Annotated in this window: 54 protein-coding genes (2 of these 54 only partly in view); 45 read left to right on the top strand and 9 right to left on the bottom strand. The window is 40.3% G+C overall.

Annotated elements, in window-relative coordinates; genetic code table 11:
- The 10 genes from DIZ80_04485 to recO all read left to right on the top strand — a co-directional run.
- On the top strand, nucleotides 1–889 hold the 3' portion of the coding sequence (locus DIZ80_04485) for a hypothetical protein (GenBank protein RDH84730.1). Its footprint begins 56 nt before the window's first position; 889 of the gene's 945 nt are visible here — the last part of the coding sequence; its start codon lies off the left edge, out of view; the stop codon is at nucleotides 887–889.
- Between the two features lie 14 nt (nucleotides 890–903).
- On the top strand, nucleotides 904–1,332 hold the full coding sequence (locus tag DIZ80_04480) for a polyurethanase (protein ID RDH84729.1): 429 nt from the start codon (nucleotides 904–906) through the stop codon (nucleotides 1,330–1,332).
- 103 nt (nucleotides 1,333–1,435) lie between these two features.
- Nucleotides 1,436–2,851, top strand: a complete 1,416-nt coding sequence (locus DIZ80_04475) for a serine peptidase (protein RDH84728.1) — start codon at nucleotides 1,436–1,438, stop codon at nucleotides 2,849–2,851.
- A gap of 53 nt (nucleotides 2,852–2,904) precedes the next feature.
- Nucleotides 2,905–3,090 (top strand): thioredoxin family protein, encoded by a 186-nt coding sequence (locus DIZ80_04470; GenBank protein RDH84727.1) that lies wholly within the window; start codon nucleotides 2,905–2,907, stop codon nucleotides 3,088–3,090.
- A 55-nt stretch (nucleotides 3,091–3,145) separates the two neighbouring features.
- On the top strand, nucleotides 3,146–4,936 hold the full coding sequence (locus DIZ80_04465; protein ID RDH84726.1) for an elongation factor 4: 1,791 nt from the start codon (nucleotides 3,146–3,148) through the stop codon (nucleotides 4,934–4,936).
- A gap of 131 nt (nucleotides 4,937–5,067) precedes the next feature.
- Complete coding sequence (lepB, locus tag DIZ80_04460) at nucleotides 5,068–5,871, top strand: signal peptidase I (GenBank protein RDH85034.1); 804 nt, start codon at nucleotides 5,068–5,070, stop codon at nucleotides 5,869–5,871.
- The gene (locus DIZ80_04455) at nucleotides 5,868–6,260 is read left to right on the top strand and encodes a hypothetical protein (protein RDH84725.1); all 393 of its coding nucleotides are present in this window, start codon (nucleotides 5,868–5,870) and stop codon (nucleotides 6,258–6,260) included. The genes lepB and DIZ80_04455 overlap by 4 nt, the downstream gene beginning before the upstream one ends.
- A gap of 5 nt (nucleotides 6,261–6,265) precedes the next feature.
- The gene (locus DIZ80_04450; GenBank protein RDH84724.1) at nucleotides 6,266–6,976 is read left to right on the top strand and encodes a ribonuclease III; all 711 of its coding nucleotides are present in this window, start codon (nucleotides 6,266–6,268) and stop codon (nucleotides 6,974–6,976) included.
- Nucleotides 6,977–7,013: 37 nt separating this feature from the next.
- Nucleotides 7,014–7,913 carry a GTPase Era gene (locus tag DIZ80_04445; GenBank protein ID RDH84723.1) on the top strand — a complete coding sequence of 300 codons (900 nt, stop codon included), beginning with the start codon at nucleotides 7,014–7,016 and terminating at the stop codon, nucleotides 7,911–7,913.
- A gap of 60 nt (nucleotides 7,914–7,973) precedes the next feature.
- Nucleotides 7,974–8,678 (top strand): DNA repair protein RecO, encoded by a 705-nt coding sequence (recO, locus tag DIZ80_04440; protein ID RDH84722.1) that lies wholly within the window; start codon nucleotides 7,974–7,976, stop codon nucleotides 8,676–8,678.
- A 220-nt stretch (nucleotides 8,679–8,898) separates the two neighbouring features.
- Here the strand turns inward: recO and DIZ80_04435 are convergent, their stop codons facing one another.
- The 4 genes from DIZ80_04435 to DIZ80_04420 form a co-directional block, all read right to left on the bottom strand.
- Nucleotides 8,899–9,342 (bottom strand): hypothetical protein, encoded by a 444-nt coding sequence (locus DIZ80_04435; protein RDH84721.1) that lies wholly within the window; start codon nucleotides 9,340–9,342, stop codon nucleotides 8,899–8,901.
- Nucleotides 9,343–9,366: 24 nt separating this feature from the next.
- The gene (gene flgM / locus DIZ80_04430) at nucleotides 9,367–9,675 is read right to left on the bottom strand and encodes a flagellar biosynthesis anti-sigma factor FlgM (GenBank protein ID RDH84720.1); all 309 of its coding nucleotides are present in this window, start codon (nucleotides 9,673–9,675) and stop codon (nucleotides 9,367–9,369) included.
- 87 nt (nucleotides 9,676–9,762) lie between these two features.
- Entirely contained in the window at nucleotides 9,763–10,503 is a 741-nt protein-coding gene (locus tag DIZ80_04425) for a flagella basal body P-ring formation protein FlgA (GenBank protein RDH84719.1), read from the bottom strand.
- The gene (locus tag DIZ80_04420) at nucleotides 10,500–11,849 is read right to left on the bottom strand and encodes a hypothetical protein (protein RDH84718.1); all 1,350 of its coding nucleotides are present in this window, start codon (nucleotides 11,847–11,849) and stop codon (nucleotides 10,500–10,502) included. Before DIZ80_04420 ends, DIZ80_04425 begins: the two co-directional genes overlap by 4 nt.
- A gap of 242 nt (nucleotides 11,850–12,091) precedes the next feature.
- Here DIZ80_04420 and DIZ80_04415 point away from each other — a divergent pair, with 242 nt between their 5' ends.
- The 9 genes from DIZ80_04415 (at nucleotide 12,092) to DIZ80_04375 (ending at nucleotide 19,488) form a co-directional block, all read left to right on the top strand.
- Nucleotides 12,092–13,054: a chemotaxis protein CheW gene (locus DIZ80_04415; GenBank protein RDH84717.1), complete on the top strand. Its 963-nt coding sequence runs from the start codon at nucleotides 12,092–12,094 to the stop codon at nucleotides 13,052–13,054.
- A gap of 76 nt (nucleotides 13,055–13,130) precedes the next feature.
- Complete coding sequence (locus tag DIZ80_04410; protein RDH84716.1) at nucleotides 13,131–13,955, top strand: chemotaxis protein; 825 nt, start codon at nucleotides 13,131–13,133, stop codon at nucleotides 13,953–13,955.
- 242 nt (nucleotides 13,956–14,197) lie between these two features.
- A complete protein-coding gene (gene flgB, locus DIZ80_04405) occupies nucleotides 14,198–14,593 on the top strand; it encodes a flagellar basal body rod protein FlgB (GenBank protein RDH84715.1) in 396 nt (131 codons plus the stop codon).
- A gap of 51 nt (nucleotides 14,594–14,644) precedes the next feature.
- A complete protein-coding gene (gene flgC, locus DIZ80_04400) occupies nucleotides 14,645–15,070 on the top strand; it encodes a flagellar basal body rod protein FlgC (protein RDH84714.1) in 426 nt (141 codons plus the stop codon).
- Nucleotides 15,071–15,082: 12 nt separating this feature from the next.
- Nucleotides 15,083–15,754: a hypothetical protein gene (locus DIZ80_04395; GenBank protein ID RDH84713.1), complete on the top strand. Its 672-nt coding sequence runs from the start codon at nucleotides 15,083–15,085 to the stop codon at nucleotides 15,752–15,754.
- Nucleotides 15,755–15,779: 25 nt separating this feature from the next.
- A complete protein-coding gene (locus tag DIZ80_04390) occupies nucleotides 15,780–17,111 on the top strand; it encodes a flagellar hook protein FlgE (GenBank protein RDH84712.1) in 1,332 nt (443 codons plus the stop codon).
- A 105-nt stretch (nucleotides 17,112–17,216) separates the two neighbouring features.
- Nucleotides 17,217–17,957, top strand: a complete 741-nt coding sequence (gene flgF / locus DIZ80_04385; GenBank protein ID RDH84711.1) for a flagellar basal-body rod protein FlgF — start codon at nucleotides 17,217–17,219, stop codon at nucleotides 17,955–17,957.
- 41 nt (nucleotides 17,958–17,998) lie between these two features.
- Nucleotides 17,999–18,784 (top strand): flagellar basal-body rod protein FlgG, encoded by a 786-nt coding sequence (gene flgG, locus DIZ80_04380; GenBank protein ID RDH84710.1) that lies wholly within the window; start codon nucleotides 17,999–18,001, stop codon nucleotides 18,782–18,784.
- A gap of 20 nt (nucleotides 18,785–18,804) precedes the next feature.
- Nucleotides 18,805–19,488 carry a flagellar basal body L-ring protein FlgH gene (locus tag DIZ80_04375; protein RDH84709.1) on the top strand — a complete coding sequence of 228 codons (684 nt, stop codon included), beginning with the start codon at nucleotides 18,805–18,807 and terminating at the stop codon, nucleotides 19,486–19,488.
- A gap of 53 nt (nucleotides 19,489–19,541) precedes the next feature.
- Here DIZ80_04375 and DIZ80_04370 read toward each other — a convergent pair whose 3' ends face one another.
- The gene (locus DIZ80_04370) at nucleotides 19,542–19,964 is read right to left on the bottom strand and encodes a hypothetical protein (protein ID RDH84708.1); all 423 of its coding nucleotides are present in this window, start codon (nucleotides 19,962–19,964) and stop codon (nucleotides 19,542–19,544) included.
- Nucleotides 19,965–20,122: 158 nt separating this feature from the next.
- Here DIZ80_04370 and DIZ80_04365 point away from each other — a divergent pair, with 158 nt between their 5' ends.
- The 4 genes from DIZ80_04365 (at nucleotide 20,123) to flgL (ending at nucleotide 26,318) form a co-directional block, all read left to right on the top strand.
- Entirely contained in the window at nucleotides 20,123–21,232 is a 1,110-nt protein-coding gene (locus tag DIZ80_04365) for a flagellar biosynthesis protein FlgI (protein ID RDH84707.1), read from the top strand.
- Between the two features lie 13 nt (nucleotides 21,233–21,245).
- Nucleotides 21,246–22,211 (top strand): flagellar assembly peptidoglycan hydrolase FlgJ, encoded by a 966-nt coding sequence (locus DIZ80_04360; protein RDH84706.1) that lies wholly within the window; start codon nucleotides 21,246–21,248, stop codon nucleotides 22,209–22,211.
- Between the two features lie 100 nt (nucleotides 22,212–22,311).
- Nucleotides 22,312–24,666: a flagellar hook-associated protein FlgK gene (flgK, locus tag DIZ80_04355; GenBank protein RDH84705.1), complete on the top strand. Its 2,355-nt coding sequence runs from the start codon at nucleotides 22,312–22,314 to the stop codon at nucleotides 24,664–24,666.
- A gap of 2 nt (nucleotides 24,667–24,668) precedes the next feature.
- Nucleotides 24,669–26,318, top strand: a complete 1,650-nt coding sequence (gene flgL, locus DIZ80_04350) for a flagellar hook-associated protein 3 (GenBank protein RDH84704.1) — start codon at nucleotides 24,669–24,671, stop codon at nucleotides 26,316–26,318.
- A 13-nt stretch (nucleotides 26,319–26,331) separates the two neighbouring features.
- On the opposite strand, the gene DIZ80_04345 is transcribed toward flgL, so the two are convergent.
- The gene (locus DIZ80_04345) at nucleotides 26,332–26,529 is read right to left on the bottom strand and encodes a hypothetical protein (GenBank protein ID RDH84703.1); all 198 of its coding nucleotides are present in this window, start codon (nucleotides 26,527–26,529) and stop codon (nucleotides 26,332–26,334) included.
- A gap of 293 nt (nucleotides 26,530–26,822) precedes the next feature.
- Here DIZ80_04345 and DIZ80_04340 point away from each other — a divergent pair, with 293 nt between their 5' ends.
- The 15 genes from DIZ80_04340 (at nucleotide 26,823) to DIZ80_04270 (ending at nucleotide 44,686) form a co-directional block, all read left to right on the top strand.
- Nucleotides 26,823–29,480 (top strand): hypothetical protein, encoded by a 2,658-nt coding sequence (locus DIZ80_04340; GenBank protein ID RDH84702.1) that lies wholly within the window; start codon nucleotides 26,823–26,825, stop codon nucleotides 29,478–29,480.
- 116 nt (nucleotides 29,481–29,596) lie between these two features.
- Complete coding sequence (locus DIZ80_04335) at nucleotides 29,597–30,007, top strand: flagellar biosynthesis protein FlaG (GenBank protein RDH84701.1); 411 nt, start codon at nucleotides 29,597–29,599, stop codon at nucleotides 30,005–30,007.
- Nucleotides 30,008–30,111: 104 nt separating this feature from the next.
- Nucleotides 30,112–32,148, top strand: a complete 2,037-nt coding sequence (locus tag DIZ80_04330; protein ID RDH84700.1) for a flagellar hook protein — start codon at nucleotides 30,112–30,114, stop codon at nucleotides 32,146–32,148.
- A gap of 97 nt (nucleotides 32,149–32,245) precedes the next feature.
- Entirely contained in the window at nucleotides 32,246–32,656 is a 411-nt protein-coding gene (locus tag DIZ80_04325; protein ID RDH84699.1) for a flagellar protein FliS, read from the top strand.
- 5 nt (nucleotides 32,657–32,661) lie between these two features.
- Nucleotides 32,662–32,979 carry a hypothetical protein gene (locus tag DIZ80_04320; protein ID RDH84698.1) on the top strand — a complete coding sequence of 106 codons (318 nt, stop codon included), beginning with the start codon at nucleotides 32,662–32,664 and terminating at the stop codon, nucleotides 32,977–32,979.
- A gap of 289 nt (nucleotides 32,980–33,268) precedes the next feature.
- Nucleotides 33,269–34,792: a sigma-54-dependent Fis family transcriptional regulator gene (locus DIZ80_04315; protein RDH84697.1), complete on the top strand. Its 1,524-nt coding sequence runs from the start codon at nucleotides 33,269–33,271 to the stop codon at nucleotides 34,790–34,792.
- 266 nt (nucleotides 34,793–35,058) lie between these two features.
- Nucleotides 35,059–36,378, top strand: coding sequence for a hypothetical protein (locus DIZ80_04310; GenBank protein ID RDH84696.1), 1,320 nt, complete (start codon nucleotides 35,059–35,061; stop codon nucleotides 36,376–36,378).
- The gene (locus DIZ80_04305; protein ID RDH84695.1) at nucleotides 36,375–37,730 is read left to right on the top strand and encodes a sigma-54-dependent Fis family transcriptional regulator; all 1,356 of its coding nucleotides are present in this window, start codon (nucleotides 36,375–36,377) and stop codon (nucleotides 37,728–37,730) included. The genes DIZ80_04310 and DIZ80_04305 overlap by 4 nt, the downstream gene beginning before the upstream one ends.
- Nucleotides 37,731–37,750: 20 nt before the next feature.
- Nucleotides 37,751–38,089 (top strand): flagellar hook-basal body complex protein FliE, encoded by a 339-nt coding sequence (locus DIZ80_04300; protein ID RDH84694.1) that lies wholly within the window; start codon nucleotides 37,751–37,753, stop codon nucleotides 38,087–38,089.
- A gap of 70 nt (nucleotides 38,090–38,159) precedes the next feature.
- A complete protein-coding gene (fliF, locus tag DIZ80_04295; protein ID RDH84693.1) occupies nucleotides 38,160–39,782 on the top strand; it encodes a flagellar M-ring protein FliF in 1,623 nt (540 codons plus the stop codon).
- A gap of 14 nt (nucleotides 39,783–39,796) precedes the next feature.
- Nucleotides 39,797–40,810, top strand: coding sequence for a flagellar motor switch protein FliG (locus tag DIZ80_04290; protein RDH85033.1), 1,014 nt, complete (start codon nucleotides 39,797–39,799; stop codon nucleotides 40,808–40,810).
- Nucleotides 40,811–40,839: 29 nt separating this feature from the next.
- Entirely contained in the window at nucleotides 40,840–41,454 is a 615-nt protein-coding gene (locus DIZ80_04285; GenBank protein RDH84692.1) for a hypothetical protein, read from the top strand.
- Nucleotides 41,447–42,838: a flagellar protein export ATPase FliI gene (gene fliI / locus DIZ80_04280; GenBank protein RDH84691.1), complete on the top strand. Its 1,392-nt coding sequence runs from the start codon at nucleotides 41,447–41,449 to the stop codon at nucleotides 42,836–42,838. Before DIZ80_04285 ends, fliI begins: the two co-directional genes overlap by 8 nt.
- Nucleotides 42,839–42,902: 64 nt before the next feature.
- The gene (gene fliJ / locus DIZ80_04275) at nucleotides 42,903–43,322 is read left to right on the top strand and encodes a flagellar export protein FliJ (protein RDH84690.1); all 420 of its coding nucleotides are present in this window, start codon (nucleotides 42,903–42,905) and stop codon (nucleotides 43,320–43,322) included.
- Between the two features lie 86 nt (nucleotides 43,323–43,408).
- Complete coding sequence (locus tag DIZ80_04270; protein ID RDH84689.1) at nucleotides 43,409–44,686, top strand: hypothetical protein; 1,278 nt, start codon at nucleotides 43,409–43,411, stop codon at nucleotides 44,684–44,686.
- Nucleotides 44,687–44,767: 81 nt separating this feature from the next.
- Here the strand turns inward: DIZ80_04270 and DIZ80_04265 are convergent, their stop codons facing one another.
- From DIZ80_04265 to DIZ80_04255, 3 genes are all read right to left on the bottom strand, one after another.
- Entirely contained in the window at nucleotides 44,768–47,227 is a 2,460-nt protein-coding gene (locus DIZ80_04265) for a hypothetical protein (protein ID RDH84688.1), read from the bottom strand.
- A 9-nt stretch (nucleotides 47,228–47,236) separates the two neighbouring features.
- Nucleotides 47,237–47,611, bottom strand: coding sequence for a response regulator (locus DIZ80_04260; GenBank protein RDH84687.1), 375 nt, complete (start codon nucleotides 47,609–47,611; stop codon nucleotides 47,237–47,239).
- A gap of 66 nt (nucleotides 47,612–47,677) precedes the next feature.
- Nucleotides 47,678–48,868, bottom strand: a complete 1,191-nt coding sequence (locus DIZ80_04255) for a hypothetical protein (protein ID RDH84686.1) — start codon at nucleotides 48,866–48,868, stop codon at nucleotides 47,678–47,680.
- Between the two features lie 556 nt (nucleotides 48,869–49,424).
- Between DIZ80_04255 and DIZ80_04250 the strand changes: the two genes are divergently transcribed.
- From DIZ80_04250 to DIZ80_04220, 7 genes are all read left to right on the top strand, one after another.
- Nucleotides 49,425–49,787, top strand: a complete 363-nt coding sequence (locus DIZ80_04250) for a response regulator (GenBank protein ID RDH84685.1) — start codon at nucleotides 49,425–49,427, stop codon at nucleotides 49,785–49,787.
- 21 nt (nucleotides 49,788–49,808) lie between these two features.
- The gene (locus DIZ80_04245; GenBank protein RDH84684.1) at nucleotides 49,809–51,845 is read left to right on the top strand and encodes a chemotaxis protein CheA; all 2,037 of its coding nucleotides are present in this window, start codon (nucleotides 49,809–49,811) and stop codon (nucleotides 51,843–51,845) included.
- Nucleotides 51,846–51,863: 18 nt separating this feature from the next.
- The gene (locus DIZ80_04240; GenBank protein RDH84683.1) at nucleotides 51,864–52,376 is read left to right on the top strand and encodes a chemotaxis protein CheW; all 513 of its coding nucleotides are present in this window, start codon (nucleotides 51,864–51,866) and stop codon (nucleotides 52,374–52,376) included.
- 39 nt (nucleotides 52,377–52,415) lie between these two features.
- A complete protein-coding gene (locus DIZ80_04235; GenBank protein ID RDH84682.1) occupies nucleotides 52,416–53,171 on the top strand; it encodes a chromosome partitioning protein in 756 nt (251 codons plus the stop codon).
- Nucleotides 53,171–54,091 (top strand): hypothetical protein, encoded by a 921-nt coding sequence (locus DIZ80_04230; GenBank protein ID RDH84681.1) that lies wholly within the window; start codon nucleotides 53,171–53,173, stop codon nucleotides 54,089–54,091. The genes DIZ80_04235 and DIZ80_04230 overlap by 1 nt, the downstream gene beginning before the upstream one ends.
- A gap of 92 nt (nucleotides 54,092–54,183) precedes the next feature.
- Nucleotides 54,184–57,030 carry a methyl-accepting chemotaxis protein gene (locus DIZ80_04225; GenBank protein RDH84680.1) on the top strand — a complete coding sequence of 949 codons (2,847 nt, stop codon included), beginning with the start codon at nucleotides 54,184–54,186 and terminating at the stop codon, nucleotides 57,028–57,030.
- A 168-nt stretch (nucleotides 57,031–57,198) separates the two neighbouring features.
- Nucleotides 57,199–57,671, top strand: partial view of a chemotaxis protein CheR gene (locus DIZ80_04220; GenBank protein RDH85032.1) — the 5' portion only. It continues 379 nt past the right edge of the window; 473 of the gene's 852 nt are visible here — the first part of the coding sequence; it begins with the start codon at nucleotides 57,199–57,201; the stop codon falls past the right edge of the window.

Here is a 57,671-nt window from a genome sequence, read left to right as displayed (position 1 = left end):
TAGCCCGGTTGATCACTGGCTTGATAAAATGGATCAGGCCACAAAATCACAGAATTATCAGGGCACACTGGTTATTCGCCAGGATGACAAACTACAGGCTATAAAAGTTAAACAGGGTGTGACAGCGGGTGAAAACTGGCAGACGCTGGAATCTCAGACCGGTGAAGATCAGATTATTTTTCGTAAAAACGGTTCTGTTACCACTATATTTCCGGGTAAAAAATTAATTACTGTTTCATCGGCTAAAACAGGTGCTGAAGATAAAGGGCCACTGCATCCCGCATTACCTGAAAACAGGGATAAACTGAAACAACTTTATCTTCTTGAGTTGGGTAACGAAGAGCGGGTTGCAAATAAAATCACTCAAATCATGCATATGATTCCCCGTGACAAGCACCGTTATGGTTATACCTTCTGGTTAGATAAACAAAGTGGTTTGTTATTAAAATGTGATTTACTGAATAACAAAGGTCGTGTGCTAGAGCAACTGATGTACAGCGATATTGAATTATTAACATCAGCACCGGCAAACAGGCTTGATGACTCTAAACTGGCCGAGTTTAAAAAAGTGATGCTATCGAAAAGCACGGATGTAAAATCAAAAAGCTGGTATGCAGAAAAAATGCCCGCGGGTTTTGTTTTAACCCGTTCGATAAAAACAAATCAACAGCAGCCAGCGTATCATATGGTGTTTAGTGATGGCATGGCGTCGGTTTCTGTCTTTATTGAGACAGCTAAAGAAAAACAGAAAACACTGGTCGGTCAGTCCAGGATGGGCCCGGTAAATGCGTATAGCTCATTTGTTAATGATACTTTTGTGACTGCGATTGGTGAGGTGCCGGCTTCAACTGTTCGCATGATCGCTACTTCTATGCAGCCTGTTCAGTAAAAGAGCGTCTTTAAATGATTGAAGAAAATGCCGTTGTTATTGACGTGAATGAACAGCAGGTGTTGTTAGAGACGCAGCGAAAGTCAGCCTGTCAAAGCTGTTCTGTGAAATCAGGTTGTGGTACTTCTACCTTGTCAAAAGTGGTGGGTAATCGAAGCTCTCAGTTTGCAGTAGATAATACTCTGGATGTGAAAGTGGGTGACACGGTGGTGGTTGCTATCGATGAAAATGCTTTAGTGCAGGGTTCCCTGCTAATTTATTTATTTCCCCTGATTTTCATGATGATGTTCGGTATATTGGTGGAGTATTTTTTTTCTAATGAATTAATCACTATTGCTTCTGTTGTTAGCGGTTTTGTTTTTGCGATGATTCTGGTTCGTAGAGTGATGTCGGGCAGTGGTTTAAAAAAATCAATTCAGCCTCATTTAATACGTCGAGTTTAGATAAAATATATTTTGTAGGTGCTCCATCAGGTGCGCATGGGTTATAAAAATATTAGTTATGTATTTGCTTTGAAAGCAGCAGTTACAAAAATAGAGAGCCATTATGTTAGTTAGAACACCGTTACTTTTTTTGCTTGTCCTGTTATTGAGTAGTTTGCAATTGCAGGCCAGTTCGTTACCTGAATTTGCTGATCTAGTTGAAGAAAATGGTAAAGCGGTCGTCAATATCAGTACGCGACAAAAGTCGTCTTCATCCAACTCATGGAACAAATTAAAAGAGGAGCTGGGTGGTGAGCTGCAAATTCCCGATGACTCTCCTTTTAATGAATTATTTAAACACTTCCTGGGTGAGGGTATGCCTCGTCAGAAACAGGAATCAACTTCACTGGGTTCTGGTTTTATTCTTTCTGAAGATGGTTTCATTATTACTAATCACCATGTAGTTGAAGGTGCGGATGAAATCCTGGTTCGCCTGAGTGATAAGCGTGAATTATCTGCGAAGGTAATTGGTAGTGATGAGTTTAGTGATATTGCGCTGCTTAAAGTTGAAGCAAATGATTTACCCGTTGTAGCTATTGGTAATTCAGATAAGTTGCGAGTGGGAGACTGGGTGCTGGCGATTGGTTCACCTTTTGGTTTTGATCACTCTGCCACTGCGGGTATTGTCAGTGCCAAAGGTCGTAGCTTGCCCAGAGCAAATTATGTCTCGTTTATTCAAACAGATGTGGCGATTAATCCGGGAAATTCCGGAGGCCCTCTGTTTAACCTTGATGGTGAGGTCATTGGTATAAACTCACAGATATATAGCCGAACCGGTGGTTTTATGGGGCTGTCATTTTCAATACCCGTTGAAGTTGCTATGGATGTTGTAAAGCAGCTTAAAAAGTCTGGTACGGTTAGCCGTGGATGGCTGGGGGTTTATATTCAGGAAATCACCCATGAAATTGCACAGAGTTTTAATCTCGATAAACCTGTTGGTGCATTAGTCTCACAGGTTATTGAAAATAGCCCGGCAGAAAAAGCCGGCTTTAAAGCCGGGGATGTGATTTTATCGTTTAATAGAAAGCCCATTCTTGACTCATCTGATTTGCCACCTCTTGTTGGTAGAGTGCCGGTTGGCTCAAAAGCTAATGTTAATATTCTGCGTAATGATAGAAAAATGATTCTGGTGGTGAAGATTGAAGAACTGCCGTCAGAGAGTCAGCCCATTGCAGCGGCTGAAACAAAACCCTCGTCTTCAAACAAGATGGGGGTTGAGGTGATTGATCTGGATGAAGACTCAATGCAGGCATTAGGGCGAGGTGTTCTTGTAAGAAATGTGGTGCCCGGAAGTGTCGCTGATCAGTCAGGACTGGTGGCAGGAGATGTTTTGCTGCAACTTGACCGCAAAAATGTAAAAAATGTGGCTGATTTTCGTAAAAAAGTTGCCAAATTACCCACAGGCCGTATGATTCCCGTTCTGGTTCATCGCCAGGGGTCAGATCAGTTTATTGTGATGAAGATTACCGGTAACGAGTGATCGAATTCACCGTCTATTCACGTTATGGATGCCATCTCTGTGAAGACCTGTTAATGCAGCTATACCAGCTGCAGCAGGTCCACAGTTTCAGAATAATTGAAGTCGATATCGATTCAAATCCCCAGCTAATTGAACAGTATGGCTCACTGGTGCCGGTGGTTACCTGTGAGGACAAACAAATTTGCCATTATTTTTTAGATCAGGCTGCAATATTGCAGTTGCTGGAAAATAATCAATAAATCGGGTTGTTCAGTGTAACCTGATGATAAATAAGAGATTTAAGATTCAATTAACATGCAAAATATACGTAATTTTTCTATCATCGCTCATATAGATCACGGTAAATCGACGCTGGCTGATCGTTTTATCCAGGTTTGTGGTGGTTTATCAGAGCGCGAAATGGAAGCGCAGGTACTGGATTCAATGGATCTGGAGCGCGAACGCGGTATCACTATTAAAGCGCAATGTGTTTCACTTGATTACAAAGCTAATAATGGTGAGGTCTATCAGCTTAACTTTATTGACACACCGGGCCATGTCGATTTCTCTTATGAAGTATCACGCTCACTACAGGCTTGTGAAGGCGCGTTATTAGTTGTGGATGCATCGCAGGGTGTTGAGGCACAAAGTGTGGCGAACTGTTACACCGCAATTGAGTTAGGACTGGAAGTGATGCCCGTATTAAATAAAATTGATTTACCCGCTGCGGATGCGGACAGGGTTGCTCAGGAAATAGAAGATATTATTGGTATTGAAGCTACTGATGCCTGTCAGGTGAGTGCTAAGTCGGGTATCGGTATAGATGAGTTGCTGGAAAGGCTGGTAGAAGAAATACCTGCCCCGGAAGGTGATCCTGATGCACCGCTAAAAGCACTGATTGTTGATTCATGGTTTGATTCCTATGTGGGTGTTGTTACGCTGGTTCGAGTCATTGACGGGGCTATCCGCAAGGGTGACAAGATGCAAATCATGTCTACAGGCAGGAACTTTGGCGTTGATTTTGTGGGTATATTCACACCTAAGCGTGAAGATACACCAGTGCTGGAATGTGGTCAGGTAGGTTTTATCATAGCCGGCATTAAAGAAATAGATTCAGTTAAAGTCGGTGATACGATTACATTGACTGACAATCCTGCTGAAGAGGTTTTAGAGGGTTTTAAAGAAGTTCAGCCGCGGGTATTCGCGGGGATGTTCCCGGTGGAAGCGGATGATTTTGAAAGTTTCCGTGAGGCACTGGATAAACTTACATTAAATGACTCTGCACTGCAGTTTGAGCCAGAATCTTCAACCGCATTAGGTTTTGGTTTCCGTATTGGTTTCCTTGGTATGTTACATATGGAAATCGTGCAGGAACGTCTGGAACGGGAATATGATTTAAACCTGATTACCACCGCACCGACCGTAGTTTATGAGGTATTGAAAACGGATGGTAATATTATCCAGATTCATAATCCGTCAGATCTGCCTGAAGTGAATTACATAGAAGAAATTCGTGAACCGATTATTCAGGCGAATATTCTGGTACCTCAGGAATATGTCGGGAATGTGATTAGCCTGTGTATTGAAAAACGTGGCGTTCAGACGAATATGCAATACATGGGAGTTCAGGTCGCATTGACTTATGATATGCCTATGTCGGAAGTGGTACTGGATTTCTTTGACAGATTAAAATCTGTAAGCCGTGGTTATGCCTCTTTTGATTATGAATTTAAGTATTTTCAGGAATCAAAACTTACCAAAGTTGATATTCTGATTAACTCGGAAAGAGTAGACGCACTAGCGGTGATTGTTCATGCAGAAGCTTCACAAAGAAGAGGCCGGGAAGTTGCGGATAAAATGCGTGAGCTTATTCCAAGACAAATGTTTGATATCGCTATTCAGGCTGCGATTGGTCGGCAGATTATAGCGCGTAGTACGGTAAAAGCTTTACGTAAAAATGTAACGGCAAAATGTTATGGTGGTGATGTAAGTCGTAAGAAAAAATTACTGGAAAAACAGAAAAAAGGTAAAAAACGCATGAAGCAGTTTGGTAAAGTCGAAATTCCTCAGGAAGCGTTTTTAGCAGTGCTAAAAGTAGACAGTTAGTAAAACTGCATAAATTAAAACATAACAATTCATGTGAAAACTGGATTGTTATAATAGCGATATAACTTTAATGGGCTTACCCGAAAATTATTGGGAAAGACAGAAAATAAATAACAGAGTTAACTATGAATATTAATTACGATTTTGCATTTTTCCTGTTTTCAGGAACAGTTCTTACCGGCATTATCTGGCTTTTTGATGCTGTTGCATTAGCGCCACGTCGAAAAATCAATAATCCACATGAATACAGTGGTGAAAGTGTTCATGGTGGTACGTCTGGCAGTAATGACGAGCCGGTTATTGTTGAATACGCTAAATCTTTTTTTCCTGTTTTACTTATTGTGTTTTTGTTAAGAGGGTTTCTGGTAGAGCCTTTTCGTATTCCATCGGGATCAATGATACCGAGTTTATATATTGGAGACTTTATTCTGGTGAATAAATTCGCTTACGGCGTAAAAGTGCCAGTATTCAATAAGGTGATTTACGAAGTTGATAAACCTGAACGGGGTGATGTTGCTGTATTTAAGTATCCTCGTGATCCGTCAGTAGATTATATCAAGCGGGTGATCGGTATTCCCGGTGATCACATTGCATATTACAATAAAGTGCTCTATGTAAATGGTAAGACGGTAGATCGTAAGCGTGTAGGTGAATACAGTGGACCGGGCGAATTTAATCCTGCGCAGGAATATGTCGAAAACCTGTTGGGCATAGAGCATAATATTTTAATCATACCGGGACGCCCCGGACTTGATGCTGAGTATATTGTTCCGGAAGGTCATTATTTTATGATGGGAGACAACCGTGATAACAGTAATGACAGTCGTTATTGGGGTGTGGTGCCAGAAAAACATCTTGTTGGTAAAGCGTTTATGATCTGGATGCACTGGGATAGCGGTATTGGTTTTGGGCGTATTGGACAATCAATTGAATGAGGTGTGGTGGAATGATAAATAAGAAACAGTCGGGATTAACCATGATTTCCTGGGCTATTATTATAGCGTTTATCGCTGTGCAGGGTATTATGGCGTTGCGAATTATTCCCGTGTATTTAAATTATCAATCTCTTAAAACCATTATGGATTCGATGGCGGTTGATCCAACAGTTAAAAAAATGGGCGCTAAAAAAATTAGTAAATTATTTCGAAAGCGCTTAAAAATTAATAACCTCTATGATCTGGCTGATAACAAGGCAGCATTCAAATTTAAGAAGATTGCCAAGGGTTATCATCTGACAGCTAAATATGAAGAAAGAGGCCCTATATGGGGTAATCTCAAGTTTGTAGCTGATTTTGAATATGAAGTGGATATTTTAATCAGATAGTTTTTATGTCTAAAAAATCAAACTCAAACCAGCCTGATTTACCCAGACTGGAAAAATTAATAAACTATCAATTTAATAAAATTGAATTATTAAATGAAGCTGTAACACATAGAAGCGCAGGCGCCAGAAATAATGAACGCCTTGAGTTTTTAGGCGATAGTATTTTAAATTTTGTTATCGCAGCTGATTTGTTTACACGATACCCCGGATCTTCAGAAGGTGATTTAAGTCGATTACGTGCGAGCCTTGTAAATAAAGAAGGTTTGTTTCTGGTTTCACAGGATTTAAAATTAGGTGATTATTTAATTTTAGGCAGTGGAGAGTTAAAAAGCGGTGGTTTTCGTCGCAATTCGATACTGGCGGACACAGTAGAGGCAATATTTGGTGCTGTTTATATGGACAGTGATTTAGAATGTTGCAGAGATATTATATTACGACTTTATAACGAACAGCTTGAAAATATACTGGATGCTGATTCACTTAAAGATCCCAAAACGCGCTTGCAGGAATTATTGCAATCAAGAAAATTTAGTTTACCAAAATATGATGTAATAGAAATTGTTGGTAAAGCGCATAATCAGCAATTCACAGTAAATTGTAAAATAGAGAAACTTGAGTTAGAGACAGAAGGTAAAGCGAGTAACCGTAGAAAAGCGGAACAACAGGCTGCCGATAAAATAATTCCACTAGTTCAGGAATTATTTAACAAAAACTAAGTAGCTATTCAGCTAAGCAGAATGATGAAGAAAAACCATGACTGATCAAAATTTCAAATGCGGTTACGTAGCAATAATAGGCAGACCTAATATGGGTAAGTCTACTTTGTTGAATCATATGCTGGGTTTAAAACTCAGTATTACATCACGTAAACCACAAACAACCCGCCATCAAATTCTGGGTGTTAAAACTGTTGATAACGGGCAGTTTATTTTTGTTGATACACCGGGAATTCACAGTGGTGGTAACCGCGCAATTAATCGTTATATGAATCGTGCCGCCAGTTCGGTTATTCATGATGTCGATGTTGTGTTGTTTCTAGTGCAGGCAATGAAATGGACTGATGAAGATGAGCTTGTATTGAAAAAACTGGAGCAGGTAGATGTCCCCGTTGTTTTGCTGGTAAACAAGGTTGATAAAATTGCAGATAAAGATCAGTTATTACCTTTTATTGCAGAAATTAGTGAAAAATATGATTTTGCAAATGTGATGCCTATATCGGCAACCCAGGGTCATAACGTACAACAGCTGGAAGATTACCTGTTAACGAAATTACCTGAAGCGTCTGCATATTTTCAGGATGATGAATTTACGGATAGAAGCACGCGTTTTCTGGTCGCTGAAATTATTCGTGAGAAACTCGTCAGGGAATTAGGTAATGAACTGCCTTATCAGACGACAGTAGAAATTGAACAATATAAAGATGAAGAAAAAATAACCCGTATCCATGCATTAATTCTAGTTGAAACCAAAGGTCAGAAAGTAATTGTAATTGGTGATAAAGGTGCAAGGTTGAAAAGTATCGGTACTAAAGCACGTAAAGATATTGAAAACCTGATTGATCGAAAAGTCTTTTTGAAATTATGGGTAAAAGTTAAATCCGGCTGGTCTGATAGCGAGGCTTCATTACGTAGCCTTGGTTATGATGCAGATTAATAATACAGCGGATAAACTCGGGGTCTGTTTCTTGTTGCCCCCTGCATCAAAGCCTTTTTGATGCGTGTTCAGGATCAACCAGCTTATATTCTCCATCACCGTGCTTTCCGTGATACCAGTCAAATTTTAGAAGTTATTACCCCTGACTATGGTCGACTGTCATTAATGAGCAGGGGTAGCAGGGGAGCCAAATCCCGTTTAAAAAGTATACTTCAGCCTTTTAGGCCTTTGATAGTTAGCTGGTCAGGCAAAGGAGAGATGCCGACATTAACCGGTGCAGAGCCTCAGACAGTCAAAACAATAACGTTAACCGGCAAAGCTCTACCGAGTGCTTTTTATGTAAATGAATTAATTATAAAACTTTTGCATAAACACGATGTGCATGAAAGTGTTTATCGTCTTTATGAGTCGGTGATTCGTTTACTGGCGGATAAACATGAAATAGAACCCATACTCCGGTTGTTTGAGAAACAGTTACTGGAGGAATTGGGTTTTGGTTTGAATCTATCGGTCAATGCAGAAACGGGAGAAGCGGTGCTGTCTGATGATGAGTATGCGTATTATCTGGAGCATGGTCCGGTGGCTATCTCGTCGGTGCATGATGAATCTTATATTTTGAAATTATCAGGTAAAAGCCTGATTGATCTGGATGAGAATACACTGGATAACATACAGTCTCTTAAAGATGCCAAACGTTTAATGCGAGTTGTTTTAAATTATTACCTGGAAGGCAAACCGATTAAAAGTCGGGAGTTGTTTCGGTGAGTGGTTAAGATACAGTAGTTAGTAGAAAGTGGATGTTTTACAGTTTAAGATTCTGCTAAAGTTACGCGCTGCTATGGTACATCTTCCTCGGGGACAGGGCGCAAAAAGCGGCGACCTTTCCCCGATGGAGAAATGCCTCAGCAGAGCACGCTCTCACCAGTTTATGAATTTGATAACGTTCGCAACAGAATGGCAGAAGTCACTCCAGCTTTAAGATAAACTAAGCTTTAACCCCGCCTAATAACGATGCACTACTTGTCTGGTTACCTTGTGCATTATAAGTTTCGCTGGCCTGTTCATTACGGCCACTTAGAATGCTGAGAATATCCTGATTAACCTGACTACGTTTGCTTATTAATCGGCCATTAATTTCATTTTGTTGCTGGCACTCTGCAATGTGTTTACGTGTTGTATCCCATTGTTTAATTAGTGCCTGATTATTGCTGTTGCTGATAAAATCATTGAAGTTTTTACCAGGTGAGCTGGCTGCACGTTGCTGATCTAGCAAACCTAATTGCTCAAGAAGAATTTGTTTCTGACTGGAAATTTCATTCAAGCTTTCCAGTTGGTCATGATCCAATGCAAGCTTTTCCTGCTTTAAGCAGTCAAATAACTGTTGGCTGGTTTGCTGAATGTTCTGTAAGAGAGAGAGTAGAGCAGTCATATGTTTTCCGTTTAGCTTTGTACGTTATTCGAGTAGTGATTGTTCCAGATTAATCAGGTTTTCAGCAATCTTCTCTGCATCTAATGGGTAATTGCCATTAGCAATTTCCTGTTTAATAGAGTCAACTTTTGCCTGATCTACTGCAGGGGCATTTTTTAACTGTTGTTGTAAGCCGGAAACCTGTTGCGATTCTCTGGACAAACTAACAGTATCTTCTGTACTGGCACGGGGAGCGTTACTGCTTTCCGTAGCGTTTTTAGCTTGAGCCTTATCAGTATTGTTACTGATAGACCCTGTTGTTGATCTGCCAATTGGATTAATTGGGTTTGTCATAATGCTCTCCGGGTGTAAACACCTGATTTATACTCTCTCGCAGTCTTTATCGGCCAGATATAAAATAACTTTAGGATTATTTTAAGATTAATTTATGCTGACAATACCAGCCGCTTTGATTGTGCCCTCTACAATGCGATTCGAAGAGCTATTTTTGACTCTAATCCGGTCTCCATGGCCTCCTGTAGCCATTGCTGTTCCAGTCATTTTTACTGAATATCCCGTATTTTCGGCAATAATAGTGACTAGTTCGCCTCTTTTAACCAGAGTTGGGGCTTTTACGTAATTTGCTTTAATTATTTTTCTCTGAGGTAAGCGACGTTTTAGTTGTTTACCAATTAAAAACTCTGTATCGGTAAAATATCCATATTTAATAGCACTTAAGTCTTCTTCAGCGGCGATTAGATCATGCTTACTTAAGATATGTCCCTTTGTTAATGGTGTTGCTGTTTGTATTACTTTTCCATACAGTTTGATTTTGGCACCTACATAAACTGTCCAGGGGCTAGTGCTGTTGCAGCGTAAATGTACCGTTGTTTTACCGGCAAATCGGCTACCTGGAGCCAGAGTAGTGGTAAGAGGGAGTGGGCATTGTGATAATTTGAGTCGAGAATCTAACTGGCTCATTTTTATATCAATTCGGGAAAACTGTGATTTTTCTATATTGGCGTCAAGAAATTGTCTGGCACTTTCTGCAATTTTCTGATGACTGTGTAAGCTTTTTGAGGTGCTGGTTTCTGCAAAAATTGAGTTGGGCATCGAGCTGAAACTAATAAAAAACAGGCTAACGATAGCGTATCTTCTCAATTTTGCAGAACAGTTGTTCATGGTGAATTAACCTCATTTAATAATTCGTTTATGTGTTCAAACAATTGTTGACTGTGTTCTTCCATTTCAACAATTTTTTGACAGGCAGCATCTGTTTGCCCTTGTAATGCTAATGCTGCAATTTCTTTGCCAATTTCATGAACACGAGCATGAGGACGCTCCATTTTCTGGAAAGCTTCATTGGTTTTGAAGTTTTGCTCGCCTTTACTGTAATACCAGTTACCTAATCTGCATTGTGTATGGTCTTTCAGTTCATCTTCAGGAACAATGTCTCCACCCATTGCCATAGCAGCCAGGCGAATTTTCCAGGTAACATGATCTGCTTTTACTGTTTGTAGTAAAATTTGATCCTGATTTAATGTCGACAGATGATTAAACTGGCTCAATATAGAGGTATTCAGCTGTTTCGCATGGTGTGAAATATCATCAACCTGTTGATTTTCTAGCTGTACAGCAAGTGTAATTTCATTCAGTTTAGAAGCCATTTCGGCAGAAACAGCCTGTTGTTCGTCTGCGGAAGTGGAAATCGTCTGTACCTGTTCTGTCACGTCATTAACAACAGCGGTAACATCACCTAATGCCATTGCTACTGTTTCCAGACTATCCAGGCTTTTATTAAGGCGATCCTGACTCGATGTCATTGAACTACTCACTTCACCCATGAGTGAGTTCATTGTATTGGTAACTGACTCAATCTCGACAGTCGCATTCTCTGTTTTAGACGCAAGTTGTTTAACTTCGTCTGCCACAACGGCGAATCCACGACCAGCTTCTCCCGCACGAGCAGCTTCAATAGCGGCATTCAATGCGAGCAGGTTAGTCTGGTTAGCGATATCACGAACCGTAGCGGTTAAATTATTGATTTCTTCAGTGAACCCTGCGAACTTCTGTACTTCACCAAACATGGATGACATTGCACCCTCTAACAAATCCATATCACCCATCATAGATGATATGGCCATATTGCCTGATTCAGTTTTGCTGTAGCTTTCAGTTGCTCTTTGAGCTGTAGCGGTTGATGACTGGGATATCTCTGCAGCAGTTGCAGCCATTTCTTCAGTTGCCGTAGCAACACTGGCAATCGCGTCATTAATATTTGTCGCTTCTTTCTGTAATTGAAGGTTTCTGGTTAAAATTTCATAGGTTTCTGAAAGTGAGGAGACACCGGAAGCGGCTGCGTTGGCTATGCTTTGATTATAGTTATTAATCAAAGCAACTATATCTGCAATTGCGGCTGCGGATCCGGGGTTAGTTTTTTGTAGCTGATCAAGTTGCTTGATATCAGCATTTAAAGCGGCTTGAAGAATAGGTAATACAAGCTTGGTCAGAATAAATGGACTTGGCATACGTCTCTCATGATCTATTTATAATAATTGTACAGGTTTGTCGTAATTTACTAGCACTTCACCCTATATAGACTAATATCATAAGTGAACCCAGTTAGATATTTGGTGAATTAGTGTGCCAGATATTTTGAGTATAGTTTAATTATTTAAAACTATGTATTTAATTTATATGAAAAACTTGTATATATTTTTCTGGGTTATATAAAAATGAATGATTTAAAATTCACTGTTGGGAGTCATAAATGGCCGGTGTATTAGATAGTGTTGATAGTCGTACCCAGTTAGCTGGAACTAATCGACTGGAGTTATTGCTGTTCAGGCTGCAAGGTAAACAGCGTTATGGAATTAATGTATTTAAGGTGCAGGAAGTAATTCGCTGCCCCAAGCTTTCGCGAATGCCAAAATCGAATCACAGAATTGTGGGTGTTGCACATTTAAGAAACCGCACCATACCGATAATTGATCTGGGTCTGGCTATAAGTAATGAGCCTATTGTAGATAAAGAAAACAGTTTTGTTATTGTGACTGAATATAATCGCTTCATTCAGGGGTTTATGGTTGCGGGTGTTGATCGTATTACAAATATGGGCTGGAATGAAATTTTGCCACCACCCAAAGGCAGTGGTGCAAGTAGTTATCTTACAGCAGTAACTCATGTCGATAATGAGATGATAGAGATTATCGATGTAGAGCGTGTGTTTGCCGATATTATGGGCGTGAATGAAGAAATTGAAGTTGATGTGCTGGACGGCGCTTCTGAATTTACCGATGAGAAACCTAAACACATACTTGTTGTTGATGACTCATCTGTTGCACGTAACCAGATTAAAAGGGTATTACAAAAAGTAGGCATTGAATGCACCATGGCAAATGATGGTCAGGAAGGTTATGAAGCACTGGAAAAAATGCTTGAAGACGGAGTGCCTTTGAGTGAGAAAATTGCTCTGGTTATTTCAGATATAGAAATGCCGAGGATGGATGGTTATACATTAACAACTAAAATTCGCAAAGACCCTCGTATGCAGGATCTTTATGTTATGTTACACACTTCATTAAGTGGCGTATTTAACAATAGTATGGTTGAGAAAGTAGGAGCCAATCATTTTGTGCCCAAGTTTAAGCCCAATGAACTGGCTCATTCAGTGATTAATGTTGTGAATAATAAAGATCCTTCAGATGGTATGGAAAATATTTCAGATGCTTAGGCATATTGATGTAGAATCTACAACAATCTATCAAATCAATCATTAAACCTCAAAAATGAGGTGGACCTAATTTCATATGACCGCAAGCTTTTCCCCTGATGAATATAAAAATTTTCAGATATTTCTGGAAAAGGCCTGCGGTATTGTATTAGGTGAAAATAAGCATTATCTGGTTTCCAGTCGTCTTAACCGGTTAATGAAAGATAATAATATCCCGACGCTTCAGGAACTGGTTAATACGCTTAATAAGTCGATGAGTTCTGCTTTGCGTACAAAAGTGATTGAAGCCATGACCACAAATGAAACATTGTGGTTTCGTGATACCTACCCATTTCAGGTTTTAAGTCAAACAATATACGAAGAGTATAAAAGTCAGAAAAAAAATTCTATTCGTATCTGGTCGGCAGCTTGTTCCAGTGGGCAGGAGCCATATTCTATCAGTATGATTACTGATGAATATTCAAAGAAAACCCCGGGTTTTAGAGTTGATGTGACTGCGACCGATATATCTCAGGAAATATTAACAGCCGCCAAACTGGCTAAATATGATGCACTTGCATTAGCCAGAGGTTTGTCAGAAGAGCGTAAACGGCAGTATTTCTCACCCGTAGGTGATCAGTGGCAGGTTAATGCGAATATTCGCAGTCGGGTTAATTTTCGCGAAGTCAATTTATTGCAAAGTTATGCTTCACTGGGAAAGTTTGATGCCATATTCTGTCGAAATGTACTTATCTATTTTTCTGCAGAGTCTAAAACAGATATTTTAAATCGTATGGCTGATTCATTAAATCCGAGGGGGTTTTTAATGCTGGGTGCATCTGAGTCTATTGCCCAGTACTGTGATCGATTTGAAATGGTGCGTGCCAGCACCGGTGTTGTTTATCGGCTTAAGGGTTATTGATAAAAAATAGTCATAAGTCATAAAAAAAGGCTCTCCTTTGGGGAGCCTTTTTTTATGCACTATTTATTTGTTTTGTGACCTAGGGCTAACGACGTAAGACGAATGACTATCCTTGCCACATGGCGGCAAGCCTTGCCGCTTCTCTATAAAATCTATTGTCTGTACCCTGCTAACTGATTGAAAAAAAAGGAAAAAATAAACTGGCATTATGTTTGCAATAACACCTGCAAGAGGAAAATTTAATGCCAGTTAATATTGATAAAGTTTTAGGAGTACATGATGACGCACTTTTATTATTTGAGCGTCGCAATCAGTTATTAGCTGAAAATCTGGCGAATGCAGATACACCTGGTTATAAAGCGCGTGATATCGATTTTGATCAAATTTTACAAAGTACACAAAGCCAGAATGGTGCCATGTTAAAAACAACTCATCAGGGACATATCAATACACAGCAGGATAAATTCTCTGGTGATATTCAGTTTCGCGATGTAGAGCAGAGTTCGGCTGACGGTAATACGGTTGATACACAAAAAGAAAAGGCAGCCTTCGCTGAAAATGCTGTGCGTTATCAAACCACGTTAATGTTTCTGACGCGTAAAATTTCAGGGCTGAAAACAGCTTTCAGAGGCGAGTAAATACAGTGTTTAATTTCAGTCTTAATTTAAGTTTTTTTGTAGGAGTAGGTAATGTCAGTATTTAATGTATTTGATGTGGCGGGTTCTGGTATGAGTGCGCAGATGTTGCGTTTGAATGCCGTGTCATCAAACCTTGCCAATGCGGAAACTATTTCCGGTAATGAGGCGGATGTTTATCAGGCACGTCATCCGGTTTTTGAATCGGTATTACAGGAAGCTAAAAACATGAATGGTAATAATGATGTTGCCCTGGTTAAGGTGCGTGAAATTATGCAGGAAGATACAACCGCTGTTCCGCATTTTCGTCCTAATCACCCATTGGCAAATGATGATGGTTTTGTTTACAGCCCGAACATTGATGCGGTTGCTGAGATGGCAGATATGATTTCGGCATCACGTAGTTATCAGAATAATGTTGAAGTATTGAGTACAACAAAAGAATTAATATTAAGAACCCTGCAACTAGGTCAGGGTTAAGAGGATTAGATAATGGAAATTAATACATATGAAAATATTCCAGGGTTACGTACCTATGCTGACCCGAGTGAAGAAGAAAGTAACACAGAGCTGGGTCAGGATGATTTTTTAAAATTAATGACTGAGCAGCTTGCTAATCAGGATCCGTTAGAGCCACAGGATAATAATGAATTTATGAGCCAGATTGCACAGTTTGGTGCAGTTGATGGCATTAATGGTTTACTGGATTCATTTAATGATCTGGCAGCCAATCTTCAGTCATCTCAGGCATTGCAGGCGTCCAATATTATAGGGCGTCAGGTACTGGTTGAGCACGATCAGGGTTACTTGCCTTCAACGGGTACTTTAGATGGAGCTGTTGAGCTGGATTCAAGTTCATCCAATGTTGCGGTTAATGTTTATGACGCAAGCGGTGAATTATTTGGTCGAGTTGAACTGGGACCACAACCTGCAGGACTGGTGCCGTTCAACTGGGATGGCTCCACATTTAGTGGACAGCGAGCACCTACAGGTCGTTATCAAATTGAAGTAGAAGCAACCTTTGGTAATACCACAGAGTCTTTGACTCCTCAGCTTACTGATCAGGTTCAAAGTCTGACGTTAGGTGGTGTGGGTCAGGAAATGTTAGTCGAATTAGAAAATCTTGGAACGGTCAGTTTTAATCAGGTAAATCAAATCCAGTAATTACGATAAAGCGAGGAATACAAGTATGTCATTTAATATTTCACTCAGTGGTTTAAACGCTGCATCATCTGACCTGGATGTAACCAGTAATAATGTAGCCAATGTTTCAACAACCGGCTTTAAAGGTTCACGTGCAGAATTTTCAGATATCTTTGCAGCATCACCTTTAGGTACAACGTCAAATGCGATAGGTGCGGGTGTACAGCTAGCATCTGTATCTCAACAGTTTGGTCAGGGTAATCTTGAATTTACTGAAAATACACTGGATATGGCTGTGAGTGGCGAAGGTTTTTTTGTTATGCGAAATAACCAGACAAGCGCTGATTTATCTTACACACGAGCAGGTGCATTTCAGGTGGATGAAAATGGCCTTGTTGCTAATAGTGCAGGACAAATTTTACAGGTATTTCCAGTTGACCCGATAACGGGAGTGGTAGGCACAACCAGTTTAACAGGAACGATTCCTTTGCAGGTGCCCAATACGGTGGGTAGCCCACAGGCAACAACAGGTGTTGATATTAATTTAAATTTACCTGCAGCGATTTCACCTGCAATTGATCCTGCTGCTGTAGGGGGTATTGATGATGAATTTAATGCGGCAATTCTGGCCGGTACAACCGTTGCGCCAAATACTTCAAATTTTCATAACTCAACCTCTGCAACTGTATTTGATTCCCAGGGTAATTCGCATATTTTAACTATGTATTATGTTATGAGTGATGATCTTAATAATACGTGGGATGTACGTTCAACACTGGATGGTTTTCCTATGACAACAGGCGGAGCTCTGTCTCCAGCAGTGCTGGATTTTGATTCGGCAGGTGCACTGGATTTGACCAACTCTACAACAGCGGGAGCACTGAATTTTGATGCATTTACATTAACAAATGGTGCGGCTCCTATCGATATAACGATAGATTTTGCCAGTCAGGGAAATACAGTTACTCAGGAAGCGCAGGGTGGTTTTTCTGTTCAGTCTTTAAGTCAGGATGGATTTTCAACCGGACGACTAGCAGGTCTTGAAGTTGATGACAGTGGTCTTGTTCGAGCGAGTTTTACAAATGGTCAAACTACTGCTTTAGGTAAAGTTGCATTGGCTCGATTTGATAACCCCCAGGGTTTACGTCAAACAGGTAACACTTCCTGGGTTGAAACCGTTGATTCAGGCCCGGTAATTGGTGGTGAAGCGGGTACAGGTAATCTTGGTTTAATTCAAACCGGTGCGCTGGAAACTTCAAATGTAGATTTGACTGCAGAACTGGTAAATTTAATTACGGCACAACGTAATTTCCAGGCAAATTCAAAAGCAATTGAAACGGCTAATACAATTACTCAAACAATAATTAATATTACATAAAAAGTAATTTATACAGAATTGTGAGCTAAAGCTGACACATGCAATTTTCGTTCTCGCAGGTGTTAACTTTAGATCACAGTGTTATAGAGAAAACCGAGGTTCACAATGGATAAAATGTTATACACCGCAATGAATAGCGCAAGGCAGGCGATGCAGGCACAAACTGCTATATCGCATAACTTGTCTAATGCGAATACAACCGGTTTTAAATCACATTTTAATACGTTTACCAGCTGGCATGTAAGTGGTCCGGGTTATAACACGCGTGTTATGGCACAGCAGAATGCGGATGACATAGATATAAAACCGGGTTCGTTGTCAACGACAGATCGTGAACTGGATGTAGCCATTAATGGTGAAGGGTTTATTGCAGTACAGACACCTAGCGGTGGTGAAGCCTATACCCGAGCAGGTGACTTAAGATTAGATAGTAATGGTTTGTTAACAACCGGTACGGGTTTTGCTGTGTTAGGTAACGGTGGTCCTATTGCACTTCCTCCAGCAGAAAAAATTGAAATTGGTACGGATGGTTCAATTAGTATTTTACCCGTAGGTCAGTCTGCAGAGTCTCTGGTTATTGCAGATAAAATTAAACTGGTAAACCCGGATGTGAAAAGTTTATATAAAGATGCAGATGGTTTGTTGTTGACACGAGGTGGAGGTGAAGAACCTGCTGCGGTAGACGTAAAGCTTGAAAAAGGTGTGTTAGAGCTAAGTAATGTAAATGCTGTGGGTCAGATGATTCAGTTGATTAGTAATGCGCGTCAGTTCGAAACCGGTATTAAATTAATGCAGGAAGCGAAAACACTAGATGAATCATCAGCACAATTATTGCGTAACAGTTAAATAATAATGACAGATAAAAAGAGTAGTTTGGAGAGAATAATATGAACCCCGCATTGTGGATTTCAAAAACAGGTTTAGACGCACAACAAACACGTTTATCTGTTATTTCAAATAACCTGGCTAACGTAAATACAACAGGTTTTAAAAGAGATCAGGCTATTTTTCAGGATCTGATTTATCAGAATAAACGTCAGGCCGGTGGTAATACAACTGAAGATACACGTGCTCCATCTGGTTTATCAATTGGTACCGGTGTTCGTGTAGTTGGCACAGAAAAATTACATACACAGGGAAATATTACACAAACCGGTAAACCTCTGGATATGGCTGTTCAGGGTCGTGGTTTTTTTCAGATACAGCAACAGGATGGTTCATTGTCCTACACCCGTGATGGTACATTTCAGATAGATGCGGATGGACAGGTTGTGACGTCGCAGGGTTTGTTATTACAACCAGCGTTAACCATACCCGCAGATACACAAAGTATTACTATTGGTGCGGATGGAACGGTTACCGTTTTAACAGGAAGTAATACGACTCCAACTCAGATCGGCTCAGTTCAGTTAGCTGATTTTGTTAATCCTGCAGGTTTGCAGCCAGAAGGTGATAACCTTTTTACAGAAACTGCGGCCAGTGGTTCACCCACTAACGGAACACCCGGATTAACGGGGCTGGGTACATTGTTAAGCGGCTCAGTTGAAACATCAAATGTGAATGTTGTAGAAGAGCTTGTAAACATGATTGAAACACAACGAGCTTATGAAATGAATTCGAAGGTTATTTCTACTACAGATCAGATGCTGCAGTATGTGAATAATAACTTGTAAGACTAATAACGGTGAATAGAATGAAAAACTTACAGTTAATAAAATACTCATTACTGGCTATAGCAATGCAGTCTGTTTCAGGTTGCAATGTAAAACCTCAGGAGCTTGCGGATTTTGAACCCATCGTAAGACCAATCGCACCTAAACCAATGAATTATAATAGTGGTTCTTTATTCCAGGAGCGCAGTATTTCTCTGTATGAAGATCCAAAACCATATCGTATTGGTGACATACTGACAATTATCCTGAATGAAAAAACCAGTGCGAGTAAAAAAGCTGGCACCAGTACAAAGAAAGAAGATGAAATTACAACTGCGAACCCAACATTGTTTGGTGTGCAACCGACTTTCAAGGGTAATAATGTTCTGGAGTTTTCTGTTGCACCCGAGCGTGAATTTTCTGGTGAAGCGGATAGTTCTCAAAGTAATAGTTTGACTGGTGAAATTACGGTAACTGTTGTTGATATTCTGCCGAATGGAAATCTGGTTGTGCAGGGTGAGAAATGGTTTACCTTAAATCAGGGTAAAGAATATATTCGTATTGCAGGTGTTGTTAGGCCATTGGATGTATTAGCTGATAATACCTTGCCATCTTCCAAGTTGGCTGATGCGCAAATTGCTTATAGCGGTGAAGGATTCCTGGCAGATGCGAATACTCAGGGCTGGTTTGGTCAGTTTATGAATGGTAAATGGTGGCCTTTTTAGTTGTTCATGATTTGCAGTGGTCAGGGATGACTTTTTTTAGAAAAAATAAATATTTAAGGTTTAATGTAAGAAAAACCATTTTGTTGTAATTTTACCAGTTCAGCTACACCTCCATCCTCCAGGTAATTTACCCCGCCAAATAATTGTTCTTTTTTTATGCGTTTGTTTTTTAAAGCAAAGGAGCATACGTTGACACTCGCTTTTTGTTTGAGAATTTCATCAAGTTGAAAACGAGATGAAAATACAGTTGAAAATCTGGCTACTGCTGGCCCATTTGCTACGATAGAAATTACAGCGTCTTTACCTAACATCTTGCGTAAATTTTTTACATTATTAACCAGCATGGTCATTTTTAAAGGGTTATTAATATGTAGAACAACTTTATCGGTTTGTTGTGAGTAAGCAGTGTTAATTGTAAGCAGGGAGAATATAAAAAACAAAATCAGGTTTTTGAGTTTAGGGTCTAAAGTTTTCATTTTTTCAGATCTACTGAATGGGGGTTATTAAATAATAGCTGTATTTGTTTTAATCTGCTGAGGGATTCCTAAATTGCTAGATTTAGCAGTGATTTAGTGATCTTGGCCTTACTTTTGCAGTGATACAGGTAGAGAACTCATTTATCTGGAGAGAGCCAATGCTTTGGCACCGTGTTTTATCAGTTATTTCGTTATCATTGCTAATATCTATTAATGCGCATGCAGAGCGTATTAAAGACATTGCCTCTATTGCAGGGGTCAGAGATAACCATCTGGTGGGTTATGGGCTGGTTGTTGGTCTTGATGGTACGGGTGATCAGACGTCACAAACTCCGTTTACCACGCAAAGTTTTAAAAGCATGTTGCAGCAATACGGCATTGTTTTGCCGCAAGGTGTAACGCCTCAGCTGAAAAATGTTGCCGCAGTAGCATTACATGCAAATTTGCCCCCCTTTAGTAAACCAGGGCAAAAAGTTGATATTACGGTTTCATCTCTGGGTAACTCAAAAAGTTTACGGGGTGGTAGTTTGTTAATGGCCCCTATGAAAGGCGCAGATGGAAAAATATATGCGGTTGCTCAGGGTAATTTAATCGTGGGTGGTTTTGGTGTTAATGGAAGTGATGGCTCTAAAGTCACCGTTAATATTCCAAGTGTTGGTCGTATTCCGGGTGGCGCTACCATTGAGCGTGAAGTACCCAATCCATTTGCGAATATGGAAAAAATTGTACTGAATTTAAATCAGGGTGATTTCACAACTGCAAATCGTGTTGTGCAGGCTATCAATAATACTTTGGGGCCGGATAGTGCTCAGGCATTAGATGCGGTTTCTATTCAGGTATTAACCCCACCGACTACAACTCAGAAAGTTGAGTTTGTTTCTTTTTTAGAAAATCTTCAGGTTAATCCTGACAGTGCGCCTGCTCGAATTATTATAAATGCACGTACCGGTACGATAGTTATTACTGATGATGTACGAATAAAACTTGCCGCGGTCGCGCACGGTAATTTAATTGTGAGCGTGACAGCTGATCCGATCGTTAGTCAGCCGGGTGGTGCATTTAATGATGGTACAACCGCGGTAGTTGGTCGTGATCGAATCGATGTCGATAATCAAAATTTACGTATGTTTTTATTTCGTCCCGGGGTTAGTTTAAGAGAGTTAGTGGACGCGGTAAACCGGGTTGGTGCTGCACCGGGTGACCTGGTTGCTATGTTAGAAGCATTAAGGCAGTCGGGTTCATTAACTGCTGAATTAATAGTGATATAAACCGGTTAGTTAAATGGTTTCTGATACAGCTATCTATACGGATTTTTCAGCTTTAACAGAGCTTAAAAAAGATGCGCGTGAGAAAAGTCCGGAGGCAATTAAAGAAGTTGCTAAACAGTTTGAATCTTTATTTGTGCAAATGATGTTAAAAAGCATGCGTGAAACCGTGCCTGAAAATGAATTATTTGGTAGTAAAAGTGAAAAAACCTATCAGGACATGTATGACAAGCAATTGAGTATGCAAATTTCAAATGGCAAAGGTATAGGTTTAGCGGATGTTATTGAAAGGCAGTTAGGTGGAAAACCAGATAGTGAATTAAACAAGAAGCGCATTGAAGATTATTTATCTGATTCGCGTCCTGTTGATAGGCCTTTTGAAAGTAATGTAACACTGCATAAGTTACGTAAAGATTCCGTGGGTAATACTTCAGGTGCGCAAGATGTAAAAAATATAGCGCCTGATGAGGCACCGACAACGGCCTGGCAATCCGTAAAAGAATTTATTAACGATATATGGCCCCATGCACAGCGTGCAGCTAAAAAGCTGGGTATTGATGCAGATGTATTAGTTGCTCAGTCAGCACTGGAAACAGGCTGGGGAAAACACACACCAAAACATGCGGATGGTTCAAACAGTTTTAATCTGTTTGGAATTAAAGCAGATAATCGCTGGCAGGGTGACAAGGTGGAAATTATGACACGTGAAGTTCGCCACGGTGTTATGCAACAGGAAAAAGCGGAGTTTCGCTCTTATGATTCTGTTTCACAATCGTTTGAAGATTACGCCAGTTTTATTATGGAAAATCCACGATATCAGAAAGCACTAGAGCATGGGTATGACTCATCTGCATATGCGCGTGAATTACAAAAAGCCGGTTATGCAACTGATCCGGAATATGCCAATAAAATAAACCGGGTGCGTGGAAATGAAGTGTTACAGGCCGAATTAAAGAAAATAGAAAATGTGCCGTTAACCTGACTGTATCTCAATGCATTGGCTATCCAGGATGGGGCTTTGCTTGAGATTACAGTCAGGAAGACGGTTGATATCAACACTGTAGAATAGGAAGTGAGGCGTTATGCCTGATTTACTCAATATATCTGTTAGTGGTTTAAGCGCCTATCAGGGTGCGCTGGCCACTACCTCTCATAACATTGCGAATGTCGGTAATGAAGATTACACACGTCAGCGTGCTGAACTTGATGCGCGAACTCCACTACGTGAAGGGCCGGCATTTTTTGGGCAGGGTGTTGATTTAAGTTCGATTAACCGGATTATTGATCAGTTCAATAGCCTGAGTATACGAAATAGCACATCGAATGTTGCACGACTGGATACGTTTGAATCCTATGCGGTACGTGTTGAAAGCATTGTTGCCGATGAAGACGCCAGTTTGATGCCGGCACTGGATAATTTTTTTAATGCCTTGAATGACCTTGCAAATGACCCTTCTGCAACGGCACCACGTGTTGCTTTACTGGGCTCAGCTGAAATTTTACAACAAAGTTTTACCTCTATAGGTGATGAGCTTCAGGCTCTGGAGTCTGAAATTAATCTGAGTATTCGTGCTGAGATTAGTGAAATAAATTCAATTGCTACCGAGCTTGGAAGCCTTAATGAAAGCCTGAGTAGTGTGAGTGCCGTGGGAGATCGCCCTAGTGACTTACTTGATCAACGTGACGCTTTATTAAAAAGGTTATCTGAAAAAATATCCGTTACGGTTGTAGAGCAGGCTGATGGAAATTTAAATGTACTCGTGGGTACAGGTCAATTACTGGTTTCCGGATCAACGGTTTCTACATTGGTCGCACAACAGGATGCAGCGCAACCTGACAGAATCTCTGTTGGTATTCAAAGTAGTGGCGGCACGGTTGATGTAACTGACACATTAGTGGGTGGTGATCTGGGTGGCCTGCTGGATGTAAGAGACAACTTTTTAAATGAGACTCAAAACCAGATGGGACTCCTGGCTATTTCAGTGGCGGAGTCTATGAATGCCCAGCATACACAGGGTTATGATTTAAATGGAGATTTTGGTACTAATCAGTTTAGTACAGTGAGTACGGGGCATTTGCAGGCACAGTTTGGAGGTGATTATCTGGGTAATGGTTTAGCTGTCGGAGAGACCATCAGTTTTGATTTACAGTTTGATGGACGGACTGTGAACACGGCTTATACGGTTCAGGTAGGTGATACAAATCAGGATATCGCGAATGGACTACTGTTTGGCGCAACCGGAATAGATAATGATGCCAATGTAACAGATAATGGCGATGGTACTTATACTTTAGCGGGTACCACTGCCGGAATAAGTATGACGTTTGAACTGTATGGTTCAAATATAAAATTTGAAACGGCAGGCGGCCCCAGTCCGTTGGGAAATAATTTAGTTATTTCAAATTTAACGGATGGAGCAACGGATAATACGAGGCTGACATTGTCAGCATTAGGTTCAAGTAGTACAAGTATATCGGCAGGTGTTGTTACAACAGGTAACCCGGCCACGTTTGTTGGCCCGAGCACGATTGCATTACCTAATCAGAATAACGTGGGAACCGGGGTAATGAATTTTTCCATTACCGATGTATCTTCATTAACGGCTTCAGATTATGAAGTGAGTTTTGATGGTGTTAATTATAATGTTCTCAGGCTCAGTGATAATGTAACGGTAGCTTCCGGTGCTGGTCCATTTTCAGTTGACGGACTTGAAATTGCGGCGGGTGGTGTAGCGGTTGCAGGTGACTCGTTTTACATTCGCCCTACTGATTCAGGTGCAGTGAGCTTTCAGTCGTTAATATCCGACCCGGCACAAATAGCGGCGGCAGGCCCGGTACGTGCAACCACCAGTATAAATAATATTGGTTCAGTTGAGGTAACGTCACCGACGATTACCGATATTTTAGATGGTGATTTAACACGTACAGTTGATGTGTTTTTTGACCCGACAAATCCATCCGGTACATTTGATGTTGTTGATCGTGCAAGCGGCACAGTATTACAGAATGACGTGGTTTATTTTAATGGTATTAATGTAAATCAAAATGGCTGGCAGATTCAGTTAACCGGTGACCCTAGAGCAGGTGATACCTTTACAGTGCAAAATAATGCTGGCGCTGTAGCGGATAATCGAAATGCTTTATTACTGGCTTCATTGCAAACAACAGGTGTGCTCAATGGTGGTAACACGACATTTGAGCAGTCGTATACAGGACTGGTATCCAGTGTGGGTGTGGTGACACAACAGGTTAAAATTAATCTGGAAGTGGAAGAAAGTTTATTAGATGGTGCAATTGAAAGACGTGAAAGTGTTTCCGGTGTCAATTTAGACGAAGAAGCAGCAAACTTAATTCGTTATCAACAGGCATATCAGGCTTTATCTCGTGTGGTACAGGTATCACAGGAAATATTTGATTCATTACTTAACGCGGTGTAATTATGCGAGTATCGACAGCACTTATTCATAATCAGGGTTTGCAAAATATCCTCAGGCAGCAGGAAGATCTGGTGCGGGTGCAAAATGAGATATCTACGGGTAAAAAGATACAGTCACCATCAGATGACCCAAATGGTGCTGCCCGTATAGTTGATATAAATGAAGCACTAAGCCAGATTGAACAGTTTGGTGAGAATGCAAATTATGCAACACAGCAGTTAAATCTAGAAGAGTCAACGTTAACCAGTGCAAACCTTGTTTTGCAGCGTGTACGTGAACTGTCTATACAGGCAGCGAATACCGGTGTTAATGATTTAGAAAGTAACCAGGCGATTGCCAGTGAAATAAAAGAAAAGTTAGGAGAGCTCTTTGATTACGCGAATGTAAAAGATGAAAACGGTGATTATATTTTTTCCGGTTTTCAATCTAAAACTCAGGCGTTTACAACGGATGGTGCGGGTAACTATACATATAATGGTGATGAAGGTCAGACCGCAATTCAGATTGGCAGTAGTCGTCAGGTAACTGCAAACAATTCAGGTGCAGAAGTGTTTCAAATGATTCGCACCGGTAATGGTGATTTTTCTGTCGATGTTAATCGTACCAATGCGGGAACAGGAAAAATTTCAACCGGTTCTGTTACCGATCGAACAGCATTTCAAAGTCATGATTATACAATCCGTTTTATTGATGCTGATAATTATGAAGTTTTTGATAATACGGCGGGTGCAGTTGTTGGTGTAACCCCTCGACCTTATAACGATGGAAGTTCAATTACCTTTGAGGGTATTGAAGTACAAATTTCTGAGACACCGGTAGCGGGAGATGAATTTACCGTTGAAGCCAGTCGTTATCAGGATATTTTTACTACATTAAGTGACCTGGTTAGAGAGCTTGAAACACCGGGAACCGGAGATATTACCGGCAGCTTTGGTGGTGGGTATCTGGCGAATGGTTTTACCGCAGGTGATGCAATTGGTTTTGATCTGGATTTTGACGGTATTACACTAAATGTGGCTGCGGTTGCAGGTGCAACGGATGCGGCAACTGCGACAAGCTTAACTGCAGGTCTGGTTGCAGCCGGGGTAACTGATAACCTGGATGGCACGTTTACATTAAATGGCACAACACCGGGTTTAAGTGTGACGTTTTCCGTTAACCCGACAACCAGTGCAATAGAATTTAGAACGGACGGTGGTAATGGAGAAGTATTTAGTAATCTGAATTTAAGTAATCTAGCTGATACGGGTAATGATGGTGTCATGTTATTGAATAATAATGGTAGTAATACAGTTGCTTCCGTTGCTTCTATTACTTCAGCCATTGTGGGTGATGTTGGTTTTTTTGCCGCAGGTGGACCTTCCAGTACATTTCTCTCTCAGCAAATCGATAATTCATTGAACAATATTGATCTTGCTATGGATGGTATTATTAATGTGCAAACCAGTATCGGTGGGCGTATTAACTCTATTGATAGTCAACTTGATGACAATGAAGCTAAATCTGTTCATCTGCAGGGTGTAAGATCTGAAATTCAGGATCTGGACCTGGCAGAAGCCATTAGTAACATGACATTTCAAACCACTAATTTACAGGTGGCTCAGCAAACCTTTGTACGAATTCAGGCGTTGAGTCTGTTTGAGTTTATATAGACCCGTAATTTATTCAGTGTTCCGGATCATCTCCCTCGGGGACTGAGCATCTTTCCCGCTCTGTCCCCTCAACCCATACCACCATGATCTGACAGTGGTGATCTGACTCAGTAAAACTCTTGATGGCATCACAACAGGGGACAGGGTGCCAAAAAGCGGCGACCTTTCCCCGAGTTTGATGAATCATACGAGTTATCTCCCCCGAGTTCATGATAATTCCGTCTATCCGAGTGCTATTTACACGTTCAATTTCGTTGCTAAACTTTAAATATATCTGGAAATAAATTGTTTATTTCTTTATTGACGGTTTCTTATGTTTAGGTTATTTGTATAATAAACAATGAGTTAGCTTTGTTTTGTGTTATCTAAAAAAAAGCAAAATAATGTTAAAGGTATCTGAGAAGCGGACGATACATACTGTGAGAACGAATTAAACATAATTCGCTGCAACCAGTTTAAGACCTTTAGTCGCCTGGTAAGGCGACTGAAGCTTAGGAGATAACCATGCCTCAAGTCATTAATACCAACTTTTCATCATTAAATGCGCAACGAAATCTGAATAAATCACAGGGTGATCTTCAGACTTCATTACAACGTCTGTCTTCTGGTTTACGTATCAACAGTGCGAAAGACGATGCTGCGGGTCTTGCGATTTCAAATCGTTTTACTACTCAGATTAAAGGTCTGACACAGGCATCACGAAATGCGAATGATGGTATCTCTTTAGCGCAAACTGCTGAGGGTGCACTTGCAGAGTCTACAAATATTTTACAACGTGTTCGTGAGCTGGCGATTCAATCTGCTAACTCAACTAACTCGTCTCAGGATAGATTAAGTCTACAATCTGAGGTAAATCAGCTGGTATCAGAACTTGATCGTATTGCAAACACAACTACCTTTAACGGCCTGAAATTACTTGATGGTTCATTTACAGCGCAGAGTTTCCAGGTGGGTGCAGAAGCCAACCAGACAATCAATGTAAATGTATCTGGTGCAACTGCTGATACGATTGGTATCAACAAGGTTTCATCAAATAACTCAACGGTGGGTGTTGAAGTAGCTACTTCTGGGTTCTCTGTTGATACTTCTTCTACAGCATTTAACGCTGCTGAAACTAATGCAGATGTTGATGCTGCTGTTACAGAACGAATTGCTGATCAGGTGCTTACTATTTCAACTGCGGGTGGTAATCAGACAATCACCGTAGATGCAGCAAACAATAATCGTGATGCAGCAGCGCTTGCGGCTTCTTTGAATTCAATTGATGGAGTTCGTGCTACAGCAGAGATTAACTCGGCACAGTTTTCAGCAACCGCGCCACCAACTGGAGCAGAAGATGGTGATGTTGTTACTTTTGACCTTATTGCTGGGGATAATACAACAACAGAAACAGTTAGGTTTACTGTAAATACCGCTTCGTATCAAACTGACTTTGATTCTGCTGTTTCTACTGCAATTGGTAACCTGAATGGCGCTGGTAGTGATCTAAGTTACAACAGCACGACTCAAACCATTAGTAGTGCAAGTGGTGCAAATATTGCGATTGAGAACTTCGATACTATTGATAATGCAACGGGGTCATTTAACTATGTAAGTGGTCTGGGTTTTGGTGGCGGTACTGGTGATACAGGCACGTTTGATGTTGTGTTTGATGGTACGACAACCGCAGTAAGTATAACAGCTACGGCTGGTAGTACAGCAACAACTATTGCGGATGACATTTCAAATGATTTGAATGGTGGTGCCGGTGTATTAGCTGATGGTGCATCTGTTACTATTCTTGGAACTAATACAGCTAATGCATCTATAACCGTAACACGTAATGGTAATGATTTTGATTATGTTGTAAATAGTGGTCCCGTTCTTACAACAGGTTTAGGTGTTACATTAAATAATGCAACTGATGATAACGGCTCTGCTACAGGTGCTGATTTCACACTAAATCTATCGGGTAATACTGGAACTGGTGTTACAAATGCTGGTGTAGTTGATTCTGGTGTTAACCTCGCGGCGGTTGCAACAGGTACTGAAGGCGGTGCTAGTACAATAAGTTTTGCTGGTCAGACGATTACAGAAGACGTTGCTACTGACTCTGGAGTGAAAGTTGGTAACTTAACGGTGTTAATTGAAGAAGCGGGTATAAATATTGCCTCAAATGTAGCTGTTGGAGCTGCAGGTATTATTAATGCAGCTGGCGGTGTTAATGCAACGTTAACGGCATCTTCTGCATTAAGTGATGCTAGTAGTGGTAATTTTGTTAAAGCACAAACATTGAGTATTTCTGGTGATGGTAATGCAAATGTTAATATTTCTGAGGATAGTTCAGCCTCTGATATAGCAGCACAGGTTAATAAGTTATCTGATACTACTGGTGTTTCAGCCAATGCACGAACAACGGCAACAATTAGTAATCTGAGTGCAGATGGTATTATTTCATTAACTCTAAATGGTGAAACTGTTTCAGCTAATGTAACCACAGGTGATTTGAGTGAGTTGTCGGTAGCGATTAACGATAAATCAGGTGCAACGGGTATCAGTGCTAGCATTAGTGTTGACGGTAGCTCTATCGATTTAGTGCAGGCGAATGGTGATGATATTGATTTTGAGAATTTTTCATCTTCAACTGCAGATTTAACTTCTAATACAGTAGTTAGTTTACGAATCACTGGCGGTGAAGGTGGAGCGGTTAACTTACAAGATGGTACGGCACTGGATTTAGATTCAACGGTAGTGGGTGGTAATGTTGAGTTTCAGTCAAATGGATCATTTACTGTAACGTCTAGTCTTGCTGAAGGAGCAGGTAGCATATTTGCTGGTGTAGCGAATAAAATTAATGCAAGTTCACTTGAAACAGTAAACACCATTGATATCAGTACAGTTGAAGGCGCTAACTCAGCAATCGATATTACTGATGGCGCTTTAGCTAAAGTTGATAGTATCCGGGCGGATCTGGGTGCGATTCAAAACAGATTTGGATCGACTATCAGTAGCTTGAACACTGCGGTTGAGAACTTCAGTGCAGCACGAAGTCGAATCCAGGATACGGACTTCGCATCTGAAACGGCTAATCTGACCCGATCTCAGGTACTACAGCAGGCAGGTGTTGCGATGTTAGCTCAGGCTAACTCACTACCACAGTTAGTATTGAGTCTACTTCAGTAAGGGTAGGTCGGTGATAATAACCAGAACAACTTTTGGACAGGCGGCCGGTGAGTTTCTCACCGCCGTGTTCTGGTGTTTGTCTAACAATATTTTTCAAACTGTGAATAGGTGTGAACATGTCTAGTGATATCATGACAAGTCAGATTTCAAAAGATCTACTGAGTTCATCATCTGTGGTTAAATCTAATTCTACAAATGTTAATCAGGTTGAAAATCGGCAGAATCTTGTTGCCGAATCGGCCGCTTCGGAAGGCAAAGTTTTACCGCCTGAAGCGAAAGAGCAGGAAGTTAGTAGTGAAGATTTAAAGCAGGCAGTGACCGAATTAAATCAGCATATTCAAAATATAGAACGTGATCTATTTTTTAGTGTTGATGACAGTAGTGGTCGCACAGTAGTAAAAGTGGTGAATTCAGAGACTGAAGAAGTTATTCGGCAGATCCCCTCCGAAGAGGTGTTACGTATTTCTCGTAGCATTCATGAACAGATGGGTGATGTCTCCGGTTTAATTTTTGAAACATCTGCATAATTGGCCTTTTAATTGCAACGAGTCTTTCTGACATAATTGTAATTAATTATAAATAATAGCGGGCTTCGGAATAATCTGAATGCCTGCGTATTATCGAGGTTTTCATGGCAACAATTTCGGCAGCAGGTATTGGTTCTGGTCTGGATGTAAGTAGCATCCTGGAACAGATTGTGGAAGCCGAGCGTGCGCCAACAGAAAACCGTTTAAATTTAAAAGAAGCAACCCTTCAAGCTGAACTCAGCGCATTTGGAACAATAAAAGGTGCGGTTAGTTCTTTTCAGTCTTCATTTGGAAAACTCACCTCTGCTGCATTATTTAATAGTAGTAAAGTCTCAGTGAGTGATCAGGATGTGTTAAGTGCATCGACTTCCAGTATCGCAAAAGCCGGTAATTTTTCTGTTGAAGTGAAAAGCCTGGCTCAATCCCATACATTAGCGTCAATTGCATTTGATAGTCTGGATGAAGTGATCGGTAATGGGGATTTGACCTTTAGTTTTGGAACAACGGTTTATGATCCGGGCACTGATTTTGCTACCGGTGATGATACTTACACCAGCTTTACGAATAACACTGAACGCTCCAGTGAAACGGTAGAAATTGATAGCTCGAACAATACGGTTTCCGGAGTACGGGACGCAATTAATGCGGCAGATATTGGTGTAACAGCCTCTATTGTTGATGATGGTTCCGGCTTTCGTTTACTGATTACATCTGATCAACAGGGTCTGGATAATAGTATTGGTATTACCGTTGAAGAGGGTGGAGCAGCGGGAGACAATATTGATACGACAGGGTTGTCCGTACTGGCATTTAATGGTACTGCAACGAATGTCGAGCAGACTCAGGCAGCATCGGATGCAGAATTAACCATTAATGGTTTAACTGTTTTTCGGGAAACGAATACGGTTACGGGTGCTATCCCGGGTATCACACTTAATTTGAAATCTGCAGATATTGGTAATCCTGTTCAGGTTTCTATCAGTGATAATAATTCTAATGAAGCAGAAAAAAACATCAGTAATTTTGTTAGTTCTTTTAATGAAATGGCGGAAGTTTTTAATAGCCTGACTGCCTATGGTGGTGAAGGTGGGCAAAATGGAGTTTTGCTGGGTGATACAACAACAAGAAATTTAATGCAGCAAATACGTCGGGATCTGGGTGGTTTTGTTGATAATGCGGGCAGTTTCAATAGTCTTAGTTCAATTGGTATTACCACAAATAGAGATGGCACACTTGCGCTTGATAGTAATAAGTTAAATGATGCATTAAGCGAAGATTTTGATTCTGTTGCGCAATTGTTTTATGCGAACGGCAACTCATCTGATAGTGAAGTGATTGTTACAAATAGTAGCCTTTCTACTCAGGAAGGTCGTTATGCTGTATCAATTGGAGCGCTTGCGACAAAAGGTACTTTTGATGCAGTTGCTACTACAGGCCCGATAACAATTGATTCAAGTAATTCTTCTTTTGCAATCAGAGTAGATGGAATATCTTCAGGCACCGTTTCTCTTTCTGAGGCTACCTATACCGATATGGATAGCCTGGCGCAGGAAATTGAAAATCGAATTAATGCCTCGAATAGCTTGCAGAGTGAAGGTTTAGGGGTATCTGTATCTTATGAATCAGGTGCCTTTAAAGTAACCTCGAACTCTTATGGTTCTGATTCAAAGTTATCTATCTCATCAGAAAATAGTGCACTGGGTTTTATTAGTGGTGGTGTCTCTACAGATGGGGAAGATGTAACGGGTACGATAGGTGGTTTACCTGCTACAGGGTCGGGGCGTTTTCTAACCGGTTCGGGTGCCGCGACCGGTCTGGTATTAGAAATTACGGGCAGTAATGCAGGTAATCGAGGTGCGGTTACTTTTTCCCGTGGACTTGCTTCAAAGTTAAATACCTTATTAACAGAATTTCAGAATCAGGATGGTCAGCTAACGGCTAAAACCGATAGCATTAATGACCAGATAGAAAGTATTTTTCAGGAACGTATCGATTTAACAAAACGAGTAAACGATATTGAAGATCGTTATAGAAGACAATTTTCAACGCTGGATGTATTAGTGAGTCAGTTAAATGCAACCAGTAACTTTTTAACTCAACAGCTCGATGCTTTACCGGGCGTTACTTTTAACCAGAACTAGTCGTCATTTGTTGTGAGCAGCTTACTCATTAGTCAGCTATAACCAACAGATGGATAAAAAAAAGCCTAAAAATAGGCCCCTAAACAGGAATATGCCAATGCAAAATTCAGCAGCGATGAACCAATATAAGCAGGTAGGTGTACAGGCAGCGGTGGGTAACGCTGATCCGCACACATTAATTCAAATGCTTATAGATGGTGCGATACAGCGTTTAAATGCGGCAAAAATGCATATGAAACAAAATAATGTGCCGCTTAAAGGTGAAAGTATTAGCAAGGCAATTTCTATTATTGATGGTTTACGTACATCTCTTGATATGGAAAAAGGCGGTGAAATTGCTAAAAACCTGGAGGCTTTATACGATTATATGCAGCGCCAGTTACTGGCTGCCAATATAGATAATAAAATAGAAAACATTGATGAAGTGCTTTCATTAATGAATGAAATACGTGCTGGCTGGGCAACTATTCCTCAGGATGTGAGAAATAGTAAAGTTCAGGAAAGCTAATACGCATGTTGCAACCAAGACAACAGCAGTGGAAAAATATACTGCAGATGACTGACACGCTGCATCAGTTATCTGCAGATGAAAACTGGCAGGCAATGCTTGAGCTGGAAACTGAACGTTTTGGTGAATTAGAAGATTTTTTTTCAACACCGGTTTTAGAGGAGGATGTTGGAGAAGTTGAAAAAGGCATTCGTCAAATGTTGAAGAGTGATGAACTGTTAAAACAGCATAGTACCCGGCAACAACAGACTATTTCTGACGAAGTTAAAAAAATTTCGACAGGGCGTAAAGTTGTTGATGCGTATAACAAACACAACGTTTAATTGTGATTTAATTCAGTTAAGGAGTACCTCATTATTTCATACCGCTAGAATCTGACAGAGTAGCAAACCACATCGTACTACTCTTGATGGCATCACAACAGGGGGCAGAGCGCCAGAAAGCGGCGGTCTTTCCCCGATGTAGATGAGTCCTGGCCGGAAATCAAAGGTCGTCAATATATCTATCTAACTGTTTGAATTTATAAGAAATAAAAACGACAATTTTTTGACATTCAGAGAAAATCTGCTTTAATATCACTAATTGATAATTTATTTATAAAGCAGGATTAATATGTCAAAAACCTCGCCACAACCGGCAATTCTACTGGTTGAAGACGATTCACAGTTATTTAATGAAATAAAGTCACTTATGGGCTTTATGGGATTTGATACCTTTTACGTAAATGATCTTGATGCTTTAACCGGTGCGTTAAACAGCGGTGAGTTTATCTGTGTATTGTTGGGTGAATTTCAGGGGGAGCGTTCAAGAGTAGAAGCACTGCAAAAAATTCAATCTTCAGGTTTGTCTGTTTTACTGTTTAATCAGGACAAAACTAACCTCGACAAATACCAGTCTCAGTTTGAACAGGTTTTAGATCACCTTGAAATGCCTCTGAAATATGAACCCGTGGCCGAAGCATTGAAAAAAGTGAGAGCTACTGGTGCTTCGAGTGAATCATCAGTTGTGAAACTGGTGAGCAGAATACCCAAGCTCGGTGGTAGCAGTGCGGCAATTCAATATGTAAGAACCATGATCGAGCAGGTAGCGAAAACCAGTGCCAGTGTTTTGATTCTTGGAGAGTCAGGAACAGGTAAAGAGGTTGTTGCCAGGAATATTCACGCTTTATCCAATCGTTGTAAGGCGGGTTTTGTGCCGGTTAACTGTGGTGCTATTCCAGCTGATCTTCTGGAAAGTGAATTATTTGGCCATGAGAAAGGTGCGTTCACCGGTGCGATTAATTCACGTCAGGGGCGTTTTGAACTGGCGGAGAAAGGCACATTATTTCTTGATGAAATAGGTGACATGAGTTTGCCTATGCAGGTGAAGTTATTACGGGTTCTACAGGAGCGCACCTTCGAGAGGGTGGGTAGTAATAAAAGCATACAGTCTGATGTGCGCATATTAGCCGCAACTCATCGTAATCTTGAAAATAATATAAAAGACGGAAAATTTCGTGAAGATCTATTTTATCGTTTAAATGTTTTCCCTATTGAGTTGCCATCACTGCGAGAGCGACTTGAAGATGTTCCCTTTTTATTACAGGATCAGATAGATAAGTTAGAAGCGGATGATAGGGGCACAGTACGTTTAACCGCAGAAGCCACAGAAATGCTCAGTCAATATTCATGGCCGGGTAATGTGCGTGAATTATCAAATCTGGTAGAACGTTTATCCATTTTATATCCTGACAGTATTGTAGATGCTCAGCATTTACCGCCTAAATATCAACCTGCGTCGACATTTAATAAACCCGCTACAAAAACGTTTAAATCCGAGCAACCGTTTAATCAGGCATTAATGTTTGCTGATCTGGATGAAGATGATGAGATAGAAAATAGTCTGCTTAAAAAATTACCCGCAGATTTACCTAAAAAAATATCTGAAGGTTTAGCTGGAGATGCAATCACCACTGAAGATTCGGCCTTAGATGATGATGGTCTGGATTTAAAAGAGCACCTGGCAGGTTTAGAGGTGCAATTGATAAAGCAGGCGTTAGGCAAAACTAACGGGGTTGTTGCGCATGCGGCAAAACTTTTAAAAATGCGCAGAACCACTCTGGTTGAAAAGCTGAAGAAATACGACATTAAAGCTTGAAGAGATAATTGTAACTCTTAAGTCATATAAGTTATAACTCAAAAGCGGGCTCTCCTATGGAGGGCTCGCTTTTTTTATGTTTTGATTTAAGGCTAACGGCTTAAGGCTTATGACTATTTTTCACGGCAAAACCTCTCCTTCTTAGCCGGTTAATTGACTCCTGTTTGCCACTGCACTTGTAACTATATGAAATATATATAAAAATTCTTTTGGCATACTAAATGCAACATTACTGCTAAGTCGAATCAGAGTGACATAAACACGACATGCAGCAGACAGCAAACATACAAACAGAGAACAGGGCAATTAATCTGGAAAACAGATCTTTGCAGGACCCGGCACAACTTGTGGCGGCGTTTGAGCAATTTGGACGTTTATCCGATCAATTACAACAGTCATATCAGGAGTTAGATAGTCGCGCAGCTGAGTTAAGCGAGCAGCTGGCATCTGCTCAAAATGAGCGATTAGTTCAACTGGCAGAAAAAGAGCAGTTAGCGCATCGTTTGCAAACGCTTTTAAATGCATTACCCGCAGGCGTATTACTGGTTGATGAAAAGGGAGTCATTACAACGGCTAATCCCGCAGCAGAATTATTTCTTGAACAGAGTCTCATTGGTAAACAGTGGCGCCGTGTTTATGCGCATAGCGTTTCTCGACATACAGAGCAGGATTTATATTTAAATTCAGGTCGTATTCTGAGTTTAAAAAAACAGTCATTAGATGCATCGACTGATGATCGTAATCAGGGCGAAATTATCTTATTAGATGATATCTCTGAGCAAAGAATGTTAGAAGGTTTGTCCGATCGTCAAAATAGATTAGCCGCTATGGGTCAAATGGCAGCAGGCCTTGCGCATCAATTGCGTACCCCTTTAGCATCCGCCGTATTATATGCATCTCAGTTAAATCAGTTTACGTCAGATAATCCACAGCAGAATAAAGCAGTTGAAAAAATACGCACCTGCATGCGTTATCTGGAAAAACTAATTAATGATATGTTGATGTATGCAAAAGGTGGTGAATTTGCAGAACAGAAATTCCAGTTAAATGATTTGCTAGTGACATTTAATACGCGAATTGAAACACGTCTTAAAGAAAACAATACACAGTTAACCATTATAAGTCAGCTGAATGATATTCAGTTAACCGGTAGTTTAGATGCGCTGGTTAGTGTGTTAATTAATCTGGTTGAAAATGCAATGCAGGCTGGCGATGAGCATTCATGTGGTGAAAGTTGTGAAGTTGAACTTGAGGTTTATCAGCAAGCTGATTATCTGATTTTAGCAGTACGAGATAATGGCCCTGGTTTAACTGCAGATCAACAGATAAAAATATTTGAGCCATTTTTTACCCGTCGTGAAGGTGGAACCGGACTCGGTCTCGCTGTTGCACAATCAATTGTTCAGGCACATCACGGAGATCTGTTAGTGCGCTCACAGCCGGCAAATGGTTCGACTTTTTATATTTGTCTGCCAATAAATAGAACTGAACAGTTTATGGCCAGTGGTCAGAAAATAAATATTGATCCCCGAAAAACGAAAAAAAATGATCAGGTCGGTGGGATTAAAAGTGGAGAAAAAGCATGAGTCAAACTAAGCCGCAATTCATTGATATATTAATTGTTGAAGATGATGAACAACTTCGTGAGGCAATATGTGATACCTGCGAAATGTCCGGGTATTCAGTGGCGTGTGCTGAACATGGTCAGGCAGCGCTTGCAAGATTAAAAGAACATCAGTTTAAACTGGTTATTAGTGATGTGCAGATGCAGCCTATGGATGGTTCTGAATTGTTACAACAGATTAAGAAAAGTTATCCTGATTTACCTGTGGTGGTTATGACCGCGTATGCAAGTATAGAAAAAGCAGTGGACTTTATGCGTTTAGGCGCAGCAGATTACCTGGTTAAACCGTTTGAAGTTGAAGCCCTGCAGGAAGTAATTAAAAAATTAATTTCTAAAGAAGTTGCTGTCAAACATGAAGATGAATTACTGGCAGAAGATGAAAAGATGCGTTCTTTAAAACTGCTCTCCAGTAAAGTAGCACAAAGTGAAGCAACGGTTTTGTTATATGGCGAGAGCGGAGTGGGTAAAGAGGTTTTTGCCCAGTTTATTCATAATCAGTCTAAGCGTGTAAATGAAGAATTTGTAGCGATTAACTGTGCGGCTATTCCCGAGAATATGCTGGAAGCTGTTTTATTCGGTTATGAAAAGGGCGCGTTCACCGGTGCTGTTCAGGCAACACCGGGTAAATTTGAACTGGCACAGAATGGCACATTACTGTTAGATGAAATATCAGAAATGGATGCAGCTTTACAGGCGAAACTGTTACGTGTATTGCAGGAAAAAGAGGTTGAAAGATTAGGTGGTCGTAAAACAATTAAACTAAATGTGAGAGTGCTGGCTACGACTAACCGTAATTTAAAAGACGAAGTTAAAAATGGTCGTTTTAGAGAAGATTTATTTTATCGTTTAAGTGTGTTTCCAATTCATATACCACCTTTGCGTGAACGTGTTGCAGATATTATTCCCATTGCAAAAAAGCTGTTGAATAAACAAATAACTAATAAGTCTGATGTTTTAACATTAACAGCAGATGCGCAGCAAAAATTACTTAACTATTCATGGCGCGGTAATGTGCGTGAGCTGGATAACGTAATGCAAAGAGCACTGATATTCAAAAATGGTAATGAAGTGACAGCGGCTGATATACATCTTGAGACAGATGATTATGAATTTATGGGTACGCAACAAAAAATAGAATCGGTGCAGGATTCAGAATTAGTAAACGGCCTTAAAGATCGTGAACAGCAACTTATTCTTGAGGCATTAAAAGCGGGTAACGGTAGTCGTAAATATGCAGCAGAAAGGCTGGGTATTAGTCCGAGAACATTAAGGTACAAACTGGCCAGAATGCGTGACTCTGGTATAAGCGTTTAATCTTAATCAGGAGAAATATGATGAGCGATATGAATGTACAACAAGTGTTAGCCCAGATGCGAGTGATGGAAGCTCAGGCGAAATCACAGATAGGTCCTGATGCACTTTCTATAAATGAAGTGCAGGGTGCTCAGAAAACAGATTTTTCAGAAGTACTGGCGAATTCAATTAATTCTGTAAATGATACCGTGATGAAATCGGGTGATATGGCTAAAGCATTTGAGAAAGGTGACTCAGGTATCACAATGGCAGAGTTAATGATTAATATGGAAAAAGCCAGCGTTTCATTTCAGGCAATGACCAGTGTTAGAAATAAATTATTAACGGCGTATCAGGAAATTATGAATATGCCTGTTTAAAAAAGCATTAAGACTTATGGCTTCATAATAGAGAGCTTAAGAAAATAACAGTGAGTTAAAAGGTTCAAAAATGGCAGAGCAAGCAGCAGTACCGAATACGACAATGATGATTCCCGTGCCCCGATTTATCGGTGCAATTCTGGGTGTTGTGGTGACTGTACTGGTTAGTATTGGTATTTATACCTGGGGCACTGCACCCAGTTTTTCATCTTTATATACCGGTCTTGAGCCAGGTGATGCAGCTGAAGTTGTGGCGGCATTACAGTCGGCTGCAATTCCTTACGAATTAAATGCGGCTTCCGGTTCTGTTATGGTTGAGTCAGGTCGAGTGCATGAAGCTCGCCTTAATCTTGCTGCGCAGGGTTTACCAAAAGGTACAGCAATCGGTGTTGAAATGCTGCAACAGGAACAAAGTTTTGGTACTTCGCAGTTTGTTGAAAGTGCACGTTATCATCATGCTATGGAAACTGAACTGGCAAGAACAATTAGTACTATGCGAAATGTAAAATCAGCCAGAGTGCATCTGGCTATTCCTAAAAGTTCTGTTTTTGTACGCAAAAAACAGAAACCATCAGCTTCAGTTGCTTTAAGTCTCTATGGAGGACGCGTAGTTGAAGCGGGCCAGGTTAATGCCATTATTCATATGGTCGCTTCTAGTATTTCAAATTTAACGGCAGAAAATGTGACAGTGGTTGATCAGAACGGTCGCCTGTTATCTTCGGGTGATCTTGAAAGTAATGTCGCATTAACGGCACGTGAATATGATTATTCACGTCAGGTTGAAAATGATTTTGAACAACGAATTGAGCGTTTGCTTGAACCTATAATGGGGGCAGGTAAGGTACGTGCTACGGTTAATGCGAAAATTGATTTTACGCAACAGGAAAGTACAGAAGAGTTATATAACAATGCGAATCAGACACTGCGCAGTGAGCAGTCATCACAGTCGCAACGTTTTAGTGGTCGCAACGGCGGTGGTGTACCCGGTGCATTAGTTAATCAGCCACCTGATGGTGGGCAGTTAGTTGAAGGTGCGGGTGGTGTTGGCCAGGGCGGAGTAAATGGAGCGCCATCAAATTCCAGTCGTAATAGTGTTAGAAATTATGAAGTAGATCGTACCATTCGTCACTCACGCACAAGCAGTGGAATTGTTCAGCGTCTTACAGTTGCAGTTTTAGTTGATGATAGAATTGTTGTAGAAGATGGAGAGTCTACCCGAACACCATTAACTGAAGATGAAATAAAACGATTAACAACTCTGGTGCAACAAACCATTGGTTTTGATCAGCAACGGGGTGATCTGGTAAATGTTATTAATGCTTCATTTACACCAGTAGAGACTATTGAAGACTTACCGGAACCCAGTATTATGGATAACAAGTGGGTACAGTTTGCATTAAAATGGATATGGCCGTTTATACTTATACTGATCGTTATCTTTACAATACTTAAACCATCAATTAAAGGCCTGACATCGTATGTTCCACCAGCGCCTGTTCTGTCTTCGCCACAGGGCGCAGAAGGTGAAGGTGGCACAGGTGAGGGTAGTGCTGCACAACTTGAGCATCAGGAAGAGGCAATACCTTTACCAAGCGATGCAGATCAAAAAATAGAGTTTGCTAAATCGATGGTAGCGCAGGATCCTAAAAAAGTGGCTAATGTTGTAAAAGACTGGGTTGGCGCTGAATCATAAAGACGTGAATGACTATGGCTGAAGAAACTAATTTATCATTGAACGGAGTACAACGAGCAGCAGTCCTGTTAATGGCAATGGGCTCGGAAAATGCTGCGGAAGTATTAAAACACCTTAACCCTAAAGAAGTTCAAAGCCTTGGTGCGGCTATGGCAAACCTTGAAAATGTAAACAAGGTAACTATGGGGGGAGTAATGGATGATTTTATTTCTGAGGTAAGTAACCAGACTTCTGTTGGTATAGGTCAGGAAGATTATATTCGTGAGATGATGGTTAATGCTCTGGGGCAGGACAAGGCCAATAGCATGATTGACCGAATTTTGCTGGGAAGCGGTAATAAAGGCCTGGAATCTTTAAAGTGGATGGATGCAAGATCAGTTGCAGAAGTTATTCGATTAGAGCACCCACAGATTATTTCTATTGTTTTATCTTATCTTGAACCGGACCAGTCTGCCGAAGTTTTAAAAATGTTACCGGAACGTGCACGTCCGGATATTTTAATGCGTGTGGCTGCGCTGGAAGGTATTCCGCCAGCAGCATTACAGGAACTGGATAAAATTATGGAAAAACAGTTTTCTGGTACTCAGAATGTTAGTCAAAATAGTATGGGCGGTTTTAAAACAGCAGCCAATATTCTTAACTTTATGGAGTCTTCTATTGAAGGCGCTATTATGGATTCAATTGCAGAGCATGATCAGGATATGCAGGAAGGTATTTCTGAACTCATGTTTGTATTCGACAATTTAAATGATGTGGATGATCGTGGTATTCAGGCATTACTCAGAGAAGTGTCTACCGATAGTTTAACACTTGCTCTTAAAGGCGCTGAAGAAGGCCTTAAAGAAAAAATACTTAAGAATATGTCTAAACGTGCAGCTGAAATGTTACGCGAAGATATGGAAGCTCGTGGTCCTGTTCGTTTAAGTGAGGTAGAAGCTGCACAAAAAGATATTATCAGTACCGCACGTCGTTTAGCGGAAGAAGGTGATATTGTTCTAGGTGGCAGTGGTGCTGAGGAAATGGTCTAACCGTTAATCCAGGAAAAGATATTTAAATTATGTCAAAACCATTTAAAGTTCCCGAAAGTGAAATCCAGCATTTTGTGTTGCCAGAATTAAAGGGCGCTATTGTTGGTATGAATGATGAAGCAATACGCCCTCAAACGGTAGAGGAAATAGAGGCTTTACAGAAACAGGCATATGATGAAGCTGTTATTGCGGGTCGCAAAGAAGGTTTAAAGCAGGGGCTTCAACAGGCAAGTAAATTACAGGATGTTTTTAACTTTCTTCAACAACCTTTGAAAGAACTGGATAAGCAGGTTGAGCACCAATTAGCTGATCTTGCTATTTTACTCGCGAAATTATTATTACAGAAAGAAAGCGCACTTGACGCGCAGCATATACAAAAACTGGTGCATGACTCACTGGAATATTTACCGGTTAAATCTCGAGATATAAAGGTTCACTTAAATGCTGCGGATATTGCTCTATTAAATCAGGCAGACATTAATACTGATGAACAAACCTGGGCCTGTGTTGCAGATAAATCAGTTAACCCCGGTGGTTGCATAATAGAGTCCAGTACTTCACATATAGATGCAACAGTTGAGGCCAGAGTGCAGCAACTGGTTGATCAGCTTAATTTGCATCAGGATGGTGAAAGCAATGATTAATCAAAGTGAATACTTTCAACGCTGGATAGCTGATCTATCAAAAAAACAAACTCGAGTAAGGGCTCCAGAACCAGTAGTTGAAGGCAGGTTAACCCGCATGGTGGGTTTAACGCTGGAAGCGATAGGTTGTGAAGCTGCAGTAGGTACCAGTTGCAATATTATTGCGCCGGGCAACCATTCTATAGAAGCAGAGGTTGTTGGTTTCTCTGGAGATAAAACCTATTTAATGGCAATGGGTGAAAGTCGCGGACTGATTCCAAATGCAAAAGTAATACCGGTTGGTCATTCAAGTTCTATTGAAATTTCTGATGGTTTTCTGGGGCGCGTAATTGATGGTAGAGGGCGTCCGTTAGACGGTAAAGGGCCCATTAAGGTTAATCACGATATGGCAGCTAATATGCCGTTGGCGGGTAAACCAATTAACCCGTTAATGCGTGATCCTATCAAACAGCCTTTAGATGTTGGGGTAAGAGCGATTAACTCTTTACTGACAGTGGGTCGTGGGCAACGAATGGGTTTGTTCGCGGGTACCGGTGTAGGTAAAAGTATTTTACTAGGCATGATGACCAAATATACGGAAGCCGATGTAATAGTGGTTGGTCTGATTGGTGAAAGGGGGCGCGAGGTAAAGGAATTTGTGCAGGATATATTGGGTAAAGATGGAATTAAACGTGCCTGTGTCGTAGCCGCTCCTGCTGACTCATCCCCCCTTGTTCGAATTCATGGTGCTATGTTGGCAACCAGCGTTGCAGAATATTTTCGTGATCAGGGTAAAAAGGTTTTATTGTTAATGGATTCTTTATCGCGTTTTGCACAGGCGCAACGTGAAATTGGTTTATCTATTTCCGAGCCACCGGCAACAAAAGGTTATCCGCCTTCTGTGTTTGCCCGTATACCCCAGCTGGTTGAAAGAGCGGGTAATGGTCAGGCAGGCCAGGGTTCAATTACTGCATTTTATACCGTATTAACTGAAGGCGATGATAATAACGATCCTATTGCTGATGCGGCTCGAGGTATTCTTGATGGGCATATTGTGCTGTCTAGACAACTGGCTGATATGGGGCAATACCCTGCGATTGATCTTGAGTCTTCCGTTAGTCGTGTTATGCCAATGGTGACGAATGAAAACCATATATCGCAAAGCCAGCAAATTAAACAGCTATACTCAATATATGAACAAAACCGTGATCTGATTAATGTTGGTGCGTATCAACAGGGTACTAACCCGGTTATTGATCAGGCTATTGCAATGCAGCCTCACATTCAGGCCTTTATGCGCCAGAGTATGAATGAAGCGGTTCCATTTAAGCGGAGTCAGCAGATGTTAGCTGACTTGATTAAATCTGCTAATCAGCTTGGTCAGCCAGACGTTAATGATGTTTAATTTATAAATCAAAGTAAGCAGCTTGTGTCTGTTTTATTTGATATAAAGTTTAAGATTACTTTTTATGCGCTCAAAACGAATTCAACCAATAGCAAAACATGCAGAGCAGCTGCAACAGCAGGCGGTGCAGATTTTTGTAGCAGCGCAACAGGCAGTCGTTGATGCGCAATTACAGTTAGAGCAATTGATTGGTTATCGTAGTGAATATAACAGTAATAGAGTTAGTAGTGGTTTAGGGGCGATGCAGTTAAAAGATTATCAGTTGTTTTTGAATAAACTGAATCAGAGTATTGAGCAGGCCCGGACTAATATTCAAAATAAAAAACAGGTTTGTGAGCAACAAAAGCTCAACTGGTTAAAAACCCGCTCACGCAGTAAAGCGTTAGATGCTGTCATTGTAAAATATCAGATGCAGGAAGCCCAGATAGAAGCAAGGATAGAACAGAAAGAACAGGATGAGTTTTCTAGCAGGATTAAACGATAGTTTTAAGACTTACAACTATCAGTCAAATGTTGGCCTATCAATTGCAAATGTCTTAGTAACACAATAAATCTTTGTACGGGTGGTCTATGGCATTATTGCAGCAACTTGATATAAAAGCGCCTGTCAGCGCACAAAAACCAGCTGATAATCGGGTTCAATCTAAAGAACCTGAGGGCAGTGTTTCGGATACAGACAAGCCTTTTAAAGAGCAGTTAAATGAGCAAATCGACCAGGTTAAAGCTCAGGAAAATACTCATAATTCAGATAATAATCAAAGAGATAACGCTACTGATGATGAATCGGCCCAGCGCGAAACGGCTGATTCTGATAATTCGGTAGAACCGGTATCCGATGAACATGAAACGGCTGTAGAAAGTGAATCTGTAAAAGAAGCTATACAGACTGAGACCGATATTGGAGAACAGTCTGGTGTTATTGCAAACCCTTTAATTGCCACTTTGTTGCCGCAGGCGGGCAGTGCCTTGCCGCCTGTTTCGCAATCGCAGAATAGTCAGTCTGTGCCTGTATCTGTACAGTCGGTCGTTGCATCCGGCCAGTCTACAGCGGTTACAGAAATGACTCAGCAAGGAATGAGTGACTTACTTAATAAAACACCGGTTGACAGTGACAGGCAAAATACACCGGTCATAAAATCTGAAGTTACAACGGCTAAGCCACTTGGTGTGCCTGTTAACTTAACGGCAACTTTGTCTGAAAAAGCAATTAACCAGGATGCGCGTTATACAAAAATTATAAGTGAGATGCCAACAACAGATGTCATTACGCAAACGACTCGCCTGCAACAGGTTCCATTAATAACGGCTCTTTCAGGTGCCCAGTTGTCGCCACAAGTTAGTTCAACAGGCCTTGTCGCGGAACCCCCGAGCCTGTTAAATACGGCAGCGCCACTTAGCAATACATTGAACTCGAGCATTACAGCGAATATACAAAATGCAAACTGGTCACAACAAATGACACAACAGGTTTCGTATATGATTAAGGGTGGTTTTCAGCAGGCTGAAATAAAACTGAACCCGGCAAATCTTGGACCAATGGAAATTAAGTTGTCGATGAGTGACGATAAAGCCAGTGTTAATTTTGTTACACAGCACGCGCAGGTGCGCGATGTTGTGGATGCGGCCTTACCAAGATTAAAAGAAATGCTTGAACAACAGGGATTAAATTTATCTGATGCAAATGTATCTACTCAGTCGGAACAACAGCAAGCCAGTGCAGAGTCACAGGGTGAAGGTGCGGATGATTCTGCGAACGGTGTAGAAAATAAAGGTTTAGATTCTGGTATTGAAGAACAGGCGTTAGTTGTTGATGTTGATGTGAATTCAGGGCTTAGTATTTTTGCATAAACATACTAGATGTGAAAAAAGGATAATTGGCAGGAGATGTTCATAATAAAAAATGTGTTAATTTACGGGTAGAAAATATTTTTATTTTTTTTCTGTAAGAAGGTTTACCACAGTATGAAGTAATTCAGCTGAATCTACCGGTTTTGCTAATAAAGCTTTAATCTGTAAATCTTCTGCTTTTTCTTTATCTAATAAGTCACTGTGCCCGGTACAGATAATAACAGGTAGTTCAGGTTTTAGTTCGAGCATCTGGCTAGCTAAAATATCACCTGTAATAACAGGCATGGTCTGGTCGCTTACAATTAAGTCATAACTATCAGGATTGTTTTTAAATGATTCTAATGCTTCTGCCGAGTCACAGAAAACAGTGGCATTAAACCCCGCTCCCCTGAATAACTCGCCCATATATGAGGCTACACTATTCTCATCATCAACAATCATTATGTGTTTATTGTAAATTGCTGAAAAATCAATTTCATCTTTTTTCTGTTTCTCTTCTATAGATGATTCGTCAACTATTTCAAATAACAGTTTTATACAGGTTCCAGGTGCGTTTGTATTAGTGCTTAAGTGGCTTTCTGAAATGAGAAGGTGACCATGAGTGTTATGAATGACGTGACTTATAAAAGGTAGGCCCGCATTTGTGTTTTTTGTTTTATTTGAAAAAATTTCAGGAAAAATATTACTGTTTATTCCGGGGCCATTGTCATGAATGGATAGAACTACATATCTTCCGTTAAAGCTGGAATTGCATGCTGTGCAGCATGTTTCAGACAGTTCTTCTGTTTTTAAATTAATTTCAATACTTCCTTTACCATTAAGTGCATTACGTGAGTTAGTTAATATGTGCATAATCATTTGATTAAATCTGGGTGCATTAATTTTAACGGCAGGCACATCGTTGTTAATGTTTAACTGCATGTCTATCGAAGACGGTAATGCTGACCTGAGCATTTGCAAAGTGCCTTTTAGTAATGAAGGTAGTAATATTGCTTTTTCCGCTGAGTCATCCTGAAGGTTTATGCTTTGTAACTGCGCAATAATATCTCTGGCTTTAATGCCAGAGTTTTGTATTTGAGTAAGGTATTTATGTAGTTTTGTGTCGTCACTATTTAATGTTTCAAATGCTAATTCAGAAAAACCTAAAATACTGGCAAGTATATTGTTGAAATCATGTGCGATACCACCTGCTAACATACCAATGGCTTCGACTTTTTGTGCTTGATGTAGCTGTTTTTCAAGGTGCTTTTGTTCTTTTTCATGTGCCAGAATGTCAGTGATATCTTCGCCTGAAGATAAAATTGCATTTACATCACCATTGTCACTTAATAATGCTGATGACCGCCATCTTATATGTCTCAGGTTGTTTTGCCTGTTAATAACAGGTGTTACATTTCCATGTATATCTACTAAATTATTTTGTGTCTTCTCCTTGTTGATCATTTTTTTAAAGTTTGTAAAAACAGTCTTTTGATATTCTTCAGGTATGAAGGCATTAATGAAGTTCATGCCGGCAAGACTTTCCTGTGAATAACCCAGAATTGAAGCAGCATAACGATTAGCAAGTAAAATATTTCCTTTTGTATCCAGAACAATAAATACAACTTCTGCCACATCAAGGTAGTTTCGAGATAATTCCTGCTCGTGCCTTAATGCCTGTTCCATATTTTTTCGATTTATGGCTTCAGCAAGAATATTACAAACCGATTGCAAAAAGTGAATTTCATCAATATTTAAATCTTTCGGTTTATCTGATAGTAAGGTAAAAATACCAAAAGGATATTTTTTATCGCCAATTAAAATACAGATAGCTGAGCTTGCATTTTCCTGTAAATATTCGTCAGGTGTATTGAATCGCTTTTCATTTTCCAGTGATTCGCAAATAACAGGGCGATCACTGTGCAGGGTATACTCCAGAATATTGTTATTGATGATGTTTAAAACTGTTTCACCCGGTTGTAAGATGGCTGTGTTGTAGGAGGCTCTTACAAGTGCTTTTTCACCGTCTACAGCTATTTCCTGAATGACTCCGATGTTTATGTTTAGTGAACCACAGACAACAGATAATGTTTGTTCTAACAGGTCCTGAATGGGGATGTTGTTGAGTGATATTTGACCAAGAATGGCAATAAGACCCTGGCGATGGGCTCTTTGTTTTAAGTTGTCAATAAGCACCTTACGTGGGCTTATGTCTATGAATGTACCTATGTAACGTTTTTTCTGATGGTTAAGTAAAATGGGTTTTATCGTTGTATCTAACCAGATAAGGTGTTTTGTTTTGTGGCTAAATTGAAGCTCACCTTTCCATATTTCACCTTTTTCCAGAGTTCTGATAAGAAAATCATAAACACTATTTGACTGATCCTGATGTTTTAGCTGTAACAGGCTTATTCCACTGACTTCACTTTCGCTATAACCACTCAGTTTATTGAAGTTTTCATTGGATTCAATAATTGCGAAGTTTTCATCCAGTATGCAGGTGGTTGAACAATCATAAATTTGTTCTAATAGTTCTATATCAATCTTATTATTTTCTGACATGCGATAAATTTAATTACTGATTTCAAGTATGGTGTTAATGCTTGACCTTAATTCAGTTATTGTAAACGGTTTTTTTAGAGTATCTTCTGCACCAACCAGCTTTGCAATTGGCAGGTAATCAAAGCGACCGGTAATTCCGCCGCCTCCAGAGATAGCAAGAATTTTTATAGCTGGATGTATTTTTCGAAATTCCATAATCATATCAATACCATTTTTTTCTGGCATAACTAAATCAGCTATCAATAAGTCAATGGAATTATTATTTGAAATTTCTTCAGCACCTGCGACGGTTTCAGATGTAAATACCTGATGTGTATCAGTTAAAGCCTGTTCAATAAAAACCAGAATAGAAGTGTCGTCATCTACTACTAAAATATTGCTCATGAATAATTCCAGTTTTTTGTAAGTTAAAAATATTGTTTAATTGGCGTATCTGAAAATGTAGATAATCTAAAATAATTCAATATCACCGCCATCATCCATCGTTTGTTGCTGTATTGGGCTGTTATTTGCCTGTTGCGACTCAGACTTAGAAAGAATTTCTTCAATAGCCGGTATAAGTTGTTGAATAGTTGTTATATCAGTATGACTATTAAGCGAGTCGGATATGATTGTGTTTGCAGTACCTAATGTTTCCAGGCGGATTAATCTTTTGTTTATGTGATCTGTTAACTGGGTAATCATGTCTTCAAATTGTAATGATTGAATGGCATTACCAACATGTTTGTTTAACAGCTCTGAAACATTTGAAATGGCAGTCAGCTGGTTAGCAGTATCTTCATTTTTTGATTCTATTTCACGCATCAGGTCATTAAAATGATCTTTGTTATTCATGGTCATATTCATATCGGTAGAGGCCATTTTACCTACCTGACTATTCGCTGTCTCTATTGTGCTAACTGTGCTTCCAAACTGAGTTCGTATCTGGTCACTAAAACTCTTGCTGCGTTGTGATAATGAACGTACCTCATCAGCAACAACAGCAAATCCACGACCCTGGTCACCCGCACGTGCGGCCTCAATAGCAGCATTTAATGCTAATAAATTTGTCTGTGAACTAATTGAGTCCATTTCATCCAGCAGTTTAAGCACCTGGGTATAGTCATCTTTAATCATATTTAATGATTTAACTAACTCCATGCTTTGAGCACTCATCTGTGTGATGCTATCAATCATCTGTTTTATAGATGCAGCGGCCTCTACAGCAATGCCTTTTATTGTATGGTGGTCTTCAGAGTCATTTGCAGTTTCATCTACCAGCGCAAAAACCATGTTTTTCTGTTGTGAAGATTCATTTTCAAGTCCATGAAAGCTGGCCACAAGCCCACTAATAGCGCCATGTAAAAGAGTTTGAATTTGTGTGTTTTCATCAAGCAAGGTAACAATTTCTTCACGGGTAGTTTGGTGAAGTTCATTGAATAGAGAATTTAACTTTGATATTTGTTGCTCATTTTCAGCGTCAATGACAGAGTTCTTTTTATTAGATGTGTTGCCAGAGTTAAATTTAATAGCAATTAAACTGATGGCTATAATGCTGGCTAAAGCGCTATATATTAACCATTTTTCCGGGTAAATACTCAATGCTATAACGCAGAGTAATGTGATCGTTATAGTAATAAAATGATATTTAGTGTTACTCATAATCAATATTCAATTCCATTAAGTCACAATTTTAAGCATTGTAGTCCGATAGGGTAACAGTGATGTTACCTGGTGTTTTATGTTGAGTTTTAATGCACAGTGGTGAAGTCCAATGACCACTAATGATTCCATTCATTGGTTCTTAGCTCATATTTACTATTGAAAACCCTAAAAATAAACGGTTTATTTATTATTTATTAACTTAAACAGAGTTTAGTCTCAAGTTATGCTTTTGCAAGTCGATATAAAGAGTTGTTAGCGGGTTACTTTCATAAAAACATGGCCGGAATCAGTGTTTTTTATTTGAAGATAACTGACATTAATTCTGCATCCGGTAATGTGGGTCGTTCTATATTTAATGTTCCGATGTTTTTAATATTGGACTTAAATTATGACGATTATGATAATTTATAATGGTAGAATATGACGATTATGACGATTTATAATGGTAGAAGTATGGAACATGGTCTATACATGTAATCATGAGATGGAATTGCAAGATGTATTGCAATTTTAACTATCTAATTTTCAGAGGATAGCCGGGGAATATAACAAAATGGCAACAATTTTAGCGGTTGACGATTCAGCCTCCATGAGACAAATGGTTACTTTCACACTTAAAGGTGCGGGTTATCAGGTTGTCGAAGCTGCAGACGGTCAGGAAGCATTGACCAAAGCGAAGTCACAGCAGTTTGATTTAATAATTACGGACGTCAATATGCCGGTTATGGACGGTATTACGTTTATTAGAAATTTACGTGGTGAAGCTAATTATAAATTCACCCCTATGTTGATGCTGACCACTGAGTCAGGCATGGATAAAAAGCAGGAAGGCAAGGCTGCCGGTGCTACTGGCTGGATTGTTAAACCATTTAATCCAGACCAACTCTTAAATACTGTTAAAAAAGTACTGGGCTAAAAAAACCGCCAGGAGCAAAAAATGTCAATTGATCTGGAGCAGTTTCACGAAACCTTCTACGAAGAAAGCTTTGAAGGCCTGGATATTATGGAATCGGGTTTACTGGAGCTGGAACAGGGCGAGGTTGATCTTGAAAATATCAATACCATCTTTCGTTCTGCGCATTCTATAAAGGGTGGTAGTGGTACCTTCGGTTTTACCGCGGTTGCTGAATTTACCCATGATATGGAAACCCTGCTCGATCAGATGCGTAATGGTGAACGAGAGGTTTCAATACCAGTTGTAAATACCTTATTAGGCAGTGTTGATACTTTACGAAATATGCTAAATGCGATTCGTGATGGATCGGAAATCGACGTGAGCAATGTGGCGGAAATGACCGCTGCAATTAAAGGTATATTAGGAGAAGAAACTGCAGCGCCCGCCGCGGCATCCGAATCACAGGAATCTGTTACGGCTGCAAAAGGCTGGATTGTTCATTTCAAACCCCATCTGGACATAATGAAAACGGGTAATGATACGGTACGCCTGTTAAGAGAGCTTAATTCTCTGGCTGAATCGGTAGAAGTTACAATAGACAATGACGCTCTTCCTCCATTAAGTGAGCTGGATCCGGAGGACTGTCACCAGTCATGGTGTATTAATTTAATTGGTGGTGATGTAAGCGAAGATGATATTCGTGAAGTATTTGCCTGGGTTGATGATGAGTGTGATTTAAAAATTGAAGCTCTGGCAGAAGAAGAAAATTATATTGGCCCCGAGCGTCGGGATACGGATGATGATGATCGCCGTAAAAAAGAGCCAGAAAGACGTACTACTGAAAGAAGAACGGGTAAAACAGCAGAATCATCTTCTATACGAGTCAATATAAGTAAAGTTGACGAGCTCATTAATATGGTTGGTGAGCTGGTTATTACCCAGTCTATGTTAAGTCGTTTTGGTGAGCTTGATAACTTTAATGATTCTACATTAGATCGTTTAAAAGATGGTCTGGCTCAGCTGGAAGGTCATACCCGTGAATTGCAGGAAAGTGTTATGCGTATTCGCATGATGCCAATTAGTTTTGCATTTCAACGTTTTCCACGTCTGGTACATGATCTCAGTGCTACATTTGATAAAAAAATAGAATTAATTATGACCGGTGAAACCACCGAGTTAGATAAAACCGTGCTTGAGAAAATCGGTGATCCACTGGTGCATCTGGTGAGAAACTCCCTGGATCACGGTATTGAGTCACCTGAGCAGCGGGTGGAAGCGGGCAAGTCTGAAACAGGTGTCATTGAGCTGAGTGCATTTCACCAGGGCGGTAATATTGTTATTCAGATAAAAGATGATGGGGCCGGTCTAAATACAAAGAAAATACTCTCAAAAGCCAGAGAAAAAGGTCTTGTTTCAAAAGATGATCGTTTAACTGATGATCAAATTCACGATTTAATATTCCGCCCGGGATTTTCTACAGCCGATGTGGTTAGTGACGTCTCAGGGCGAGGTGTAGGTATGGATGTTGTTCGACGAAACATTCGTGAGTTGGGTGGTGCCGTTGAGGTTAAATCGACATCAGGTAAAGGCTCTGTGTTTACTATTCGTCTGCCGCTTACATTGGCTATTCTTGATGGTCAGCTGGTGGGTATAGGTGAAGAAACCTACATCTTACCGGTTATCTCAATCATCGAATCGTTGCAGGTGAAAACAGAAAATATCAATGCAGTGGCAGGAAATGCTGAAGTTTATCGCTTACGTGACGAATACATACCTATAGTCCGTTTATATCAGGTCTTTGGTATTAAACCGGTTTCGACAGATCTGGATGCAGGTTTGCTGGTTGTGGTTGAAGCTGAAGGTAAAAAAATAGCTATATATGTTGATGATTTACTCGGTCAGCAGCAGGTTGTTATAAAAAGTTTAGAAACGAATTTTAGAAAAATTGAAGGTTTATCTGGAGCCACAATACTGGGAGACGGTACCGTCGCCCTCATTATAGATATTGCCGGTTTGATGGATTTATATCAGAAAGATATGGCAAGCAATGTGGTTTCAATAAAAGGTGCAGCAGCATAGCTGCTTCAGGAGAAAAAAATGTCGGAAACAGCAGAAGATTTAGGTAATGGCGAACCGGTAAAAGAGTTTAAAGAGCTGTTAACCTTTTTTTTAGCGGGTGAAGAGTACGGTGTAGATATTCTAAGAGTACAGGAAATTAAAGGCTGGGATTCAGTTACTAATATCCCAAATACCCCGGAATATATTCGTGGTGTAATTAATATTCGTGGTGCAATTGTGCCCATTATTGATATGCGTTTACGTTTTATGCTTGAAAAGAAAGAATATGATGCAACCACGGTGGTTATTATATTAAGCGTGGTTAGTAAAGGTAATGCTGACAGGGTAATGGGTGTTGTTGTTGATGCGGTTTCAGACGTTTATAACGTGCCCGCAAATGATGTTAAAGCATCCCCTGATTTTGGTACGGCAGTTGATACCGAATTTGTTACTGGTCTTGCCACTATTGATGAAAAAATGATTATTGTGCTGGATATTGATCATATGTTAAATGCAGCAGAACTGGCCGTCGTTGATACGCTCACTGAATAATATTAAATAACTCTGCATTAACAGAATTTACGAGGATATATGACCAGAAAGATTGCAGTTATTAATCAGAAAGGCGGCGTGGGTAAAACCACAACCACTGCAAATCTGGGGTATATGCTGGCACAGAAAGGTTACAAAGTTACACTCATAGATTTAGACCCACAGGGTAGTTTAACAATTAGTCTGGGTGTTAACTGGCAGGAACATTTAGGCATAGAAGACTTATTATTACATGATGATGTTTTGGAAAATGTAATTGTTGAAGGTCGAAAAAATTTACGTCTGATTCCCTGTGGCAATAATCTGGGGCAGGCGGAGCATATTGATAAAAGTTCATCATCGATGATTGCTCGAAAATTAAAAGATGTAATAAGTCAGTTAGATGATGATTATGTGTTAATTGATTGCCCACCATCTTCTGGTTTTTTAATTGTTTGTGCGTTGTATTCAATAGATGAAGTGCTTATACCGATATCAAGTGATTATTTAACATTACACGGTTTGTCGCACCTGCTAGGTACATTAAAAGGTTTTGAACAACGCCTTAAACATGAAATTAAAAAGTGGTTTGTGGTTACACGATTTCACCCCAGAAGACGACTGTCTCAGGACGTGAAAGAAAAGTTGATCTCTTATTTTCCTGATCAGGTTTTAAAAACATCTATTCGTGAATCAACCCCGCTGGCGGAAAGCCCCAGTTTTGGTTTAACCGTTGAAGAACATCAAAAGGGTTGTAATGGGGCGATTGATTATCGCGATCTGGCTGAAGATTTTTGTATAGGAAGGACTTGCTAATGGCACGTGAAAAAAAATCAATGATTGGCTTTGATCCTCTGGCCTGGCTTGATGATAGTTCAGACAGTAAAAGTGCACCTGAGGACAATAAAGAAACGCCTGCAGCAGCTAAAAAGAAACCTGCTGAAAAACAAAAAAAGGATACTGCTAACATGATAATGGTGTTGGGTCATTCCATAGATGAAACCGCGTTGTTAAAGGGTTATGGGCTGGCAACAGATGTACTGGAAGAAACAGTTGTTGATTTCTATGATGAACTATTTACCCGGTACCCGGCAGTAAAGCCTTTATTTGAAAATACAGAAGAGAAAGCACAGGCGGGCAAACTGGCAGCAGCGCTAAAGTTACTGGTTGATAATTTACATAATGAAGATGCATTAAAAGCGACACTGACAGTAATGGGTGAGCGTCATCAGGGGTATGGTGCATTGCCTGATCATTACCCGGTTGTAGCAGAATTATTAATTGCCAGTTTTAAAAAAATAATCGGACGTTCATGGACAAAAGCAATCAGTGCTGCATGGATGGAGTTATTAGTTGCAGGGGCTGAAACCATGTGTGCAGCTTATAAAGATGAAATTGTTGAGGTTGAAAGCGTTGAACCTGAAATTCAGGAAACTGAATCAGTAGAAACGTTAGTTGATTCGGGGCATCCGGTTTTACATTTAAATAGCATTCAGGATATTAGTAAATCACAGGCGCTCAAGCACGATATGCTGGCATTAATTAATGATAATGATGAAATAGATATACATGCATCAGAGGTTGAGCGAATTGACGGTTCCGCTTTGCAATTATTATGTGCATTATTTAATTATGCTCATCAGAATAATTTAGTGATTAACTGGATAAACCCATCGGACATTTTAAAGGAATCAGCACAGATTTTAGGTATGCAGCAGATTCTTGAATTGCAGTAATTAGCGGCTTATTAAACCGTACCTGATAACAAACCGATTTAGCGTGAAATATTTTTTAGGCATTAAGTAGAATAATTAAAAGGGTAGAAAGAATGAGTTCAGCAGATTACGTATCACCATTAGGACTGGATGTGGAAACACTGGAAACCAGTTTTAATTTACTGGCACCCCGAGGTGATGAACTGGTACGGCGTTTTTATGATGAGTTGTTTATACGTGCACCAGCAGTCAGGCCCATGTTTGATCATACCACCCCTGCTGAACAGCAGAAAAAGTTACTCGCAGCTTTAAAGCTGGTTATAGAAAATGTTCGTAATCCGGATGCATTAGCGCCTGTATTAACCGCAATGGGTGAACGTCATCAGGGTTATGGTGCTTTACCTGAGCATTATCCTGTCGTTGCCAGCACGCTTGTCGACACGATGAAAGACATGGCGGGTGATGTGTGGACAGATGAAATAGGAGCGGCCTGGCACCAGGCGCTTGAAGTGATTGCGAAAGTTATGCTCGATGCATATACAGATACAAATATCAGTACAACAAATGAATCAGATAATGCCCCTCAAGGAGCAACGACAATGAACGATACAGATGCAGCAGAACTTGCCCGTTTACGATCAGCCGTTTCGGGTGCTATGCAACCCATGATGATGATAGATCGTGATTTTAACATTACCTATGCTAACAAGGCTTCAATTGACCTGTTAACAAAGCATGAAGCAATATTGCAATCTGTATTTCCAGGTTTTCACGTGGGCGGAATTATGGGGTCTAATATTGATGGCTTCCACAAAAACCCGGCACATCAGCGACAGTTATTAGCGAATCCGGCAAATCTGCCTTACAGCACCAATATACAAATTGCGCATTTAACGATGAAATTAAATGTAACCGCCATGATGGATACTAATGGTGAATACATTGGTAATGCACTTGAGTGGTCAGATGTAACTGAAGAAGTGGCAAAGGAAAATCATGTGGCGCGGGTTCAGGGCGCTATTGATTCATCGGTTCAGGCTGTAATGATGGTTGATCGTGATTTTATTGTTACCTATGTTAATCAGGCAACAACTAATCTTTTGATGAAATATCAGATGCAGTTTTCTTCTGCATTTCCCGGTTTCAGTGCAAAAGGCATTGTAGGCACCTGTATTGATACCTTTCATAAAAATCCGGCTCATCAACGTCAGTTAATGTCCGACCCGGGCAACCTGCCTTTTAAAACCGATATCATGATTGGTGATTTAACGTTTGCGTTAAATGTAACTGCCACAATGGACACGGCAGGAAATTATGTGGGTAATGCACTTGAATGGTCTGATGTTACAGAAACAAGGAAAAAAGAAATTGAAGTGGCTCGTTTACAGTCTGCTATTGATGGCTCAGACGCGAACCTGATGATTTGTGATACTAATCTGGATATCACCTATGCTAACCCTGCAGTAGTAAATATGCTGGCGAACAGGGCGGAGGCACTACGTGGACTCTTCCCCGGTTTTGATGCGCATAACCTGGTTGGTCAGAATATCGATCAGTTCCATAAAAATCCGGCTCATCAGCGACACTTATTAGCCAGTGCTGATAACCTGCCAATGAAGGCAGAATTAACGATTGCAGGTTTAGATTTTACTGTGAATGCAACGGCGATTCTTGATCATGACGGCAACCTCATGGGTAATATGGTGGAGTGGGGTGATATCACCGAGCAGAAAGATGCGGAACGTCAGATACAGACATTGATTGATAATGCTGTGCAGGGTCAGTTAGATACTCGAATAGATGCATCAACTTATTCCGGCTTTATGAAAGGCCTGGGTGAAGGTATTAATGAATTAATGGATGCAGTTGTTGAGCCACTGAAAGAATCTACGCGTGTTATCAAAGCACTGTCGACAGGTGATCTAACCGAAGACATGGATGGTGAATATAGCGGTGAGTTTGATATATTAAAACAGGCGCTGAATATGACAACTGGTGTACTGTCGAATATGGTCGATCAGATTATGGAAGGTTCAGAAACGATTCTGACATCATCGGATGAAATATCACGAGGCAATGCAGATTTAAGTCAGCGCACGGAAGAGCAGGCGTCCAGCCTTGAAGAAACCGCTTCCAGTATGGAAGAGATGACATCAACCGTTAAGCAGAATGCGGATAATGCCCGTGAAGCCAATCAGTTAGCGGCGGCTGCCAGAGATCAGGCAGAAAAAGGCGGCGAAGTTGTGCAGAAAGCCGTTGATGCAATGGGTGAGATCAACACCAGTAGTAAGAAAATTGCAGATATTATCGGGGTTATTGATGAAATTGCTTTCCAGACCAATCTACTTGCACTGAATGCAGCGGTTGAGGCGGCTCGAGCCGGTGAGCAGGGTAAGGGTTTTGCGGTAGTTGCCGCCGAAGTACGCAACCTTGCACAGAGATCAGCAGGCGCAGCAAAAGAAATTAAAGGCCTGATTAATGACAGTGTAGAGCGTGTAGATGAGGGTTCTAAACTGGTTGATGAATCTGGAAAAACACTGGAAGAAATTGTAAATGGCGTTAAGAAGGTAAGCGACATCATTGCTGAAATTGCAGCGGCTGCGCAGGAACAGTCAGCTGGTATTGAGGAGGTCAATAAAGCCATTACACAAATGGATGAAATGACTCAACAAAATGCTGCACTGGTTGAAGAAGCAACCGCGGCCAGTGAATCAATGAATGAAGAAGCCAAAGAGATGAATGACCTGATGGACTTCTTTGATTTAGGTGAGGAAGAGCCGGAACCGGTTAAAGTGGCACCAAAACGTAAGCGCAGAAAAACCCGCATGGTAGAAGTTGAAGTAGAAGATGATGACGAAGAAGAGGAAGAAGCGCCCGTTAGAAGAAAGAAAGCACCTAAACGTGCAAAGCGTGCTCCAACACCTGTAGCCGACGATGATGATGAGTGGGAAGAGTTTTAAAGTTAGATAGTTTACGCTAAGCCATTGTCAGCCCGGATTAATAATCATGGGCTAGCGATGGATTTATAATAATAGTAAATTTTAAAATTAGCTCACAGCAAGTCGGTAAAAAACCACTATTTAAGTGGTTAAAACCCATAAAGCAAAGGCATTACATTGAGCAATCATATAAATCCGAATGGGGTAAATTTCGAAAATAAGGAATTCCCTTTCACCGATACAGATTTTCGTTTTATTCAGGATCTGGTCGCAGATCGTACTGGAATAGTATTAAGTGATATCAAGCGTACGATGGTATACAGTCGTATTGCACGACGTATTCGACAATGTGGAGTAAGTGATTTTGCCGAGTATTGTGACTTACTTAAAGCCGGTGATGAATCTGAACTTGTTTCTTTCACTAATGCAATCACAACTAACCTGACTTCATTTTTTCGTGAACCTCATCATTTTGAATACCTGGCTAAAACTGTTTTACCTGAATTAGAAAGAACTAAAAAAAATAAACGTATTCGTATATGGTCGGCTGGCTGCTCTTCAGGAGAAGAACCTTATTCTATAGCCATGACAGTGCTGGACCATTTTAAAAATAAATCAGGCTGGGATATAAAAATACTGGCATCTGATCTTGATTATGAGAT

The organism is endosymbiont of Galathealinum brachiosum (assembly GCA_003349885.1).
Taxonomy (GTDB): domain Bacteria; phylum Pseudomonadota; class Gammaproteobacteria; order SZUA-229; family SZUA-229; genus SZUA-229.
This window is presented reverse-complemented; position numbering and strand designations above follow the sequence as displayed.

Coding starts and splice junctions, on each gene's coding strand:
- DIZ80_04480 (RDH84729.1), top strand. CDS start 904: ATGATTGAAGAAAATGCCGTTGTTATTGACGTGAATGAACAGCAGGTG.
- DIZ80_04475 (RDH84728.1), top strand. CDS start 1,436: ATGTTAGTTAGAACACCGTTACTTTTTTTGCTTGTCCTGTTATTGAGT.
- DIZ80_04470 (RDH84727.1), top strand. CDS start 2,905: ATGCAGCTATACCAGCTGCAGCAGGTCCACAGTTTCAGAATAATTGAA.
- DIZ80_04465 (RDH84726.1), top strand. CDS start 3,146: ATGCAAAATATACGTAATTTTTCTATCATCGCTCATATAGATCACGGT.
- DIZ80_04455 (RDH84725.1), top strand. CDS start 5,868: ATGAGGTGTGGTGGAATGATAAATAAGAAACAGTCGGGATTAACCATG.
- DIZ80_04450 (RDH84724.1), top strand. CDS start 6,266: ATGTCTAAAAAATCAAACTCAAACCAGCCTGATTTACCCAGACTGGAA.
- DIZ80_04445 (RDH84723.1), top strand. CDS start 7,014: ATGACTGATCAAAATTTCAAATGCGGTTACGTAGCAATAATAGGCAGA.
- recO (RDH84722.1), top strand. CDS start 7,974: ATGCGTGTTCAGGATCAACCAGCTTATATTCTCCATCACCGTGCTTTC.
- DIZ80_04435 (RDH84721.1), bottom strand. CDS start 9,342: ATGACTGCTCTACTCTCTCTCTTACAGAACATTCAGCAAACCAGCCAA.
- flgM (RDH84720.1), bottom strand. CDS start 9,675: ATGACAAACCCAATTAATCCAATTGGCAGATCAACAACAGGGTCTATC.
- DIZ80_04425 (RDH84719.1), bottom strand. CDS start 10,503: ATGAACAACTGTTCTGCAAAATTGAGAAGATACGCTATCGTTAGCCTG.
- DIZ80_04420 (RDH84718.1), bottom strand. CDS start 11,849: ATGCCAAGTCCATTTATTCTGACCAAGCTTGTATTACCTATTCTTCAA.
- DIZ80_04415 (RDH84717.1), top strand. CDS start 12,092: ATGGCCGGTGTATTAGATAGTGTTGATAGTCGTACCCAGTTAGCTGGA.
- DIZ80_04410 (RDH84716.1), top strand. CDS start 13,131: ATGACCGCAAGCTTTTCCCCTGATGAATATAAAAATTTTCAGATATTT.
- flgB (RDH84715.1), top strand. CDS start 14,198: ATGCCAGTTAATATTGATAAAGTTTTAGGAGTACATGATGACGCACTT.
- flgC (RDH84714.1), top strand. CDS start 14,645: ATGTCAGTATTTAATGTATTTGATGTGGCGGGTTCTGGTATGAGTGCG.
- DIZ80_04395 (RDH84713.1), top strand. CDS start 15,083: ATGGAAATTAATACATATGAAAATATTCCAGGGTTACGTACCTATGCT.
- DIZ80_04390 (RDH84712.1), top strand. CDS start 15,780: ATGTCATTTAATATTTCACTCAGTGGTTTAAACGCTGCATCATCTGAC.
- flgF (RDH84711.1), top strand. CDS start 17,217: ATGGATAAAATGTTATACACCGCAATGAATAGCGCAAGGCAGGCGATG.
- flgG (RDH84710.1), top strand. CDS start 17,999: ATGAACCCCGCATTGTGGATTTCAAAAACAGGTTTAGACGCACAACAA.
- DIZ80_04375 (RDH84709.1), top strand. CDS start 18,805: ATGAAAAACTTACAGTTAATAAAATACTCATTACTGGCTATAGCAATG.
- DIZ80_04370 (RDH84708.1), bottom strand. CDS start 19,964: ATGAAAACTTTAGACCCTAAACTCAAAAACCTGATTTTGTTTTTTATA.
- DIZ80_04365 (RDH84707.1), top strand. CDS start 20,123: ATGCTTTGGCACCGTGTTTTATCAGTTATTTCGTTATCATTGCTAATA.
- DIZ80_04360 (RDH84706.1), top strand. CDS start 21,246: ATGGTTTCTGATACAGCTATCTATACGGATTTTTCAGCTTTAACAGAG.
- flgK (RDH84705.1), top strand. CDS start 22,312: ATGCCTGATTTACTCAATATATCTGTTAGTGGTTTAAGCGCCTATCAG.
- flgL (RDH84704.1), top strand. CDS start 24,669: ATGCGAGTATCGACAGCACTTATTCATAATCAGGGTTTGCAAAATATC.
- DIZ80_04345 (RDH84703.1), bottom strand. CDS start 26,529: ATGAACTCGGGGGAGATAACTCGTATGATTCATCAAACTCGGGGAAAG.
- DIZ80_04340 (RDH84702.1), top strand. CDS start 26,823: ATGCCTCAAGTCATTAATACCAACTTTTCATCATTAAATGCGCAACGA.
- DIZ80_04335 (RDH84701.1), top strand. CDS start 29,597: ATGTCTAGTGATATCATGACAAGTCAGATTTCAAAAGATCTACTGAGT.
- DIZ80_04330 (RDH84700.1), top strand. CDS start 30,112: ATGGCAACAATTTCGGCAGCAGGTATTGGTTCTGGTCTGGATGTAAGT.
- DIZ80_04325 (RDH84699.1), top strand. CDS start 32,246: ATGCAAAATTCAGCAGCGATGAACCAATATAAGCAGGTAGGTGTACAG.
- DIZ80_04320 (RDH84698.1), top strand. CDS start 32,662: ATGTTGCAACCAAGACAACAGCAGTGGAAAAATATACTGCAGATGACT.
- DIZ80_04315 (RDH84697.1), top strand. CDS start 33,269: ATGTCAAAAACCTCGCCACAACCGGCAATTCTACTGGTTGAAGACGAT.
- DIZ80_04310 (RDH84696.1), top strand. CDS start 35,059: ATGCAGCAGACAGCAAACATACAAACAGAGAACAGGGCAATTAATCTG.
- DIZ80_04305 (RDH84695.1), top strand. CDS start 36,375: ATGAGTCAAACTAAGCCGCAATTCATTGATATATTAATTGTTGAAGAT.
- DIZ80_04300 (RDH84694.1), top strand. CDS start 37,751: ATGAGCGATATGAATGTACAACAAGTGTTAGCCCAGATGCGAGTGATG.
- fliF (RDH84693.1), top strand. CDS start 38,160: ATGGCAGAGCAAGCAGCAGTACCGAATACGACAATGATGATTCCCGTG.
- DIZ80_04290 (RDH85033.1), top strand. CDS start 39,797: ATGGCTGAAGAAACTAATTTATCATTGAACGGAGTACAACGAGCAGCA.
- DIZ80_04285 (RDH84692.1), top strand. CDS start 40,840: ATGTCAAAACCATTTAAAGTTCCCGAAAGTGAAATCCAGCATTTTGTG.
- fliI (RDH84691.1), top strand. CDS start 41,447: ATGATTAATCAAAGTGAATACTTTCAACGCTGGATAGCTGATCTATCA.
- fliJ (RDH84690.1), top strand. CDS start 42,903: ATGCGCTCAAAACGAATTCAACCAATAGCAAAACATGCAGAGCAGCTG.
- DIZ80_04270 (RDH84689.1), top strand. CDS start 43,409: ATGGCATTATTGCAGCAACTTGATATAAAAGCGCCTGTCAGCGCACAA.
- DIZ80_04265 (RDH84688.1), bottom strand. CDS start 47,227: ATGTCAGAAAATAATAAGATTGATATAGAACTATTAGAACAAATTTAT.
- DIZ80_04260 (RDH84687.1), bottom strand. CDS start 47,611: ATGAGCAATATTTTAGTAGTAGATGACGACACTTCTATTCTGGTTTTT.
- DIZ80_04255 (RDH84686.1), bottom strand. CDS start 48,868: ATGAGTAACACTAAATATCATTTTATTACTATAACGATCACATTACTC.
- DIZ80_04250 (RDH84685.1), top strand. CDS start 49,425: ATGGCAACAATTTTAGCGGTTGACGATTCAGCCTCCATGAGACAAATG.
- DIZ80_04245 (RDH84684.1), top strand. CDS start 49,809: ATGTCAATTGATCTGGAGCAGTTTCACGAAACCTTCTACGAAGAAAGC.
- DIZ80_04240 (RDH84683.1), top strand. CDS start 51,864: ATGTCGGAAACAGCAGAAGATTTAGGTAATGGCGAACCGGTAAAAGAG.
- DIZ80_04235 (RDH84682.1), top strand. CDS start 52,416: ATGACCAGAAAGATTGCAGTTATTAATCAGAAAGGCGGCGTGGGTAAA.
- DIZ80_04230 (RDH84681.1), top strand. CDS start 53,171: ATGGCACGTGAAAAAAAATCAATGATTGGCTTTGATCCTCTGGCCTGG.
- DIZ80_04225 (RDH84680.1), top strand. CDS start 54,184: ATGAGTTCAGCAGATTACGTATCACCATTAGGACTGGATGTGGAAACA.